This is a genomic window from Streptomyces sp. NPDC028711, assembly GCF_055565415.1.
In genome coordinates this window covers 57509-114194 of sequence record NZ_JBVHUJ010000010.1, presented here as the reverse complement: position 1 = coordinate 114194, position 56686 = coordinate 57509, and the positions used below count along the sequence as shown (strand labels likewise).

General features: G+C 72.2%; 47 protein-coding genes (2 of these 47 cut by a window edge). 14 read left to right on the top strand and 33 right to left on the bottom strand.

Features of this window, described 5'->3' with window-relative positions:
• Positions 1 to 869: the 5' portion of a DUF4192 domain-containing protein gene (locus ACZ4VK_RS27710; protein WP_468357521.1), read on the bottom strand. It extends 586 nt beyond the left edge of the window; 869 of the gene's 1455 nt are visible here — the first part of the coding sequence; the start codon lies at positions 867 to 869; the stop codon falls past the left edge of the window.
• A gap of 141 nt (positions 870 to 1010) precedes the next feature.
• Here ACZ4VK_RS27710 and ACZ4VK_RS27705 point away from each other — a divergent pair, with 141 nt between their 5' ends.
• The gene (locus ACZ4VK_RS27705) at positions 1011 to 3194 is read left to right on the top strand and encodes a RecQ family ATP-dependent DNA helicase (RefSeq protein ID WP_468357518.1); all 2184 of its coding nucleotides are present in this window, start codon (positions 1011 to 1013) and stop codon (positions 3192 to 3194) included.
• A 228-nt stretch (positions 3195 to 3422) separates the two neighbouring features.
• Positions 3423 to 4052: a hypothetical protein gene (locus ACZ4VK_RS27700; protein WP_468357515.1), complete on the top strand. Its 630-nt coding sequence runs from the start codon at positions 3423 to 3425 to the stop codon at positions 4050 to 4052.
• Positions 4053 to 4121: 69 nt separating this feature from the next.
• Here ACZ4VK_RS27700 and ACZ4VK_RS27695 read toward each other — a convergent pair whose 3' ends face one another.
• From ACZ4VK_RS27695 to ACZ4VK_RS27685, 3 genes are all read right to left on the bottom strand, one after another.
• A complete protein-coding gene (locus ACZ4VK_RS27695; protein ID WP_468357512.1) occupies positions 4122 to 4760 on the bottom strand; it encodes a hypothetical protein in 639 nt (212 codons plus the stop codon).
• A gap of 106 nt (positions 4761 to 4866) precedes the next feature.
• Positions 4867 to 5577, bottom strand: coding sequence for a ribonuclease HII (locus ACZ4VK_RS27690; protein ID WP_468357509.1), 711 nt, complete (start codon positions 5575 to 5577; stop codon positions 4867 to 4869).
• Positions 5578 to 5704: 127 nt separating this feature from the next.
• On the bottom strand, positions 5705 to 6322 hold the full coding sequence (locus ACZ4VK_RS27685; RefSeq protein WP_468358018.1) for a TetR/AcrR family transcriptional regulator: 618 nt from the start codon (positions 6320 to 6322) through the stop codon (positions 5705 to 5707).
• Between the two features lie 132 nt (positions 6323 to 6454).
• Between ACZ4VK_RS27685 and ACZ4VK_RS27680 the strand changes: the two genes are divergently transcribed.
• Complete coding sequence (locus ACZ4VK_RS27680) at positions 6455 to 8008, top strand: MFS transporter (protein ID WP_468357506.1); 1554 nt, start codon at positions 6455 to 6457, stop codon at positions 8006 to 8008.
• Positions 8009 to 8059: 51 nt separating this feature from the next.
• Here the strand turns inward: ACZ4VK_RS27680 and ACZ4VK_RS27675 are convergent, their stop codons facing one another.
• The 3 genes from ACZ4VK_RS27675 to ACZ4VK_RS27665 are packed head-to-tail and all read right to left on the bottom strand — an operon-like array spanning position 8060 to position 11284.
• Entirely contained in the window at positions 8060 to 8968 is a 909-nt protein-coding gene (locus ACZ4VK_RS27675) for an ADP-ribosylglycohydrolase family protein (protein WP_468357503.1), read from the bottom strand.
• Positions 8969 to 8980: 12 nt separating this feature from the next.
• Positions 8981 to 9640, bottom strand: coding sequence for a histidine phosphatase family protein (locus ACZ4VK_RS27670; protein WP_468357500.1), 660 nt, complete (start codon positions 9638 to 9640; stop codon positions 8981 to 8983).
• Positions 9641 to 9673: 33 nt separating this feature from the next.
• Positions 9674 to 11284 carry an ABC-F family ATP-binding cassette domain-containing protein gene (locus ACZ4VK_RS27665; protein ID WP_468357497.1) on the bottom strand — a complete coding sequence of 537 codons (1611 nt, stop codon included), beginning with the start codon at positions 11282 to 11284 and terminating at the stop codon, positions 9674 to 9676.
• 173 nt (positions 11285 to 11457) lie between these two features.
• On the opposite strand from ACZ4VK_RS27665, the gene ACZ4VK_RS27660 reads away from it, so the two are divergent.
• Positions 11458 to 12042 carry a TetR/AcrR family transcriptional regulator gene (locus ACZ4VK_RS27660; RefSeq protein ID WP_468358015.1) on the top strand — a complete coding sequence of 195 codons (585 nt, stop codon included), beginning with the start codon at positions 11458 to 11460 and terminating at the stop codon, positions 12040 to 12042.
• Positions 12043 to 12091: 49 nt separating this feature from the next.
• On the opposite strand, the gene ACZ4VK_RS27655 is transcribed toward ACZ4VK_RS27660, so the two are convergent.
• Both ACZ4VK_RS27655 and ACZ4VK_RS27650 read right to left on the bottom strand, forming a co-directional pair.
• Positions 12092 to 12697 (bottom strand): YdbC family protein, encoded by a 606-nt coding sequence (locus tag ACZ4VK_RS27655; protein WP_468357494.1) that lies wholly within the window; start codon positions 12695 to 12697, stop codon positions 12092 to 12094.
• Between the two features lie 42 nt (positions 12698 to 12739).
• Positions 12740 to 13570 carry an arylamine N-acetyltransferase family protein gene (locus ACZ4VK_RS27650; RefSeq protein ID WP_468357491.1) on the bottom strand — a complete coding sequence of 277 codons (831 nt, stop codon included), beginning with the start codon at positions 13568 to 13570 and terminating at the stop codon, positions 12740 to 12742.
• Positions 13571 to 13712: 142 nt separating this feature from the next.
• Between ACZ4VK_RS27650 and ACZ4VK_RS27645 the strand changes: the two genes are divergently transcribed.
• On the top strand, positions 13713 to 14243 hold the full coding sequence (locus ACZ4VK_RS27645) for a TerD family protein (protein ID WP_468357488.1): 531 nt from the start codon (positions 13713 to 13715) through the stop codon (positions 14241 to 14243).
• Between the two features lie 117 nt (positions 14244 to 14360).
• Here the strand turns inward: ACZ4VK_RS27645 and ACZ4VK_RS27640 are convergent, their stop codons facing one another.
• Both ACZ4VK_RS27640 and nrdR read right to left on the bottom strand, forming a co-directional pair.
• Complete coding sequence (locus ACZ4VK_RS27640) at positions 14361 to 17255, bottom strand: vitamin B12-dependent ribonucleotide reductase (protein WP_468357485.1); 2895 nt, start codon at positions 17253 to 17255, stop codon at positions 14361 to 14363.
• Between the two features lie 172 nt (positions 17256 to 17427).
• The gene (gene nrdR / locus ACZ4VK_RS27635) at positions 17428 to 17937 is read right to left on the bottom strand and encodes a transcriptional regulator NrdR (protein WP_468357482.1); all 510 of its coding nucleotides are present in this window, start codon (positions 17935 to 17937) and stop codon (positions 17428 to 17430) included.
• 439 nt (positions 17938 to 18376) lie between these two features.
• Between nrdR and lexA the strand changes: the two genes are divergently transcribed.
• Entirely contained in the window at positions 18377 to 19165 is a 789-nt protein-coding gene (gene lexA / locus ACZ4VK_RS27630) for a transcriptional repressor LexA (RefSeq protein WP_384112108.1), read from the top strand.
• Between the two features lie 95 nt (positions 19166 to 19260).
• Here the strand turns inward: lexA and ACZ4VK_RS27625 are convergent, their stop codons facing one another.
• The 5 genes from ACZ4VK_RS27625 to ACZ4VK_RS27605 form a co-directional block, all read right to left on the bottom strand.
• Positions 19261 to 21234: an ATP-dependent DNA helicase gene (locus ACZ4VK_RS27625; protein ID WP_468357479.1), complete on the bottom strand. Its 1974-nt coding sequence runs from the start codon at positions 21232 to 21234 to the stop codon at positions 19261 to 19263.
• Between the two features lie 50 nt (positions 21235 to 21284).
• On the bottom strand, positions 21285 to 23120 hold the full coding sequence (locus ACZ4VK_RS27620; RefSeq protein ID WP_468357476.1) for an IucA/IucC family protein: 1836 nt from the start codon (positions 23118 to 23120) through the stop codon (positions 21285 to 21287).
• A gap of 66 nt (positions 23121 to 23186) precedes the next feature.
• Positions 23187 to 23870 carry a GNAT family N-acetyltransferase gene (locus ACZ4VK_RS27615; RefSeq protein WP_468357473.1) on the bottom strand — a complete coding sequence of 228 codons (684 nt, stop codon included), beginning with the start codon at positions 23868 to 23870 and terminating at the stop codon, positions 23187 to 23189.
• A 54-nt stretch (positions 23871 to 23924) separates the two neighbouring features.
• The gene (locus tag ACZ4VK_RS27610; RefSeq protein WP_468358012.1) at positions 23925 to 25757 is read right to left on the bottom strand and encodes an IucA/IucC family protein; all 1833 of its coding nucleotides are present in this window, start codon (positions 25755 to 25757) and stop codon (positions 23925 to 23927) included.
• A 278-nt stretch (positions 25758 to 26035) separates the two neighbouring features.
• The gene (locus tag ACZ4VK_RS27605) at positions 26036 to 27559 is read right to left on the bottom strand and encodes a diaminobutyrate--2-oxoglutarate transaminase family protein (protein WP_468357470.1); all 1524 of its coding nucleotides are present in this window, start codon (positions 27557 to 27559) and stop codon (positions 26036 to 26038) included.
• Positions 27560 to 27879: 320 nt separating this feature from the next.
• On the opposite strand from ACZ4VK_RS27605, the gene ACZ4VK_RS27600 reads away from it, so the two are divergent.
• Positions 27880 to 29055 (top strand): trypsin-like serine peptidase, encoded by a 1176-nt coding sequence (locus tag ACZ4VK_RS27600; RefSeq protein ID WP_468357467.1) that lies wholly within the window; start codon positions 27880 to 27882, stop codon positions 29053 to 29055.
• Between the two features lie 226 nt (positions 29056 to 29281).
• Positions 29282 to 30451 carry a trypsin-like serine peptidase gene (locus tag ACZ4VK_RS27595; protein WP_468357464.1) on the top strand — a complete coding sequence of 390 codons (1170 nt, stop codon included), beginning with the start codon at positions 29282 to 29284 and terminating at the stop codon, positions 30449 to 30451.
• A 93-nt stretch (positions 30452 to 30544) separates the two neighbouring features.
• On the opposite strand, the gene hflX is transcribed toward ACZ4VK_RS27595, so the two are convergent.
• From hflX to miaA, 6 genes are all read right to left on the bottom strand, one after another.
• A complete protein-coding gene (gene hflX, locus ACZ4VK_RS27590; protein WP_468357461.1) occupies positions 30545 to 32038 on the bottom strand; it encodes a GTPase HflX in 1494 nt (497 codons plus the stop codon).
• Between the two features lie 147 nt (positions 32039 to 32185).
• Entirely contained in the window at positions 32186 to 33676 is a 1491-nt protein-coding gene (locus ACZ4VK_RS27585; protein ID WP_468357458.1) for a M1 family metallopeptidase, read from the bottom strand.
• Between the two features lie 157 nt (positions 33677 to 33833).
• Entirely contained in the window at positions 33834 to 36443 is a 2610-nt protein-coding gene (locus ACZ4VK_RS27580; RefSeq protein WP_468357455.1) for a RelA/SpoT family protein, read from the bottom strand.
• Positions 36444 to 36583: 140 nt separating this feature from the next.
• Entirely contained in the window at positions 36584 to 37492 is a 909-nt protein-coding gene (dapF, locus tag ACZ4VK_RS27575; protein ID WP_468357452.1) for a diaminopimelate epimerase, read from the bottom strand.
• Between the two features lie 163 nt (positions 37493 to 37655).
• Positions 37656 to 38162: a hypothetical protein gene (locus ACZ4VK_RS27570; RefSeq protein ID WP_468358009.1), complete on the bottom strand. Its 507-nt coding sequence runs from the start codon at positions 38160 to 38162 to the stop codon at positions 37656 to 37658.
• A 108-nt stretch (positions 38163 to 38270) separates the two neighbouring features.
• On the bottom strand, positions 38271 to 39209 hold the full coding sequence (gene miaA / locus ACZ4VK_RS27565; protein WP_468357449.1) for a tRNA (adenosine(37)-N6)-dimethylallyltransferase MiaA: 939 nt from the start codon (positions 39207 to 39209) through the stop codon (positions 38271 to 38273).
• A gap of 139 nt (positions 39210 to 39348) precedes the next feature.
• Here miaA and ACZ4VK_RS27560 point away from each other — a divergent pair, with 139 nt between their 5' ends.
• Complete coding sequence (locus ACZ4VK_RS27560) at positions 39349 to 39687, top strand: hypothetical protein (protein ID WP_468357447.1); 339 nt, start codon at positions 39349 to 39351, stop codon at positions 39685 to 39687.
• Between the two features lie 69 nt (positions 39688 to 39756).
• A complete protein-coding gene (locus ACZ4VK_RS27555) occupies positions 39757 to 40176 on the top strand; it encodes an antitoxin (RefSeq protein ID WP_468357445.1) in 420 nt (139 codons plus the stop codon).
• Between the two features lie 90 nt (positions 40177 to 40266).
• On the opposite strand, the gene ACZ4VK_RS27550 is transcribed toward ACZ4VK_RS27555, so the two are convergent.
• Positions 40267 to 41019 carry a class III extradiol dioxygenase subunit B-like domain-containing protein gene (locus ACZ4VK_RS27550; protein WP_468357443.1) on the bottom strand — a complete coding sequence of 251 codons (753 nt, stop codon included), beginning with the start codon at positions 41017 to 41019 and terminating at the stop codon, positions 40267 to 40269.
• Positions 41020 to 41380: 361 nt separating this feature from the next.
• A complete protein-coding gene (gene miaB, locus ACZ4VK_RS27545) occupies positions 41381 to 42910 on the bottom strand; it encodes a tRNA (N6-isopentenyl adenosine(37)-C2)-methylthiotransferase MiaB (RefSeq protein ID WP_468357441.1) in 1530 nt (509 codons plus the stop codon).
• 250 nt (positions 42911 to 43160) lie between these two features.
• Here miaB and ACZ4VK_RS27540 point away from each other — a divergent pair, with 250 nt between their 5' ends.
• The 3 genes from ACZ4VK_RS27540 (at position 43161) to ACZ4VK_RS27530 (ending at position 45939) form a co-directional block, all read left to right on the top strand.
• Positions 43161 to 43823, top strand: a complete 663-nt coding sequence (locus ACZ4VK_RS27540; RefSeq protein ID WP_468357439.1) for a DedA family protein — start codon at positions 43161 to 43163, stop codon at positions 43821 to 43823.
• 254 nt (positions 43824 to 44077) lie between these two features.
• Positions 44078 to 45304, top strand: coding sequence for a sensor histidine kinase (locus tag ACZ4VK_RS27535; protein WP_468357437.1), 1227 nt, complete (start codon positions 44078 to 44080; stop codon positions 45302 to 45304).
• Positions 45295 to 45939 (top strand): response regulator transcription factor, encoded by a 645-nt coding sequence (locus ACZ4VK_RS27530; protein WP_468357435.1) that lies wholly within the window; start codon positions 45295 to 45297, stop codon positions 45937 to 45939. Before ACZ4VK_RS27535 ends, ACZ4VK_RS27530 begins: the two co-directional genes overlap by 10 nt.
• Before the next feature lie 25 nt (positions 45940 to 45964).
• Here the strand turns inward: ACZ4VK_RS27530 and ACZ4VK_RS27525 are convergent, their stop codons facing one another.
• A complete protein-coding gene (locus tag ACZ4VK_RS27525) occupies positions 45965 to 47062 on the bottom strand; it encodes a CaiB/BaiF CoA transferase family protein (protein WP_468357433.1) in 1098 nt (365 codons plus the stop codon).
• Between the two features lie 151 nt (positions 47063 to 47213).
• Between ACZ4VK_RS27525 and ACZ4VK_RS27520 the strand changes: the two genes are divergently transcribed.
• Positions 47214 to 47630 carry an organic hydroperoxide resistance protein gene (locus ACZ4VK_RS27520; RefSeq protein WP_468357430.1) on the top strand — a complete coding sequence of 139 codons (417 nt, stop codon included), beginning with the start codon at positions 47214 to 47216 and terminating at the stop codon, positions 47628 to 47630.
• A gap of 114 nt (positions 47631 to 47744) precedes the next feature.
• Here the strand turns inward: ACZ4VK_RS27520 and hemL are convergent, their stop codons facing one another.
• From hemL to ACZ4VK_RS27480, 8 genes are all read right to left on the bottom strand, one after another.
• Positions 47745 to 49049 (bottom strand): glutamate-1-semialdehyde 2,1-aminomutase, encoded by a 1305-nt coding sequence (gene hemL, locus ACZ4VK_RS27515; protein WP_468357427.1) that lies wholly within the window; start codon positions 49047 to 49049, stop codon positions 47745 to 47747.
• Entirely contained in the window at positions 49046 to 51100 is a 2055-nt protein-coding gene (locus ACZ4VK_RS27510; protein WP_468357424.1) for an acetate--CoA ligase family protein, read from the bottom strand. Before ACZ4VK_RS27510 ends, hemL begins: the two co-directional genes overlap by 4 nt.
• A complete protein-coding gene (gene hemA / locus ACZ4VK_RS27505) occupies positions 51097 to 52467 on the bottom strand; it encodes a glutamyl-tRNA reductase (RefSeq protein WP_468357421.1) in 1371 nt (456 codons plus the stop codon). Before hemA ends, ACZ4VK_RS27510 begins: the two co-directional genes overlap by 4 nt.
• 4 nt (positions 52468 to 52471) lie before the next feature.
• Positions 52472 to 53491: a porphobilinogen synthase gene (gene hemB, locus ACZ4VK_RS27500; RefSeq protein ID WP_468357418.1), complete on the bottom strand. Its 1020-nt coding sequence runs from the start codon at positions 53489 to 53491 to the stop codon at positions 52472 to 52474.
• A 140-nt stretch (positions 53492 to 53631) separates the two neighbouring features.
• The gene (locus tag ACZ4VK_RS27495; protein ID WP_468357415.1) at positions 53632 to 54432 is read right to left on the bottom strand and encodes an aspartate/glutamate racemase family protein; all 801 of its coding nucleotides are present in this window, start codon (positions 54430 to 54432) and stop codon (positions 53632 to 53634) included.
• The gene (locus ACZ4VK_RS27490) at positions 54401 to 55651 is read right to left on the bottom strand and encodes an FAD-dependent oxidoreductase (RefSeq protein ID WP_468357412.1); all 1251 of its coding nucleotides are present in this window, start codon (positions 55649 to 55651) and stop codon (positions 54401 to 54403) included. The genes ACZ4VK_RS27495 and ACZ4VK_RS27490 overlap by 32 nt, the downstream gene beginning before the upstream one ends.
• A complete protein-coding gene (locus ACZ4VK_RS27485) occupies positions 55648 to 56406 on the bottom strand; it encodes a maleate cis-trans isomerase family protein (RefSeq protein WP_468357409.1) in 759 nt (252 codons plus the stop codon). The genes ACZ4VK_RS27490 and ACZ4VK_RS27485 overlap by 4 nt, the downstream gene beginning before the upstream one ends.
• 173 nt (positions 56407 to 56579) lie before the next feature.
• Positions 56580 to 56686 carry the end of a tautomerase family protein gene (locus ACZ4VK_RS27480; RefSeq protein WP_468357406.1) on the bottom strand. It continues 331 nt past the right edge of the window, so the window shows 107 of its 438 coding nt (coding positions 332-438); its start codon lies beyond the right edge, outside the window; the stop codon is at positions 56580 to 56582.

Below are 56686 nucleotides of genomic sequence, written 5' to 3'. Positions count from 1 at the left end.
GCCGCGTCTCCCTCGGCCGTTCCGGCGCCTGCCCCTGCGGCGTTCACCTGCCCCGTCCGGTCCGTCGGGCCGGTCGGGCGCTCGTGGCCCGGGCCCCCCTGGTTCGGCCGCTCCTGGCTCGGGCGTTTCGGGTTGACGAACCTGCGGAGGACGGCGCGGGCGAGTCGCAGCGTCGTCTCGCGCACCTCTTCCCGCCCCTTGCCCTCCGCCCCTTCGAGGATCCGGGGGACGATCGCGGCGGCCGTGGCGTCGAGTGCCGCGCGCTGTTCCTCCTCCCGCGGGCCGCCGGAGGGCTTGAGCCGGCCTTCCATGTCCCGCAGGGAACCCCGGACCTGGACTCCGGCGTAGGCCGCGGCGGCCGCCATCACCGATGTGCCGCTGAGCGCGAGGGGAGTGCCGTCGGGCGGGCAGCAGCGCGTGTCGGGGCAGCAGTACGAGAAGTAGAGACCGTCGGAGATGCAGAGGGCCTCGTAGACGGGGATGTCGAGGGCGCCACAGGCGGTACGCAGGTGCTGGGCGAAGGGGCGCAGTCGTTCCATGACGCCCCGGCCCGTCTCGCCGGCCCGGGGGTCCTGGCAGAGGAAGACGACGATGCCGTCCGGCCGGGTGCCGCTCCTGCCTCCTCCGTCGATGAGGCATTCGGCGAGGTGTCCGGCGGTGGACGCCCATTCGTGGGGCGCGCTCGGAATGCCGAGCCTGACTCGGCCGCCGAAGCGGCCGCGCTCGCCGTGGAGGGCGACCAGGACGACGGAGTCGGTGGGGTGGAAGCCCAGCATGAACGGCAGGGCGTCGGCCAGTTCCGCCGGGCCTCGCAGGGTGATCTGCTGGGTACGGGAGGGTCCGCTGGATTCGTGGTGATTCGCGTTCATGGTCAGGACGGTCTCGTGATCTCCCGAAATCCGAAACCCCTGTGGATAACTCCCGGAACGAGGTGTCGGCCGACCGTCGAGTTGTCCACAGGCTCGGCCGCTCATTCGCGCGATGTCCGAGGCATCGGGTTGCATGGAGGCATGACCCACGCAGATCCCCTGGAAGACCGCGCCGCGCTCCGGACCGCCGCCGATGCCGTGCTCGCCCGTCTCGTATCGGACCCGACCGGCAAGGCGAGACTGCGCGAGGACCAGTGGCGTGCCATCGAGGCACTCGTCGCGGACCGGCGCCGGGCCCTGGTGGTGCAGCGGACCGGCTGGGGGAAGTCGGCCGTGTACTTCGTGGCGACCTCGCTGCTCCGGGAGCGCGGAAGCGGTCCGACCGTGATCGTCTCCCCGCTGCTCGCGCTGATGCGCAACCAGGTGGAGGCGGCGGCTCGGGCGGGCATCCGCGCCCGGACGATCAACTCTTCGAACACGGAGGAGTGGGAGACCGTCCAGGAGGAGGTGTCCGCCGGCGAGGTGGACGTGCTCCTGGTGAGCCCCGAGCGGCTCAACAATCCCGACTTCCGCGACCAGGTCCTCCCCCGGCTCGCGGCCGCCACCGGGCTGCTCGTGGTCGACGAGGCACACTGCATCTCGGACTGGGGGCACGACTTCCGGCCCGACTACCGCAGGTTGCGCACGATGCTGGCCGACCTGCCGTCCGGGGTGCCGGTGCTCGCCACCACGGCGACGGCGAACGCCCGGGTGACGGCGGACGTGGCCGAGCAGCTCGGTACGGGCGCCGGCACGGACGCCCTCGTGCTGCGCGGGCCGCTGGACCGCGAGAGTCTGAGCCTGGGCGTGGTCAGACTGCCCGACGCGGCCCATCGGCTGGCCTGGCTGGCCGATCACCTCGGCGAGCTGCCCGGTTCCGGGATCATCTACACGCTGACGGTCGCCGCGGCCGACGAGGTCACGGCCTATCTGCGCCAGTGCGGCCACACGGTCTCGTCGTACACGGGCCGGACGGAGAACGCCGACCGGCAGCAGGCCGAGGACGACCTGCAGGCCAACCGCGTCAAGGCACTGGTGGCGACGTCGGCCCTCGGTATGGGCTTCGACAAGCCGGACCTGGGCTTCGTGGTGCATCTCGGGTCGCCTTCCTCCCCGATCGCGTACTACCAGCAGGTCGGCCGGGCCGGGCGAGGCGTGGAGCACGCAGAGGTGCTGCTGCTTCCCGGCCAGGAGGACGAGGCGATCTGGCGCTACTTCGCCTCGGTGGCCTTCCCGCCCGAGGAGCAGGTGCGGCGCACGCTCGATGTGCTCGCGCAGGCGGGCCGCCCGTTGTCCCTGCCGGCTCTGGAGCCCTTGGTGGAGCTGCGCAGGACACGGCTTGAGACCATGCTCAAGGTCCTCGACGTGGACGGCGCCGTGCGGCGGGTGAAGGGCGGCTGGGAGAGCACGGGCCGGCCCTGGGTGTACGACACGGAGCGGTACGCGTGGGTGGCGCGTCAGCGAGCGGCCGAGCAGCAGGCGATGCGCGACTACGCGGCGGGGACGGGCTGCCGGATGGAGTTCCTGCGGCGCCAGTTGGACGACGAGGAGGCCACTCCGTGCGGTCGCTGTGACAACTGTGCGGGCGGCCGGTTCGACCCGAAGGTGTCGGACGCGGCTCTGGACGCCGCCAAGGGCGAGTTGGGACGTCCGGGAGTGGAGGTGGAGCCGCGCAAGATGTGGCCGACGGGTCTCGCCGCGGTCGGGGTCGATCTGAAGGGCCGTATCCCGCCCCGCGAGCAGGCGTTCGGCGGCCGCGCCCTGGGGCGGCTCTCGGACATCGGCTGGGGCAACCGGCTGCGTCCACTGCTGGCCGACACCGCCCCCGACGGGCCGGTGCCCGACGACGTCGTGCAGGCGGTGGTGCATGTGCTCGCCGACTGGGCCAAGGGTCCCGGAGGTTGGGCCTCCGGTGCGCCGGACGCGCCGGCGCGGCCCGCCGGGGTGGTCACGGTCGCCTCCCACCGCAGGCCCCGACTGGTGGGTTCGCTCGGGCAGCGCATCGCCGAGATCGGCAGGATGCCCCTGCTGGGCGAGGTGGAGTACGCGCCCGAGGCGGAAGAGCTGCGACTGTCCCGGACCAACAGCGCCCAGCGGGTGGTCGGGTTGCAGCGGACCCTGACGGTCTCCGCGGAGTTGGGCGGAAGGTTGGCCACCGCCGGCGGGCCTGTTCTCCTCGTGGACGATCTCTCCGACAGCGGCTGGACGTTGGCGGTGGCGGCACGGCTGCTGCGGCGGGCCGGAGCGGAAGGGGTATTTCCGCTGGTACTTGCCGTCCAGGGGTGAAACAGGAGAGGAAACGGGGAGTGAACAATGGGCAACTGGGCAGGGATATGAGTGGCATACCAACCCATTCCCGTCAGCTGCCTCAATTGCTCGTTGCCGCTCGCGCACAGGCCAGCAAGAATTGGGAAACCGCCCCGCACGGCCCGTCAGCGGTCCGGAAGGACTGTGCCGTGGTGCGCCCTCACCCGACCTTGCCCGCCTCGCGGGCGCGTATCCGAAGGGAGGACCGTGACCCTCGGATTCGCTCCGCCCACAGCCACCTCGCTCAGATCGTCGTCCGAGTCCGCCAACCGCCTCACCCGGATACTCGAACCGGCCGAGTGGTCAGCGGCGGGCATCCCCCTGCTGCGCAATCCGCGTGAGGTCGTCGGCGGACTGCACTCCCGTCACACGCCCACGCCCTCGATGGCGGTTCTCGCGGTTCTGGACCACGAGGAACGGCTCGCCGCCAGCGCCTCGTTCCTCCGGCGTCCCTCGCCGGCGGACGGCTGGGAGTTCCGCAACGCCCTGCTCGCGCATCTGCGGCGGGTCATTCCGCACGACCTGCGCAGGCGCTCGCCCGTGCGGACCGCGGTCCTGCTGTACTGCCGTGAGGGCGACGAGCGCTGGACGGAGGAGGACGGAGCCTGGATGTGGGGGCTCCGGGACGCCTGCACCCTGCACGGGCTCCGCTGCGGCGCGTACATCACGCTGACCGGAGCGGGTTGGCAGGTGCTCGGCGAGGGCCGGGGCGGTCGCCGTCCGAGCTCCGACTCGCTGCCGCTGCCCCTCGGTGACGGGCCGGCCGAACTCGGCCGGCTCACGCCGCGAACCGCGAGCGGCGCGACCGAGCCCCTGCGCAGGGCGGCCGCGCGCTGATCGCGTGGTCGACGCCGACCTCCGCCTCCGCCGGTCCGGTCCGATCCGGTCCGGCGGAGGGGTGGTCGATCAGACTCCGGCGCCCGCTCCGAGGAGCGCCGTGACGCGCTGCGAGTCACCGCAGACGACGAGCAGCGCGGTCGCGCGGGCCATCGCCGCCGGCAGGGCCTTGGCGGTCGACTCGTCGTCTCCGCCGTTGACGGCGACGATCACGACGGGCCGGGAGTTCGCGCGCTCCACGGCGGCGGCGTTCGCGAAGAAGACGTCGTCACCGGTGTCCTGCTGGCCCCAGTAGGCGGCCTCGCCGAAGGACAGCTCATGCGTGGTCCACGGGTGCGGATCGCCGGTGGTGAGCACGAGGACCTCGCCGGGTGCCCGTCCGCTCTCCAGGAGCAGGTCCAGGGCCTCTTCGGCGGCGTCGAGCGCGCCGTCGACGGAGGCCGGGATCAGCTGGAGCTGCGGCGTGGATCGCCGGTCGGAACGATTCTCCGGAGTGTGCGCCGGAGACTGCCCGGCACCGGGGTGCGGGCGGGGCGCCGGCGGCGCGGGCCTGGCCGGACCGGGAACGGGGCGTCCGGGCCGCGGAGAGGCCGCGGAACGCGGGCCGGGTACGGGACGGGGGGTCGACGCGGGGCGGCCGGCGGCCGCGGTGGCGCGGGGACCCTGGGCGCTCTCGTGAATCTGAGGCTCCTCGGGGGTGAGAGGCATGGGTGGATGTCTATCAAACGCCGCTGCGCGAGGCACCGGCGGGTGGGCACACATGTGCACCCCGGCCGTGCGGGAGGCCCTTCGGCAGGGTCCCTCGACCGGAAGTTCAGAAGTCGAAGCCGAGTTGGCCCCCGCTCTCCAGCGCGGCCGCCTCGGCGGAGAGGCGGACCTTCTTGAGGTGGCGCCACCTGGGCATCGCGTCCAGGTACGACCAGGAGAGACGGTGGTGAGGGGTGGGACCCAGCTCCTCCAGCGCAGCCTTGTGGACCGGCGAAGGGTAGCCCGCGTTGGCCCCGAAGGCATACGCCGCGTACTCCTCGGCGCCGGCCTGCAGCTCTGCCATGACGGCGTCCCGCCGGACCTTGGCGATGACAGAGGCGGCGGCCACGGCGACGCAGGACTGGTCGCCCTTGATCACCGTGCGGACCTGCCAGGGGCTGCCGAGGTAGTCGTGCTTGCCGTCGAGGATCACCGCGTCGGGCCGGACGGGGAGACCTTCGAGGGCCCGGATCGCGGCGAGCCGCAGTGCGGCGGTCATACCGAGCTCGTCGATCTCCTGCGGGGTGGCGTCGCCGAGCGCGTACGCCGTGACCCACCCCTCCAGTTCCGCGGCGAGCGCGGTACGGCGCTTGAGGGTGAGCAGTTTGGAGTCGGTGAGGCCTTCGGGGGCCCGGCGCAGGCCGGTGACGGCCGCGCACACCGTGACGGGGCCGGCCCACGCCCCGCGTCCGACCTCGTCGACTCCGGCGACGATCTTGGCGCCGGTGGTGGCTCGGAGCGATCGCTCGACGGTGTGGGTGGGTGGTTCGTACGGCATGGCGCCTGACAGGTTACGCCGCCTGGTGCCGCCCGCGATACCCGGATTCCCCTCGGAAGTCCGAGAGGCCCCTCGCCACGGTCCCCGAACCTTCGTGAGCCACCTCTCGGGCCCTTCTCCGACCGCGTCAGGCGCGGACCAGCGGCACCATGATCCGGTCGACGAGGTCGGCGATCTCACGGTCCGGCCATTCACTCGCGCACACTTTCGAGCGGTACATCATCATGGCGGGAACGACGTCGATCACCAGGTCGTCGTCGGCGTCGGCTCGCACCTCACCCCGTGTGATTCCCCGGCTCAGGACAGTTCTGAAGAGTCGAGCCGAGGGCTCGACCACTCCCGTGACAATCAAGTCATGGAACCGTTCGGCCGACTCGGCGTCGCATTCGTGAAGCACGGCACGCAGGGCGAAGCCGGGCTTCGAGTACATGACGTCCCTGATCCGGCGGCACAGCTCGTACAGCTCGTCGCGCACACCACCGAGGTCCGGCGCGTCATGGAGCGCGGGCAGTCCGGCCCGGAGCGCGTCGGCGACGAGGTCTTCCTTCGACGGCCAGCGCCGGTACACCGCGGCTTTACCCGTCTGCGCGCCGACCGCGACACCCTCCATCGTCAGACCGTTCCAGCCGACGCTTCCCAGCTGTTCGAGCGTGGCCTCCAGAATGGCCCGTTCGAGTACGGGGCCGCGGCGTCGCGACGACGCCCCTTCCGGCCGGGCGGCGGCCGCGGAGCGCGAAGTAACCATCAGGATCTCTCCGTTGAGGCGATACATGTCGTAGGCAGCGCTCAGTGAACGGTTGCGTTCTCTGAGGGGGACTCACTACCGTGGTGGACAGTGAACGGATGCGTTCACTAATTCTTCCGTGGGGGATCCATAGTGACAACTTCTCCGGTGGACACACAGACCAAGAACGGCCCTGCTCGCGCCGGAGGGCGGCCGGGTATCGCCTTGACCGTCATCGCCGCCTGCCAGCTGATGGTCGTCCTCGACGCCACCATCGTGAACATCGCCCTGCCGCACATCCAGGACGCGCTCTCCTTCACGACCACCGACCTCTCGTGGGTGCTCAGCGCCTACACCCTGACCTTCGGCGGTCTGCTCCTCCTCGGCGGACGGGCGGGGGACATCCTGGGGCGCCGCCGGGTCTTCATGGCCGGCATCCTGCTCTTCACCTTCGCCTCGCTGCTGGGAGGCTTCGCCCAGGAGCCCTGGCACCTGCTCGCCGCGCGGGCGCTCCAGGGCGTGGGCGGCGCCATCGCCTCACCCACCTCTCTCGCGCTGATCACCACGACCTTCCCCGAAGGGCCCGAGCGCAACCGGGCGTTCGGCGTGTTCGCCGCGGTCTCCGCGGGTGGCGGCGCCATCGGTCTGCTCGCCGGAGGCATGCTCACGGAGTGGCTCGATTGGCGGTGGGTCCTCTTCGTCAACGTCCCGATCGGCCTGCTGATCGTCTTCGTGACCCCGCGGTACATCGCGGAGTCCGAGCGCCATCCCGGTCGATTCGACATCGCGGGCGCCACGACCTCGACACTCGGCATGGCCGCGCTGGTCTACGGGTTCATCCGGGCCTCCGAGAAGGGCTGGAAGGACGCGCTGACCATCGGTTCCTTCGTCTCGGCGGTGATCCTCCTCGTGGCCTTCGCGCTCGTGGAGTCGCGCGCCAAGGAGCCGATCACCCCGCTCCGCATGTTCGCGGACCGCAACCGTTCCGGCACGTACGTCATCATGCTCAGCCTGGCGGCCGCCATGTTCGGCATGTTCTTCTTCATCGTGCTGTGGGTGCAGGACGTGCTGGGGTACAGCCCGATCCAGTCCGGTCTCGCCTTCCTTCCGGTGACGGTCGCGATCGTCACCGGCGCGGGGCTCGCCCAACGGCTGCTTCCGGCCCTCGGCCCCAAGCCGTTCATGGTGAGCGGTTCGGCGATCACGGGTGCCGGTCTGTTCTGGCTGACGTTCATCACCTCGGACAGCAGCTACGCGAGCGGCGTCCTGGGTCCCATGGTCCTGTTCGGCTTCGGCATGGGCCTCAACTTCGTGACGCTCACGCTCACGGCCGTCTCCGGAGTGGCCCAGCACGAGGCGGGCGCCGCGTCGGGACTGCTGAACGCCACCCAGCAGGTGGGAGGTTCGCTCGGTCTTTCGATTCTGGTCACGGTCTTCGGGTCTGCCAGCCGTGAGGAGGGCGAGAAGCAGATGCCGGGCTTCCTGAAGGCCGCGACGCCCGAGCAGCAGGCCGAGGCTCTCAGGACGAAGGAGCTGCCGCCGCCCTGGGGGCACGAGGTACTGACCTCGGGCATCTCCTCGGCCTTCACCGCGGCCGTCGCGATGGTGCTGATCGCGCTGCTCACGGCCGTTCTGGTGATCAGAGTCCGCAAGAGCGACCGGGAAGCGCTCAGCGGCCGCGCGGAGGCCGCCGGGCCGGTCGCCTGAGAACGCCGATGCCCCTGGGCCCCCGGCCGGGGCCCAGGGGCATTGTGTCGTTCAGGCAGTCGCGGCCGGGAGCCAATCCGGAAGGGCCTCGGTCTGCCGCAGCCACTCCGCCGGTGGCGATCCGGCCGCCGCGGCGGCCACCACACCGCCCGCGATGGCGCAGGTCGTGTCGACGTCGCCGCCCACCTGCGCGGTCGTCCAGAAGACCCGCTCGAAATCACCGAGGCCACGCGCGGCCGACCAGAGGGCGAACGGAACGGTGTCGTGCGCGCTCGTCCGCCGACCGCTGCCGAGCACCGCGGCGACCGTGCCCGCGTCGTCGTAGTCCAGCATGTCGCGGGCTCTGCGCAACCCCGCCCCGACCGCGCTGCGCGGCACGAGGGCGACGACGCCGTCGAGCAGCTTCTCGGGGGTGGGCGGCCCCGCGGGGTCGGCGGCCAGGGCGGCAGCGGCGGCGACGGCCATGGCGCCGACCACGGCCTCGCGGTGCTGGTGGGTCGTGTAGGCGGAGATCTCGGCCTGGTGCGTCGCCTGCTCCGGGTCGTCCGCGTACCAGGCGCCGAGCGGGGCGATCCGCATCGCGGCGCCGTTGCCCCAGGACCCCTGTCCCTGGAAGAGCGCGGCGGCCAGCTCACGCCAGTCGCCGCCTTCCCGGATGAGCCGGAGCATTCGGTTGACGGCCGGGCCGTAGCCCCGGTCGAAGTCGTGGTGCTGGGCGAAGGACATGGCCAGGGCGTCCTGGTCGATCCGCTCGTGGCGGGCGAGGACGGCCAGGACGGAGCAGGCCATCTCGGTGTCGTCGGTCCACTGCCAGGGGCCGTCGGGCAGTTCGCGCCGCTTCAGCAGGGGATAGTTGGCGGGTACGAAGAACTGGGAGCCCAGGGCGTCTCCCACGGACAGCCCGCGCAGGCTGGCCAGGGCGCGGTCGAAGCGCCGGTCGAATGAGGAGTCAGCGGTCATCGGTCTGCCACTCTATCCGGTAGGGCCGTACGGTTCCGGGGTACGCCAGCGTTCGAACGGCCGGTCAAGCCGGTATCTCCCGTCCTCGCCGAGCAGCAGCACGCGCGTCTCGGCGTTGCCGGGATTGGAGAGCGACTCGAAGTCCGCGACCGTCCAGTGGAACCAGCGCATACAGAACAGGCGCATGGTCAGCCCATGGGTGACCAGCAGGACATTGGGCGGATGATCGGGCGCCTCGAAGCTGCGGTACAGGCTCTCCAGGAACGCCCCGACGCGGTCGTAGACATCGGCCCCCGACTCTCCCTGGGCGAAGCGGTAGAAGAAGTGCCCGTACGCGTCCCGGTAGGCCTTCTGCAGGCGTACGTCCTCCCGCTCCTGCCAGTTGCCCCAGTCCTGCTCTCGTAGGCGTGGCTCCTCCCGCACCCTGACCTGCCCGGGGGGAAGCCGGAAGGCGCGAAGGGTCTCGTGCGTGCGGCGGTACGGAGAGACATAGACGCTGACCGCCTCCTCCCCGAAGAGCTCCCGCAGCCGCTCCCCCGTCTCCTCCGCCTGCCGCAGCCCGGTCGCGGTGAGGCGGAGCGCGTGGTCGGGCTCCCGCTCGTACACCGTGTCATCGACATTGCCCTCGGACTCTCCGTGCCGTACGAGAACGATGCGCCGCGGTCGTGCCATACCCCGACCCTAGAACGCCGCTCCCCGGCAGGCTCAGCCGAGGAGGCGCCCGGAGTCCATCCGGCGTATGTGCCCGGTGAAGCGGCGGCGCAGCGCACGGTCGTGCGAGACGACGACGAGGGCGCCTCGCCACTGCTCCAGGGCCTCCTCCAGCTCCTCGACGAGACCGAGGGCCAGGTGGTTTCCCGGCTCGTCCAGCAGAAGGAGGTCGGCGGGCCGGGCCAGCAGCCGGGCCAGCGCGAGCCGGCGGAGCTGGCCCGCGGAGAGGCCCCCGACCGGCGCGTGCAGGTCGGCCGAGCGAAACAGTCCGTACGACAGGAGCAGTTCGGCCCGCTCGTCCTCAGGGAGGGCGAGCCCGCGTCCGAAGCAGGTCAGCAGCCGTTCCTCCGGCCGCCGGACGGCGACGTCCTGCGCCAGGTACCCGACCCGTCCGGCCCGCCGCACCGCCCCGGCATCGGGGTGGACGGTCCCCGCCATGACCCGGAGCAACGTGGACTTCCCCGCCCCGTTGCCACCGTGGACGAGGAGCCGCTCCCCGGCCCGGACGGTCAGCGCTTCGACGGCGAGGCGGTCGGCGACCCGCACACCGGTCAGGGTGACGAGGGCTCCCTCGGCGGCACCGGCAAGCGGTCTGGCGGTGAAGGAGAGGGGCTGAGGCGGCGGGGGAACGGGCTCCTCCCGGAGCCGTCTCAGTCGCTCCTTCGCATTGCGGACCCGCCCCGAGACGGAGGCCTGGACGCGCCCCGCCGCCCGGTCGAACGCCATCTTGTTGTTGTCCTTCATCTCCCTTCCGGGCGCGACGCCCCGTGCCGTCGTCGATACGTACGCCTCAAGCCGTGCCGTCTCCGCGCACCATTCCTCGTAGGCCTCCTCCCAACGCCGGCGGGCCGCCTCCCGTGCCGCGCGGTAGCCGGCGTATCCGTCGCCGTAGCGCACCAGCGCACGCCGGTCGGAGTCCACCTCCACGATCGCGGTGGCGACCCGCTCCAGGAAGGTCCGGTCGTGGGAGACCGCCACGACGGTGCCGCGGTGCGCGAGGAGGGCGTCCTCCAGCCAGTCGAGTGCCTGCGCGTCGAGGTGGTTGGTCGGTTCGTCGAGCAGGAGCACCTCGGGGCCGGCGGCGACCGCGCAGGCGATGCCGAGCCGGGCCAGCTCGCCGCCCGAGAGGCTCCCGAGGCGTCGCTCACGTCCCGTGCGGGCGAGCCCGAGACCGTACAGCGCTTTGTCGACCCGGGCGTCGGCCTCGTATCCGCCCCGTAGCTCATAGGCGGTGAGGAGCTCGCCGTACGCGTCGAGTTCCGCCGCGTCATTGGTGTCGAGCCGGGTTTCGAGTGCGCGCAGCCGCCGCTCCATGGCGCGGAGTTCGGCGAGCGCGGCGTCGATCGCGTCGCTGACGGTGGCCTCGGGAGGCAGCTCGGGAAGCTGCGCGAGCATCCGCACACCGCCGTCGGCGACGGTGACGACCCTGCCCTCGTCGGGCTGCTCGGCCCCGCCGAGAAGGCGTAACAGGGTCGACTTCCCCGCGCCGTTCTCTCCCACGATCCCGATCCGCTCCCCGGGGCGCACGGAGAGCGAGACCTGGTCGAGGAGCAGTCGTTCCCCACGGGTCACGACGACGTCGTGCAGAGAGATCTGAGTCGGCAAGGGCGCCTCCAGAAGTGACGGGTCAAATGCAACACTGATCGCGTTAAGGCGAGTGTGGCACACTCGTAGCCCTAACGCAACGGGAGTAGCAATTGAAAAAATCGACCGAGGACCACCCCGCACCCGCACCCGCACCCGCACCCGCACCCGCACCCGCACCCGCACCCGGCAGCATGCGCCCCGGCGGCCGCACCGCCCGCACCCGGGCCGCCGTGCGCGACGCCGTCCTGACCGGCCTGTCCGAGCACGGCTACCCGGCTCTCACCGTGGAGTACGTGGCGGAGCACTCGGGCGTCCACAAGACGACGCTGTACCGCCGCTGGGGCAGCGTCGAAGGGCTCCTCGCCGACGCGCTCGACCTGGCAGGCGAGGACGCCTGGACCCCTCCGGACACCGGCAGCCTTCCCGGAGACCTGCGCGCACTCGCGCATGAGGTCGTCGACGCCTTCGGCGACCGGGCCGACGCGGCCGCCCCGACCGCGTTCATCGGGGCCGCCTTCCAGTCGTCGCGGGCCGCCGAGGCCCTCCACAACTTCTACGCCGAACGCTTCCGGCGCTGCGAGGCCGTCGTCACCCGGGCCGTCGCCCGCGGCGAGGCACCGCGGGGCACCGATGCGGCGGCGGTCGTCCGCGCGGTCTCGGCGCCGCTGTTCCTCCGGCTCTTCGTCACCCGGGAACCGATCGACGGCGCGCTCGCGGACCAGACGGCACGAGCGGTACTCGCCGGCGTCGAAGCGGGCGCGTACGTCCCCGCGTAGGCGGCTGCGCGGGGCGGCCGAAAGAGGGAGAGACTCCCGACGGTTCCTCTCAGACCGTCCAGGACGGCTCGAGCTGCACCACGTCCCCGGCCAGGGCCGCCACGTCGGCCGCGGTCCTGGCCCGCAGACCGAGCCGCTCGATGCGCTCCACCCGGTACTTTCCGTGTTCCGCGGCGGACTGCCACATCGAGAGCACCAGGAACTCGCTGCCGGGCGCCTCCCCGAACAGCCCTCTCAGCATGCCGGGGGACCCGGCCATCGCCGGGTTCCACACCTTCTCCTGCATGAGCGCGAAGTGCTCGGCACGGTCCTCGTGGACGCGGCAGTGCGCCACGCGCGCCACGTCGGCATCGGAGAACCGCGGCTCGAACCCCGTCTTCACGTCGAAACGGTGGTCGAACAGCTTGACCTGGGCGTCCTTGAACGTGCCCATCTGCGTGGTCGCGAGCCGATCATGGGAGCGCGCCATGAACGAGTCGTAGAAGGCCCTGCTCTCCCAGAACGCGAAGACATGGGCGACGTCCGGCCGAGCCCGGCTCCACCCGCCGCCCTGCCCCCGGAATCCCGGCTCACCGAGCAGCCCCGCCCATTTCCGCTGCCCCCGCTCGAACCCTCGACGGTCCACCACGGTGCAGCGAATCCACTTGACCAGCACCGCGCCATCGTACGGGGCCGATGACCGCCCCGGCAGACCCCGTCAGTTTCCCTCCGGGTGCAGACGCTCCAGACCCGCGCGCTCCTCATCATCCAGTTCGATTCCGAATTCGGTCTCCAGGATCGCCATCAACTCATGGGCGCGCACGGTCCTTTCCTCGGTGGCGCCGTCCGCCCGCACCTCCGAGAGCGTCTCGCGCACCAGAGCCCTGCGCACGTCCGTTCCGGGCCGCTGGGCGACGACCTGGCCGAGGAAGCGGGACTCAGGATGGCTGGAGCTGTAGTGGTTCATGACGGTGAAGTCAGCTGGGTAGAGGGTCTGCGGGGAGAAGGCGTACAGGTCGGTCCAGCCCCGCGGTCGCAGCGAACGCAGGACGTGGATGCCCTCGTCCTCGACCCCGACCCCGAAGGTCCAGCCGCTCTGCTCCACCAGGGCCCCGTCACGCAGCGGCACCGGTTCCAGCAGCCCCTGCCAGCCGAACCCGACGTCGGCGAGCCACTGTTCTCCCTCGATCGTGACGACGAGAAGCGCGTGGGTGACCGGCGGCAGGGCGGCACCCCGCGACCGGTTGCGGGCCCCGCGACCGGCCACCGCGAAGCCGATCCGTTCGAGAACCGCCGCGAACAGGGAGTTCTGTTCGTAGCAGTAGCCTCCCCTGCGCCTCGCGACGAGCTTGTCCTGCAGGCTCTTCAGGTCCAGGGGTATGGGTCTCCCGAGGGCGACGTCGAGGTTCTCGAAGGGCACCGCCCCGACGTGGGACCGGTGAAGGACCGTCAAGGTGCGGAGGTCGGGGGCGAGTTCCCCGTCCCGTTCGACCTCGTATCCGATTCGAGCCAGATATGCGTCGAGATCAAGCTCGTCACCGCTCCACAAAGCGTTCTCCCCCTCAACCCTCGGGTCCACTGTCCGAGCCCCATGACACCATGAGTGATCAGCCCACGACCATGGGCTTCTGAGCGGGTCGACGGTACGACGCGAGGCGTGCGCGGGGGCGTACGCGGAGAGGGGAAGCACCATGAGCGGACTCAACAAAGGGGTGGGAAAGGTCGAGGTGACGCTCCGATGGGACCCCGCCCCGATCGGCGCACCGGCCCACGACCTGGACATCGTCGCCGGCGTCTTCACGGCGGACGACCCGCACGGAGCGCCGGCCCATCTGGTGCACTTCGGCAGTCGCTCCCCGGACGGCACGATCACACTCCACCGCGACAGCCGTACGGGCCAGGGGTTCGGCTACGACGAGGCCATGACTCTGGAGCTGGACCGGCTGGCACCGCGGTACGCGCGTGTGGTGGTCGGCGTCGCCATACAGCAGGGCGGCGGGCGGCTGGCCTTCGGGGACATAGCGAACACGGGCATACGGGTCCGCGAGGGCTACACGGACCTGTTGGCCCACGACTTCGCGGACGTGCCGGACGCCCTGTCGGCGACGGTCGTGGAGTTCACCCGTGACGGCACCGACGGCTGGACGTACCGGCAGCTCAGCCAGGGGTTCGACGCAGGCCCGCAGGACTTCGCCACTCTGCTGGGGTCCGCCCGCCCCTGAGGACGTCGCCACGGCGAAGGGGACCGACCCCAAGGTCGGCCCCCTTCGTGAGGCACTTCGTCAGCTACCTGCGCGGAGCCATGCCCGACATCACGTCAGGCGTGGCTCCGCCCGGTGTCAGCTGCAGCCGCTGGTCGAGCCGCAGCCCTCGCAGATGTAGCAGGAGCCGGCGCGCTGCATCTTCGTACCGCAGGAGAAGCAGAGCGGGGCGTCGGCGCTGATGCCGAGCTGCATCTCGACGAGCTCCGCCGAGGTGTGGGCCTGCTTCGGGGCCGGGACCTCCACCTTCGGGGCCGGAGGCGCGACGGCCTTCAGCTCGGGGGTGCGGGGGGCGGACTGGGCCAGGCCCTCGACGTCGACCTCGTCCTCCTCGGACTGCTCGTACGAGCCGGTGTCCAGGTGACGCTGGCGCTCCTCGGCCGAGTGGATGCCGAGGGCGGAGCGGGTCTCGAAGGGCAGGAAGTCCAGCGCCAGGCGGCGGAAGATGTAGTCGACGATCGACTGCGCCATCCGCACGTCCGGGTCGTCCGTCATGCCGGCCGGCTCGAAGCGCATGTTGGTGAACTTCGAGACGTACGTCTCGAGCGGGACGCCGTACTGCAGACCCACGGAGACGGCGATGGAGAAGGCGTCCATCATGCCGGCGAGCGTCGAGCCCTGCTTGGACATCTTGAGGAAGACCTCGCCGAGACCGTCGTCCGGGTAGGAGTTGGCGGTCATGTAGCCCTCGGCCCCACCGACGGTGAAGGAGGTGGTGATCCCCGGACGGCCCTTGGGGAGGCGCTTGCGGACCGGGCGGTACTCGACGACCTTCTCGACGGCCTCGCGGATCGTCGCCTCGGACTTCGCGGTGACCTCGGCCTTCTCCGCCTCCTTCTTCTTGGCGGAGAGCGGCTGGCCGACCTTGCAGTTGTCGCGGTAGATCGCGAGCGCCTTGACGCCCATCTTCCAGGCCTCGAAGTAGACCTCCTCGACGTCCTCGACCGTGGCCGTCTCCGGCAGGTTCACGGTCTTGGAGAGGGCGCCCGAGATCCACGGCTGGATGGCGGCCATCATGCGGACGTGGCCCATCGCGGAGATGGAGCGCTCGCCCATGGCGCAGTCGAAGACCTCGTAGTGCTCGGTCTTCAGGCCGGGGGCGTCGATCACATTGCCGTGCTCGGCGATGTGGGCGACGATCGCCTCGATCTGCTCCTCCTGGTAGCCCAGGCGGCGCAGGGCCTGCGGGACGGTGCCGTTGACGATCTGCATCGAGCCGCCGCCGACGAGCTTCTTGAACTTGACCAGGGCGAGGTCGGGCTCGAGGCCGGTGGTGTCGCAGGACATCGCGAGACCGATGGTGCCGGTCGGGGCGATGACCGAGGCCTGGGCGTTGCGGAAGCCGTTCTTGGCGCCGAGGTGGATCACGTCCTGCCAGGCCTCCGTGGCGGCGGCCCAGATCGGCGAGTCCAGGTCGTCCACGCGGACGGCCTTGGTGTTCTCGTCGGCGTGCTGGCGCATGACGCGCTGGTGCGGCTCGGCGTTGCGGGCGTAACCGTCGTACGCGCCGACGACGGCGGCGAGCTCGGCGGAGCGCTTGTACGAGGTGCCGGTCATCAGGGAGGTGATGGCACCGGCGAGGGCGCGGCCGCCGTCGGAGTCGTAGGCGTGGCCGGTCGCCATCAGCAGGGCGCCGAGGTTGGCGTAGCCGATGCCGAGCTGGCGGTAGGCGCGGGTGTTCTCGCCGATCTTCTGGGTGGGGAAGTCGGCGAAGCAGATGGAGATGTCCATCGCGGTGATGACGAGCTCGACGACCTTGGCGAAGCGCTCGACCTCGAACGACTGGTTGCCCTTGCCGTCGTCCTTGAGGAACTTCATGAGGTTCAGCGAGGCGAGGTTGCAGGACGTGTTGTCCAGGTGCATGTACTCGCTGCACGGGTTCGAGCCGTTGATCCGGCCGGACTCGGGGCAGGTGTGCCAGTGGTTGATCGTGTCGTCGTACTGGATGCCCGGGTCGGCGCAGGCCCACGCGGCCTCGGCCATCTTGCGGAAGAGCGACTTGGCGTCGACCTCCTCGATGACCTCGCCGGTCATGCGGGAGGTGAGGCCGAACGTGCCGCCGGCCTCGACCGCCTTCATGAACGTGTCGTTCACGCGCACCGAGTTGTTGGCGTTCTGGTACTGGACGGACGTGATGTCGTCGCCGCCCAGGTCCATGTCGAAGCCCGCGTCGCGGAGGGCGCGGATCTTCTCCTCCTCCTTGACCTTGGTCTCGATGAAGTCCTCGATGTCGGGGTGGTCGACGTCGAGGATGACCATCTTGGCCGCGCGACGGGTCGCGCCGCCCGACTTGATCGTTCCTGCGGAGGCGTCGGCGCCGCGCATGAAGGAGACCGGGCCGGAGGCGTTGCCGCCGGAGGAGAGGAGCTCCTTGGAGGAGCGGATGCGGGAGAGGTTCAGGCCGGCGCCGGAGCCGCCCTTGAAGATCATGCCCTCTTCCTTGTACCAGTCGAGGATGGACTCCATGGAGTCGTCGACGGACAGGATGAAGCAGGCGGAGACCTGCTGGGGCTGCGGCGTGCCGACGTTGAACCAGACCGGCGAGTTGAAGCTGAAGATCTGGTGCAGGAGGGCGTAGGCCAGCTCGTGCTCGAAGATCTCGGCGTCGGCGGGCGAGGAGAAGTAGCCGTGCTCCTCGCCGGCCTTCGTGTACGTCTTCACGATGCGGTCGATCAGCTGCTTGAGGCCGGTCTCGCGCTGCGGGGTGCCGACGGCCCCGCGGAAGTACTTGCTGGTGACGATGTTGACCGCGTTCACCGACCAGAAGTCGGGGAACTCGACGCCACGCTGCTCGAAGTTGATCGAGCCGTCGCGCCAGTTGGTCATGACGACGTCACGGCGCTCCCAGGCCACCTCGTCGTACGGATGCACGCCGGGGGTGGTGTGGATGCGCTCGATGCGCAGGCCCTTGCTCGCCGCCTTGGTTCCCTTGGAACGAGAACCACGTGCCGGACCGCTCGCCGTCTCTGTCATGCCGCCTCCCATATACGGGCAAAACACACTTTGGCGCCCAGAAAGTCCCAGGGCACCGTCTTCTGTACGTCGTTCTGTACTGCTGCCACGAACGTCACGGGGGATCGCTCGGGGCACGTCTGCCAGGCCGCTCGGCGGCCGGCCGCCGAGCCCTCTCGGCCCGGACCGCCGGTCAGTCGGCGGCGGTGGCGGGAACGGGGACCTCGGGGGTCACACCGGTCCCGCGGTTCTCAGCGGGAGGCCGCACGCGGAGTTCCACGATGGCGGCCTCGAAGTCTTCGAGGCTGCCGAAAGCCTTGTAAACGGAAGCGAAGCGCAGGTACGCGACGAGGTCGAGCTCCTGCAACGGGCCGAGGATGGCCAGACCCACGTCATGGGTGGTCAGCTCGGCGCTGCCGGTGGCGCGCACCGCCTCCTCGACCCGCTGGCCGAGCTTGGCGAGGGCGTCCTCGGTGACCGGTCGCCCCTGGCATGCCTTGCGTACGCCGGAGATGACCTTGGTGCGACTGAAGGGCTCGGTGACACCGGAGCGCTTCACCACCATGAGCGAGCACGTCTCCACCGTCGTGAAACGACGGGAGCAGTCGGGGCACTGGCGACGGCGCCGGATCGACGTCCCGTCATCGGTGGTGCGACTGTCGACGACACGGCTGTCGGGGTGCCTGCAGAAGGGGCAGTGCATTGGTTCCGACCCTCCCTCACGGCACGACTGGTGAGCCTCGCACAACCCGTCAAGGCCCTGCGAAGCGACCCCCAGCATAGGCGATGTGGGCACCCCCGGCAGACCGGGGACCACTACCCCTGGGTGGCCGGTGCCATCCAACCACTAGATCTTGGGTTGGAAGCACTTCGGGACCCTCCGCGTGTCGCGACGCCCGCGCTCCCTGGATTCCGCACCTCCGGGTGCGACACTGAGAGGGTGCACCGCGCGCCCGCGACCCAGCCGGGAAGGCTACCGTAACGACTGATTCGGAACGCCGGCGTGAGAGTGCTCATACACCCGTATGCGTACAGGCGTAAGGCAATCTGCGAATTTTCACTCGAACGTGTGTTTGGCGCAACCTTTCGAAAGCCACTACCGTTGTGCCAGCCAGGGAGACCATTCGAGAGGGGCCGACGACGTGACCACCACCGCAGACAGTGCCACCATCACCGCCCAGGACCGCTCCCAGGGCCGACTCGAGCCGGTGCACGCCATGAATGAAGTGAGCATGAACGGCGAGGACCCCGGGCGACCTGCCCGCGCCCTTCCCGGACGACCTCCAGGCATCCGCGCCGACAGCTCCGGTCTCACGGACCGGCAGCGCAGGGTCATCGAAGTCATCCGCGACTCGGTCCAGCGGCGCGGCTACCCGCCGTCGATGCGTGAGATCGGGCAGGCGGTCGGCCTCTCCAGCACCTCTTCCGTGGCGCACCAGCTCATGGCGCTCGAGCGCAAGGGCTTCCTCCGCCGCGACCCGCACCGGCCTCGGGCGTACGAGGTGCGCGGCTCCGACCAGCCGAGCACACAGCCGACGGACACCACCGGCAAGCCGGCCGCTTCGTACGTGCCCCTGGTCGGCCGGATCGCCGCCGGTGGCCCGATCCTGGCCGAGGAGTCCGTCGAGGACGTCTTCCCCCTCCCCCGGCAGCTGGTCGGTGACGGCGAGCTGTTCGTCCTCAAGGTCGTCGGCGACTCCATGATCGAGGCCGCCATCTGTGACGGCGACTGGGTCACGGTCCGCCGTCAGCCGGTCGCGGAGAACGGAGACATCGTCGCCGCCATGCTGGACGGCGAGGCCACGGTCAAGCGCTTCAAGCGCGAGGACGGCCACGTCTGGCTCCTCCCGCACAACGCGGCGTACCAGCCGATCCCCGGCGACGAGGCCACCATCCTCGGCAAGGTCGTGGCGGTACTGCGGCGGGTGTGACCCACCTCGCCGGCTCTGACCGGGCCCCGGAATCCACTGCGCCGGTTCCGGGGCCCTGCCGTGTCCGGACGGGCCCGGGGCCCTCTCCTCAGACCTCAGACACCCGCCGCCTTCGACGCGGCGTCGATCGCCGCGAGCGACTTCCGTACCTGATTGCGGTCGGTCGTGTACCAGAAGTCGGGCAGCGAGGCCTTCAGATAGCTGCCGTACCGGGCAGTGGCAAGCCGGGGATCGAGAACCGCCACGACACCCCGGTCGCCCGTCGCCCGCACCAGGCGGCCGGCTCCCTGAGCCATCAGCAGCGCCGCGTGGGTCGCCGCGACCGCCATGAAGCCGTTGCCGCCGGCCTCCTCCACCGCCTTCTGGCGAGCGCTCATCAGCGGGTCGTCCGGGCGGGGGAACGGGATCTTGTCCATGACGACGAGCTGGCAGCTCGCCCCGGGGACGTCCACGCCCTGCCAGAGCGAGAGCGTCCCGAAGAGACAGGTCTTCGGATCGGCCGCGAAGTTCTTGATCAGCTCGCCCAGCGTGTCCTCGCCCTGGAGCAGGATCGGCAGCTCCGGGATCCGGGTCCGCAGCTCCTCCGCGGCCAGCTGCGCCGCACGCATGGACGAGAACAGACCGAGGGTTCGCCCGCCGGCCGACTGCATCAGCTCGGTCAGCTCGTCCAGCATGTCGCCACGGTCCGCGTCGCGGGCGGGCTTGGAGAGATGCTTGGCGACGTAGAGGATGCCCTGCTTGGGGTAGTCGAACGGGGAACCGACGTCGATGCCCTTCCAGACGGGCAGGTCGTCCCCCGTGGTGCCCTCCGGAGCCAGCCCGAGGGACGCGCCGACGCCGTTGAAGTCGCCGCCCAGCTTGAGCGTGGCCGAGGCCAGGACCACGGACCGCTCCGTGAACAGCTTCTCCCGCAGCAGCCCCGAGACGGTCAGCGGCGCGACCCGCAGCGAGGCCCCGAAACGGTCGTGACGCTCGTACCAGACGACGTCGTACTCCGAGCCCTGAGTGATCCGCTCCGCGACACCGTGGACGGTCTCCACCGAGGCCATGGCCTGCTTGCGTACGGCGTCCTCGTCCCCCACGGACCGGTCCCGGGTGGAGCCCAGGGCGGTGATCACGGCGCGGGCCGCGTCCCGCAGTGCCATCAGCGCGTACGCCAGATCCTCCGGGATCTCCTCCAGGCGCCCCGGCAGAGCCAGCTCCATGACCCGCTCGAAACCCTCGGCGGCGGTCTGCAGCTGGTCGGCGACCTTCTCGTCGACGAGCTTCGCGGACCGCCGCACAGCGCGGTTGACCTGGCCGGGGGTGAGCTCGCCCGTGGCGACCCCGGTGACCCGCGAGACCAGCTCGTGGGCCTCGTCGACGATCAGCACCTCGTGCTGCGGGAGCACCGGGGCGCCCTCGATCGCGTCAATGGCAAGCAGCGCGTGATTGGTGACGACCACGTCGGCGAGCTTGGCGCGCTCCCGCGCCGCCTCTGCGAAGCACTCCGCCCCGTACGCGCACTTGCTCGCGCCCAGGCACTCGCGTGAGGAGACCGAGACCTGGGCCCAGGCCTTGTCGGAGACACCCGGCGTCAGGTCGTCCCGGTCGCCCGTCTCCGTCTCGTCCGACCAGTCCCGGAGCCGCATGAGGTCCTGGCCCAGCTTGCTGGTGGGAGCGGCCGCCTCGAAGGGGTCGAAGAGACCGTCCTCCTCGTCCTGCGGAACGCCCTCGTGGAGCCGGTGCAGACACAGGTAGTTCGACCTGCCCTTGAGCATGGCGAACTGCGGGCGGCGGCGCAGCTGCGGATGCAGCGCCTCGACCGTCCGCGGAAGATCACGCTCGACGAGCTGGCGCTGCAGCGCCAGGGTGGCCGTGGCCACCACCACCCGCTCGCCCTGGGCCAGCGCCGGCACCAGGTAGCCGAGGGACTTGCCCGTGCCGGTGCCGGCCTGGACGAGGAGGTGGGAGTTGTCGTCGATGGCCTCGGCCACGGCCTCGGCCATGGTGACCTGGCCGGGCCGCTCCGTGCCGCCGACGGCGGAGACGGCGGCGTGGAGGAGATCGGGGAGGGATGGCTTCGTCATAGCCCTTCCACCCTAAGGTGCGCCACCGACAGCCGGGTCACGCGCGCACCTCACGCCAGCGGGTTCGGGACGGTCCCGTGGACGGCCGCGTGGGGGCGCTCGGGGCGGTCCCGGTAGCCGTCCAGGTGCAGACGGTTGCGGTTGAGACAGAGCCGGTCGATCCGGGGGGTGAGGAGGTCGAAGAGCTCGAACCGTTCCTTCAGCTCGGGGAAGCGCGCCTGGTGGCGGAGGATCTCGGCGCGGACCAGGGCCCAGAAATCCTTCTCGGACACTCCGAGTTGCTCCTCGCAGAGCGGTGCGAGGTAGCGGAAGACGCCGACGAAGAGCCCCGAATGGATGAACTGGACGAGGAAGTCGGGTTGCTCGGTCAGGAGGACGGCACGGACGTCGTCCGGCAGGGTGTCGTGCTCGGGAACCGGCTGGGCGCTGATGTTCACGTCGTCGACGAAGTCCTTGATCGCCAGGCGGACGGGAACGTCGTCGCCGTCGTAGACGACGATGGCGTTCTCGCCGTGCGGGGAGAAGACCGTGCCGTACCGGTAGAGGAAGTGCAGCAGCGGGGGCAGCAGGGACGCGAAGAGGTTCTGGAGCCAGACGGCGGGGGCGAGTCCGGAGCGTTCGACCAGTTCCGCGACGAACGCCCGTCCGTCGGGGTCCGTGTGGAGCAGGGAGGCGAGCGTGCGGGCCCGCTCGCCCGGGGGGAGCCTGAGCGGTTCGCGCCAGATGGCGCCGAGGAGTTCCTTGTACTGGTACGGGACTTCGGGCAGCCGGTCGTACAGGGGGTGCTCGACGGTGACCGAGGCGACCTCGCCGAGGAGGACCACCCCGCACTCGTCCCGCAGGAACGGATCGGCGTCGCGCAGGCCGTGGACCCAGGCGGTGACCGCGGGTGCGGCGAGGGTTCGTTCGGTGGGCAGTCCACGCCAGACGAGAGTGTTGAGCACGGACAGCGGAAGTTTGACGGTGTGCCGGTCGGGCCGGCTGGTGTTGAGGAAGGTGCGGACCGACTGCTGCGGAAGCCGGAGGTCGCCGTCGGCGCCGAGCGGGACGACGGTCCCCGCGGCGATGGCCGGGGCGTAGAGGGGCAGCAGGATCTCGTCCCACTGCCAGGGGTGGACGGGCAGCAGGAGGTAGCCGTCGGGCTCGTGACCGCGGGCGGCGAGCCGGGCGCGGAAGGCGGCGTGGACCTCGGGGTCGAGCTCCTCGGCGTAGAGGCGGTCGGGGGTGTCGAGGCCGGTCACGCCCCGGTAGGCGGCGATGCGGTTGCTCACGGCGATCCACGGCAGGGTGGTGGCGCGCCGGGCTTCGGGGGCCCAGCGGGCGGCGTCGGTGGCGGAGAAGCCGATGCGCCCCTTGTTGAGGACGAGCCAGGGGTGGCCGGTCTGGTGGCCTTCGAGTTCCGCGTAGGACAGGTCGGCGAGCCGGGCCGCGGGCAGGGCCGTGTGGTCGATGCGGGCGTCGGCGGCGAGGGTGGCGGAGAGTTCGCGGATGAGATGGCCGAGGGTGGCGCCGTCGAGCCGGAGCAGGTGCCGGGCGCGCACGAGGAAGTCGAGGGGGTCGGTCATGGGCCGCCCCTGGTGGGTGATCGAGCCGGGGGCCACGTACCAGCTGCCGTAGGCGCCGCGGCGGGCGCGGAAGGTGAGGGTGGTCCCGTCGTCGAGCCGCAGGGCGTGGCGGTCGGGTTCGCCGGCGGCGGGGACGGGTTCGACGATCTCCTCGTACGCGAACTCGGCGAGGGCCTTGGCGAGCAGGCGGGACGAGGCCCGCGTCCAGGCGGCCGCGTTCAGCTCGGGGGGATCGAGCAGCTCGGGGGCGGGCGTCGGCCCGGCCGTGGGAGACGGGGTGGACGGTGCGGGCTGAGCGGAGTCGTGGGGTGCAGGGGACATCGACACGAGGACTCCTCGGGGTGGGAACCGCTGTGGGCCGAGCGGTGTATAGAAGACGGAGGGTGTTCACAGAACGTGACGGAGGGCGCGGTCACGCATCATGAGCGCCGCTCGTTTGTCGGGGAGGTCGACTTCCGCCGCATAGCGGAAGCCGCCGCTGAGGAAGGCCGAGATGGAGGGGGTGTTACGGATGTCGGGTTCGGCGACCACGCGCGTGCAGCGGGGACGGTGGTCGAGGACGAGATCGGCGACGGCGCGCAGAAGTGTGGCCCCGACGCCGCGGCCACGGTCGGTGACGCCTCCGATCAGCAGATGGATACCGGTGTCGTGGGGGCGGACCGGGTAGTGCCGGGCGAGCGGGTCGAGGTCGGCGCGGTAGATCTCGAAGTAGCTCATGGGTGTGGCGTCAAGCACGCCGAGGCAGGGGACGCTGCGGCCGTCGCCTTCGAGTTGGGCGCGGAGGTGCTCGGCGGTCACGGTCTCGGGTCCGGCCAGCTCCCAGAAGGCCGCGACGGCGGGGTCGTTCATCCATCGGGCGAGGAGCGGCAGGTCCCTTTCGAGTCGTACGGGGACGAGCCGGAAGGTGCCGACCCGGGTGGGGGCCGGGTCCCAGGAGGCGATGGAGTCCAGCAGGTCGCCGTCGAGGACTTCGGCGTCGTGAGCGCCTTCGAGGAGGGCGACGAGGTCGTCGAGCCTCAGGTCGAGGGTGTCGTCGCCGGGCGGGTCGGCCGGCGGGCGGGTGGGTGACACGGTGTCGCTCTCCTCTCGGCGGTGCGGTCGGGGCGTGGGTCCTCGGTCTGCGGGTCAGGGACGAAGGGGGTTGGTGACGGTGACGTAGACGGACTGGGTGTCGACGGGGCCGACGAGTTCGTCCATGCCGTGCAGGCGGGTGAGGAGGTTGGCCTTGCTCCGCAGGGTCGCGGCCTCCAGGAGCCGGTGCGGCAGGGGTGAGCCGAGGCTGGTGGCGGAGGTGAGGAAGCTGCGGAAGGCGGCGAGGAGGACGCGTTCGTCAGCGAGGTGCTGGGCGCCGAAGGCGCCGATCAGACCGAGGACGTTGTTGATGCCGAGGTAGTAGGCGAAGCGCTCGTCGGTGACCTGGTCGGAGACGAAGGTGTCGCTCTCGGTGCCGATGCCGGGGAGGCGGCTCTCCAGCTCGCTCCGGTGGGACTCGCGGAAGTAGTAGCCCTGATTGTCGCGGTAGCGGCCGCCGACCGGCCAGCCGTCGGGGTCGAGGAGCACCAGGGTGTTCTGTTGGTGGGCTTCCAGGGCGATGCCGGCGTGTCCGTCGAGCCAGAGGACGGGTCGGACGACCTGGTCCAGGTAGCGCAGGAACCACTCGGCGGAGACGGCTGTGAGGGGGCGGCCGGTGCGGGCGGCGAGCCGGCCGATGACGTCGGCGAGGCGGGAGCGCATGACGGTGGCTCCGGGCCAGGGGCGTGGGGTGGTGAGGGAGGCGATGCAGACGGCGTCGTCGCCGGGCCCGAAGGGGTTGTGGCGGATCATGACGTCGAGGCCGGGGACGGGAGTTCCGTCCATGGTGTCGACGGCGAGCCAGGCGGGGTCGCGGACGATGTCGAAGCCCGGGTGGGCGGCCTGCCACTCGTCGACGAGACCGGTGCGGAGCAGCCGGTGGACCTCGACGCCGCGGTGGAGTTCCTTGCGGAGGTTCTCTCGGCGTGAGTTGGTGATGCGCAGGCCGAGGGAGAGCTTGAGCATGGCCCGGGCGCCGGGCCGGTGCACGGTGCGGACGGAGGAGGTGGGGTGCCAGGGGCTGCCGTGGAGGCCGAGGTCGTGGAGGAGACCGGCGTCGAGGAGGGCGTGGATGTCGGGGCGGTGGAGGAGTTCGCGGGCCTGCCAGGGATGCACGGGCAGGGGCGCGGTGCCGATGGGGAGCGGGAGCCCCTCGGCGAGGCCGGAGACGAGTTGCTCCGCGGTGACAGGGCGGCCCTGTTCGGTCCAGGCGGAGTCGGAGGCCAGGAGGGAGGAGTCGACGGCGAGCCAGTGGAGGGGGAAGGAGCCGTGCAGTTCGGGTGAGTAGAGCCGGGCCTCGGCCTCGGAGAGGCCTTCGCGGCTCTTGGGAGTGGGATGGAGGGGGTGGCCGAGCAGCAGGGACTGTTCGGCGGCGAGGAAGAGGTCGGCGTCCGGGTGCGGCTGGGGCCGGAGGCGGCGCTCGGTGAGGAAGTCGGCGGTGCGGCGGGCGGAGTCGGCGACCCTGCCGACGAGTTCGGTGCCCTCGGGGCGGCCGGTCTCCCGGCTGAGCAGGGCGGCCACGGTGACGGCGTCGACGGTCGGCGCGGTGGCCGGGAGCCCTTCGAGGGCGGGGGCGCCGAAGCGGTGCCAGCCGGTGGCCGACCAGTAGCGGACGGGGACGAGGAGGGCGGTGCCGCTGGCGTCGAGGGGGATGCGCAGGGTGCTGGAATCGGGGGCGGGCAGGTTCTTCTCCCGGACCCAGCAGCGGAGGAGGTTCTCGATGGTGGCGGCGTCGGCGGCGCGCTGCGGGTCCGGGTCGTCCAGGGGGTCGGCGACGGCGGCCGGGCGGTGCGGCCGAGGGGCGTACGGGCCGGCGTGCTGGCGCGGGACGGTGGGGTCGGCGCCGCCGGACGTGGTGGTGCGGGCGGCCGCGGAACCGGAGGTGATGAGGGGGGAGATGTCGCTCGGGGAGGTACCGGATGCGGCGGAGCCGGCTGCGGGAGTACCGGGATCGTGAGCGGCGCGGTCGGTGGCGATGGTCTCGGTGGTGCCGGGGGGCTGGGTGCCGAGTGAAGGAGGGGGCGTCAGCGGGAAGTCGCGGACCTCGGGGAGGAGGGCCTGGGGGGCGAGTTCCTTGGTGGCGCGGGGGGCGGTCTCGGGCGCCGGGGAGGGGGGCGTGGCGTTCACGGGGCTTCCTTGGGGGGTGGGGCCGGGGGCGGTCCGGGTCAGTGGGACGGCCCGGGGGCGGTCCGGGGGGCCGTGGCCCGGGGGGCGGCGGACGGCTGGGGGGTGTGGGCCCGTTCCGCCGCGGCCAGTGCGTCGGCGAAGCGGTCCAGGACGGCGGTGGCCTGCTCGTCGGTGAGGGTGAGCGGGGGCAGGAGCCGGACCACCGCGGAGTGACGCCCGCCGAGTTCGACGATGAGTCCGCGGGCGAGGCACTCCTGCTGGACGGCGAGGGCCAGGGCGGGGGCGGCGGGCGGGACGGCGTCGTCGGGTGCCGCCGCTTCGGGGTCGACGAGTTCGACGCCGATCATGAGGCCCCGGCCGCGGACGTCGCCGACGCAGGGATGGGCGGCGGCGAGGCCACGGAGCCGGCCGAGGATGCGGTCGCCGAGGACGCCTGCCCGTTCCGCGAGCTTGTTCTCCCGGACGTACGCGAGGGTGGCCGTGCCGGCGGCCATGGCGAGCTGGTTGCCTCGGAAGGTGCCCGCGTGGGCGCCGGGTTCCCAGGCGTCGAGCTCGGACCTGTAGACGATGACGGCGAGAGGGAGGGAGCCGCCGATGGCCTTGGAGAGGACCATCACGTCGGGCACGACGCCGCTGTGCTCGACGGCCCAGAAGGCGCCGGTGCGGCCGACACCGGTCTGGACCTCGTCGACGACGAGGGGGATGGAGCGGTCGGCGGTGATCCGGCGCATCCGGCGCATCCAGTCGTCGGGCGCGGGGATGACCCCGCCTTCGCCCTGGACGGCCTCGACGATCATCGCGGCGGGGGCGGTGACGCCGCTCTTGGGGTCGTCGAGAAGGGTCTCGGTCCAGTGGGCGGCCAGTCGGGCACCCTGGGCGCCGCCGACGCCGAAGGGGCAGCGGTACTGCTGCGGGTAGGGCAGCCGGGTGACGCGGACGTCGGTCGCTCCGCCCGAGGCGGCGAGTGCGCCGGCCGTCATGCCGTGGTAGGCGCCGGTGAAGGCGAGGAGGCCGCTGCGGCCGGTGGCGGTGCGGACGAGTTTGAGGGCCGCCTCGACGGCGTCCGTGCCGGCCGGGCCACAGAACTGGACGCGGGCGTTGTCGGCGAGTTCGCCCGGAAGGGTGGCGAACAGCTCGGAGGTGAAAGCGTCCTTCACGGGGGTGGCCAGGTCGAGGACGTGGAGCGGTGCGCCCGAGTCGAGGACCTTCTTGATGGCTTCCAGGACGACGGGGTGGTTGTGGCCGAGGGCGAGCGTCCCGGCGCCGGACAGGCAGTCGAGATAGCGGCGGCCGTCGGCACCCTCGATGGTCAGCCCCCGGGCGCGCACGGGGACGATGGGCAGGGAGCGGGCGTAGGTGCGGGCGGCTGACTCCCGCAGGGACTGTCGGCGCAGGATCCCCTCGTACCCACCGCTGCCCTGGGCCGGCGTTCCCCTGGGTGGGGTGCCCCGGTCCGTCGGGTCGTGCGTCCCGGTGCCGGCCGCGCCGACGGGGCCGTCGGGCGTCCGGGTCTGCGTCCGCGCGGCCGGTGGGACGGCCGGAGCTGATTCGGTGACGGCCACGGCTCGGTGTCCTCCCGCTGTAACAGTTGCGTTGCACATCGGGGCGTCGCGGAGCCGCCGCAAGGGCCGCCATGCACGCCACCGTTGTGTCCCCCGTCCGTACCAACGACGTGAACTGCCCGGGATCACGGGCCGGAGGCAAGAACTTGGCGTGTCCCGGATCACGGCACGGCAACGACCGAACCATGGCCGGAACCGGCGACCGGCCGCGTACCGTCCCCTCCGGCACCGGCATAGTGGGGGCCGTCGGTCGCTGTCCGCGCGGGCACGGCCGCTGTCCGTCCATGCACAAGTTGACGTAGTCCCAGGGGGATCACGAGATGCGATCGATTCGTCCGCTGCTGTCGGCGGCTTCCGCCGTCGCGGCGCTGACGCTCACCGTTACGGCCTGCGGGCCGAGCGAGGAGAACGCGGGAGACAAGCCCAGCGCGCCCGCGAGCCTGAACCCGGCCGACAAGATCCAGATTCCGGAGGACCTGAAGGACCGCCTGAAGGAGCACGGGATCGACGTCGACAAGTGGCGCGACGGCGAGTGGAAGAACTGGGACCGCGACAAGTGGCTGCGTGAGGCCAAGGACTTCGTCAACCCGATCATCGAGGACCTCTGGGACCCCGACCGGATGCGGGACGCCGAGCGCCCCGACAAGCCGGTCGAGGAGGAGGACATCTCGGGCGACGAGGGCGTGACCGACCCCACGCCTGACCCGGTGCGGGCGAAGGCCGTGGCCGCGAAGTACCACGACAGCGCCCCGGAGTCCGGGAAGGTCTTCTTCGACGGGCCCGAGGGCTCGATGGTCTGCTCGGCCACGGTCGTGAAGGACCCGGCGCACCCGGGCAAGTCCAACATGGTGTGGACCGCCGGCCACTGCGTGCACAAGGGCAAGCAGGGCGGCTGGTACCGCAACATCGCCTTCGTGCCCTCGTACAACGACGCCGCACTGTCGACCGCCGACCTCGAGAAGGCGACGCGGGAGCAGATCGCCCCGTACGGCGTGTGGTGGGCCGACTGGGTCAAGACCTCCGACCAGTGGATCGCCCAGGGCGCGTCCACCGGTGGTGCGGGCGCTCCCTACGACTTCGCGGTCATCCAGGTGACTCCGGAGAAGGGCGGCTCGGGCAAGTCCCTTGAGGAGACCGTCGGTTCGGCGCTCCCGGTGGACTTCAACGCTCCGGCGGTGCCGAAGATCGCGAGCATGGAGGCGACCGGTTACCCGGCGGCGCCGCCGTTCGACGGCCAGAAGATGTTCCAGTGCGCGGACAAGCCGGGCCGGCTGTCCCTGAAGGCGGACCAGCCGACGATGTACCGCATCGGCTGCACGATGACCGGTGGCTCGTCCGGTGGCGGCTGGGTCGCCCAGGGCGGCGACGGCAAGCCGGCGCTGGTGTCGAACACCTCGATCGGCCCGTCGTCGGCGGGTTGGCTCGCCGGTCCCCGCCTCGGCCCCGAGGCCAAGGCCATCTTCGACGAGGTCAGCAAGAAGTACGCCGGGCGGTAGGCGCGGCACGACAGGAGGCGGGGCCACGGGGCCCCGCCTCCCCCATGCCCGGGCCGGAACCCATGCCCGGGCCGGGAACCCGTGCCTCACCCGGGTCTCAACCGTGTCGGTCCAACCGGCATACTGTGCACCGCAAGTGACGCGTCCATGGCAACGTCAAGGCGAGAACGCGCCGTAGGACGGGGCCGCGTCCGGACGCGGAATCATCTCAGGGGGAATTCACCACATGCGTTCCGTACGACTCCTGCCCGGCGCCCTGGGCCTGGTCACCGCGCTCGCGCTGACCGCCACGGCCTGCGGCCCCACCGAGACCCCGGCCGCGGACAAGCCGGCCGCTGGGGCCAGCAGCTCCGCGCCGGCCACCGACGGCGAGGGCGCCGACCTCACCAAGGACCTCGCCGACAAGCTCAAGGAGCACGGCGTCGACCTGGACAAGTGGAAGGACGGCGAATGGAAGAACTGGGACACGGACACCTGGCTCCGTGAGGCCGAGGACTTCGTCAACCCCGTGATCGAGGACCTCTGGGACCCGGCTCGCATGCAGTCGGCGAAGAGCCCGGACCCGACGATCACCGCGCAGGCCGGAGGCGGCGGCACCGACCCGACGCCCCGACCGGTCAGGGCGCAGCGCGAGAAGACGCCGTACCACCGCAACGCCGCCCCGGTCGGGAAGATCTTCTTCGACTCGCCCAAGGGCCACATGGTCTGCTCCGGCACCATCGTGAAGGACCCGCGCCGGCCCGGGAAGTCCAACCTGGTCTGGACGGCCGGCCACTGTGTCCACGCGGGCAAGCGCGGCGGCTGGTACCGCAACATCACCTTCGTCCCGGCCTTCAACGACCTGGGCAAGTCCCCCTCGGCGCTCAACAACGCCAAGCCGCACGAGGTGTACCCGTACGGCCAGTACTGGGCCGACTGGGCCGTGACCTCGGGTGAGTGGATCAAGTCCGGCGGTTCCAGCCAGGCGGCCTGGCCGTACGACTACGCCGTGCTGCACGTGAAGCCGCAGCGGGGAGCCAAGTCCCTTGAGGAGACCGTCGGCGCCGCCCTGCCGATCGACTTCTCCGCTCCGGCCCCCGCGCGCGCGGGCACGGTGGGCGCCTGGGGTTACCCCTCGGCTCCGCCGTACAACGGCATGATCATGCACAAGTGCCTGGACCGGGCGACGCGGCTCACCACGGCTCCGGCCACGCCGGTGATGTACCGGATCGGCTGCACGATGACCGCCGGGTCCTCGGGCGGCGGCTGGTTCCGCGTCATGCCGAACGGCAGGACGGCGCTGGTGTCGAACACCTCGATCGGGCCGGCCGGCGGCAACGGCTGGCTCGCCGGACCGCAGTTGGGCCGGGGCGCCAAGGCGGCGCACGAGATGGTCAGCAAGAAGTTCGCCCGCTGACGCACCACGCCCCACGCATCGCCTCATGACTGAGGGCGCTGTCCCCCTCCCGTGACGGGAGGAGGGCAGCGCCCTCGGTCGTTCAGCCGTGCGTCAGTGCGCGGCCGGAACGTACGGCGCGAGCATCGCCGCGAGCTCCTCGTGCACCCGGGCCTTGAGCAGGGTGCCCTCCGGGGTGTGCTCCTCGGACTCGACCTCGCCCTCGGCGTGCACCCGGGAGACCAGACCGCCGTGCGTGTACGGCACGAGGGCTTCGAGCTCGACCTGCGGGCGGGGCAGCTCGGAGTCGATGAGCGCGAGCAGCTCCTCGATGCCCTGGCCCGAGCGGGCCGAGACCACGATGGAGTGCTTCTCCATACGCCGCAGGCGCTGGAGCACCAGCGGGTCCGCCGCGTCCGCCTTGTTGATGATGACGATCTCCGGCACGTTCACCGCGCCGACGTCCCGGAAGACCTCGCGCACGGCGGCCAGCTGCTCCTCCGGGGCGGGGTGCGAGCCGTCCACCACGTGCAGGATGAGGTCGGACTCGCCGACCTCCTCCATGGTGGAGCGGAACGCCTCGACCAGGTGGTGCGGCAGGTGCCGGACGAAGCCGACGGTGTCGGCCAGGGTGTAGACCCGGCCGGTGGGCGTCTCGGCCCGGCGGACGGTCGGGTCGAGCGTGGCGAACAGCGAGTTCTCCACGAGGACGCCCGCGCCGGTGAGCCGGTTGAGCAGGGAGGACTTGCCCGCGTTGGTGTATCCGGCGATGGCGACCGACGGCACCTTGTTGCGGCGGCGCTCCTGCCGCTTGATGTCGCGGCCGGTCTTCATCTCCGCGATCTCGCGGCGCATCTTCGCCATCTTCTCGCGGATGCGGCGCCGGTCGGTCTCGATCTTGGTCTCACCGGGACCACGGGTGGCCATGCCGCCACCGCCGCCGCCACCCATCTGCCGGGAGAGCGACTGACCCCAGCCGCGCAGGCGCGGCAGCATGTACTGCATCTGCGCGAGCGCGACCTGCGCCTTGCCCTCTCGGGACTTGGCGTGCTGGGCGAAGATGTCGAGGATCAGGGCGGTCCTGTCGACCACCTTGACCTTGACGACGTCTTCGAGGGCGATGAGCTGGCCGGGGCTGAGCTCACCGTCGCAGACGACGGTGTCGGCGCCCGTCTCGACCACGATGTCGCGCAGTTCGCGCGCCTTGCCGGAGCCGATGAAGGTCGCCGGGTCCGGCTTGTCACGGCGCTGGATCACGCCGTCGAGTACGAGGGCGCCCGCCGTCTCGGCGAGGGCCGCGAGCTCCGCGAGGGAGTTCTCCGCGTCCTGGACGGTCCCCGAGGTCCACACACCGACCAGCACGACGCGCTCCAGGCGCAGCTGTCGGTACTCGACCTCGGTGACGTCCTCGAGCTCGGTGGAGAGGCCGACGACGCGGCGCAGCGCCGCGCGCTCGGAGCGGTCGAACTGGTCGCCGTCCCGCTCTCCGTCGATCTCGTGGCTCCAGGCGACGTCCTCTTCCATCAGGGCATCGGCCCGAAGGCTCTCGGTACGGCTCGTCTCCGCGAAGCTCTGCTCGTCCTGGGAAGGGGAAGAAGAGGAGGGCATTTGATCCTTACGTCGATTGCTTCACGTCGATTGCCTCGGTGAAGCGATGAGTCTGATGCCGTCACAACGCGCCCGGCCACCGGAAGATTCCCGGGCCGTCGGCCGCGTCGCCGACCTGACGATGGTGCCATGGCCCCGCCGGGCCCGTCACCCGGGTTTCGGGGCGGTCCCCGCGGCCTTCGCCGGGTTGCTTCGCCAGTCCGGGTGCCCCGGCATCGGCGGGGTCTTCGCCTCGTACAGCCAGGCGTGGAGGAAGGCGGTGAGGTCGCGTCCGGCGATCTCGGAGGCCAGGGCGGTGAAGTCGGCGGTGGTGGCGGTGCCGTCCCGGTGGTCCGCGACCCAGCGGCGCTCCAGGCGCTGGAAGGCCTCGGTGCCGATCTCCTGGCGGAGCGCGTAGAGGATGAGGGCGCTGCCGTCGTACACCACGGGCCGGAAGAGGCTGATCTTGTGGGTGGGCGAGGGGGGCTCGGGGGCCGCCGGGGGGCCGCCGTCGGCGCGCCAGCCGTCCGAGGCGGCGTAGGCGGCCTTCATGCGCCGCTCCAGGGACTTGCCGGCGGTCTCCTCGGCGTACAGCGCCTCGTACCAGCTGGCGTGCCCCTCGTTGAGCCACAGGTCGGACCAGGTACGGGGCGAGACGCTGTCGCCGAACCACTGGTGGGCGAGCTCGTGCACCATGATCGAGTCGACGTACCACTCCGGGTAGCGCGGTTCCGTGAAGAGGCGGCGCTCGAAGAGGGAGAGGGTCTGGGTCTCCAGCTCGAACCCCGTGTCGGCGTCCGCGACGAGCACCCCGTACGTCTCGAAGGGGTACGGGCCGACCTGCCGCTCCATCCATTCCACGTGCCCGGGGGTCCGGCGCAGCCACGGCTCCATGACCTCCCGGTCCGCGGTGCGCACCACGTCCCGCAGGGGCAGGCCGTGGGGGCCGGCCCGGTGCACGACGGTGGAGCGGCCGATGGAGACCTGGGCGAGCTCCGTGGCCATGGGATGGCGGGTGCGGTACGTCCAGGTGGTGGTGGCGCCCCGGGTGACGCGGCCGGCGGGCAGGCCGTTGGCGACGGCGGTGAGCTCGCTGGGGGCGGTGATCCTGAAGGTGAAGTACGCCTTGTCCGCCGGGTGGTCGTTGGACGGGAAGACGCGGTGGGCGGCGTCGGCCTGGTTGGCCATGGCGAGACCGTCGCCGGTACGGACCCAGCCACCCGTGTCGGCGGGGCCACTGGGGTCACTGGTGTGGGTGACCGTGATCTCGATCGGATCACCGGCGTCGATGGGCACGGCGGGGGTGATGACCAGGTCCTCGCCTCTGCCGGTGTACGCGGCGGGCAGGTCGTCGACGGTGACGGCGGAGACCGTGCCGTGGGTGAAGTCGAGGTTGAGCCGTTCCAGGTCGTCGGTGGCGACCGCGTCGATCCGGGTCACGGCGGTGAGCGGCTCGGTGTTGACCCCGCGATAGGTGAGGTCGAGGTCGTACGCGCGGACGTCGTAGCCGGGATTGCCGAGGTACGGGAAGAGGGGGTCCCCGATGCCGAGCGGCGCCGGGGCGGGCAGCGCGGCGGCGACGAGCCCCGCCGACGCGGCGACCAGGACGGCGGAGCGGAGCCACCGCGCGCGGGGCAGGGGGGTTCGGACGAGCGGCATGGGCCAGGCCTTTCCGGAGGACTGGCCCTACGGCTACCAGGGCTCCGCCCGCTCCCCCGGGCGGCGCGCTCGCTCGCCACCCGAAGGGGGTCATGGGCCGGGGGGCGCGCGCACTGCGCCCCGTGCGCCGGGGGCGGTGCGCGACGCGCGCGTGGACTCAGGCCCGGCGTTGCCGGGGCGACGTCTTGTGGCGGGCTCGCGACACGTCGTAGACGCCCGGCACGTCCCGCATCGCCCGCATCAGGGCCGCGAGTCGGGCCACGTCGGGCAGATGGAGGGTGTACGTGTGGCGGACCCGCTGCTCGCTGGGGGGCTCGACGGTCGCGGAGACGACGGCGGCCCCGGCGACGGCGATGGCCTCGGTGAGGTCGGCGAGGAGGCCCGGCCGCCCGAAGGACTCCGCGATCAGGGTCACCCTGCCCTGTGCCGTGTCGCCCCAGCGGACCGCGACGGGATCACGGCCCAGCCTGCGCATGGTCTCGATGGCCGCGCAGCCCGTCCGGTGGACGGTGACGGACCCGCCGCGCACCCGGAAGCCGGTGATCTCGTCCGGCGGTACGGGGGTGCAGCAGCCGGCCGGACGGACGGCCACGCGGGGCTCCCCCTCCAGGTCGGCGTGGAGCTCCGCGCCCGAGCGGTGGTCGGCCGTGACGTGGACCTGGGGCCGGGCGCCGGTGGTGGCGGCGGGGGCCGCGGCGCTCTCGGGGTGCGCCCGGAGCCAGCCCGTGATCGCGATCCGGGCGGCGGGGGTGCGGGCGTGGTCGAGCCAGTCGGGGGACGGCCCCGAGACGGCGTCCTGGGCGAGCAGCAGCTGCACGGTGTCGCCGTCGCGGAGGACGGTGCTCAGCGGTGCGAGGCGTCCGTTGACGCGCGCGCCCAGGCAGGCGTGGGCCGCCTCGCCGTGCTGGGCGTAGGCGGCGTCGACGCAGCTGGCTCCGGCGGGGAGGCTGATCGTGCCGGGGGCGCTGCCGTCGGCGCGGAAGACGGTGATCTCGTCGTCCTCGGCGAGGTCGGCGCGGAGCGAGGTCCAGAACGTGTCCGGGTCGGGCGCGGACTGCTGCCAGTCGAGGAGCCGGGAGAGCCAGCCGGGGCGAGTGGGGTCCGCACGCTCACCGTCCTCGGCCGGAGACGCGGGGGCGTCCGGCTCAGCGGTGGAGTGCTCCGCCTGGGTGGTGGCGCCTTCGTGCGTGTGGCGGTCCTTGGGGCGCTGCTGAGTCGTGGAGCGCCGGGGGGTGGTGGGGCTCTGCGGAGACGTGGGATTCTGCGTCGCAGTGGTGGAGCTCTGACCCATGGAGCCCTGAGCGGTGGAGCCCTGAGCGGTGGAGCGGGGGCGGCCTGCGGAGTGGGGGCCGTCGGCGTGGCCGGAGCGGTCGGTGGGGCCGAGGCGGTCCGTCGTGTCGGCCCCCTCGACGGTGCCGGGCCCGCCGCTGACGTCGGCCTCGGGAGCGGTGCCGGGCTCGGGAGCGGGGCCCGGCCGTCCGTCCGTCATCGTTCCGGATCGTGCGGGCGTGCCCGGCCCCTCGGCATGGCCCGGGAGGGGCGACGCGGTTGTGGCCGAAGGGCCGGTGCTTGCCGACTGCCCCCCGGCTTCCTGACCGACGTGCGGGTTGCCGAGGGCGACGACTCCCGCCTCCGCGACCTTGTGCATCTGGTGGGTCCGGATGAGGACCTCGGCGACGGCGCCGTCGGGGGCGGCGATCGCGGTGTGCAGGGACTGGTACAGGTTGAACTTGGGAGCCGCGATGAAGTCCTTGAACTCGGAGATCACCGGAGTGAAACAGGTGTGGAGCTCGCCGAGGACGGCGTAACAGTCCGCGTCCTCGGCGACGAGGACGAGAAGTCGTCCGAAGTCGCAGCCGCGCAGTTCGCCGCGCTTGAGGCGGACCCGGTGGACGGAGACGAAGTGCCGTGGGCGGACGAGGACTTCGGCCCCGATGTCCGCCTCGCGCAGGACCGCCGACACCTGTTCCGCGACGGCGCCGAGCGCGTCGGCCGCGTGCGGGTTCCCGGCGATGAGCGCACGGGTGGTCTCGTACTCCTCGGGGTGGAGGATCGCGAAGACGAGGTCCTCAAGCTCGGTCTTGAGGGCCTGGACGCCGAGCCGTTCGGCGAGCGGGATGAGGACGTCGCGGGTGACCTTGGCGATCCTTGCCTGTTTCTCGGGCCGCATCACCCCGAGGGTGCGCATGTTGTGGAGCCGGTCGGCGAGTTTGATCGACATCACCCGGACGTCGTTGCCGGTGGCGACGAGCATCTTGCGGAAGGTCTCGGGTTCGGCGGCGGCGCCGTAGTCGATCTTCTCGACCTTGGTGACGCCGTCGACCAGGTAGGCGACCTCGTCGCCGAACTCGCGGCGCACCTGATCGAGCGTCACCTCGGTGTCCTCGACGGTGTCGTGGAGGAGGGAGGCGGTCAAGGTCGTGGTCTCCGCGCCGAGTTCGGCGAGGATGAGGGTCACCGCGAGCGGGTGGGTGATGTACGGCTCGCCGCTCTTGCGGAACTGGCCGCGGTGCGAGGACTCGGCGAGCACGTACGCCCGGCGCAGCACCGTGAGGTCGGCCTCGGGGTGCTGGGCGCGGTGCGCCTCCGCGACATGACTGATGGCGTCGGGCAGGCGGTCACGGGACGCCGGTCCCGCGGTGGCGCCGAGGAGTGCGGCGCGGCCCAGCCGGCGCAGGTCGATCCTGGCGCGTCCGCGTCTGCGGACGGTCGTATCGGTGACGGCGGCTTCCGCCGCGCTCACAGGGTTGGTGGCCTCTGCGCTCATGGGGCACCTCCGGCAACGTCGACCGGCGGTGGGCGGGCCAGGCGTGCCCGGGGGGCCGGTGCTTGATGCTACCGACCCCACCACGCGGCGCAGTCGCGCTCTCGCTCAGCGTGAATCGGATCACCCATTCGAGCGACACATCAGTCGTTGACTGTTTCGATTTCGTCGCTTTCTTCGATTCCGCCGAGCCACGCGGGGTCGACGGTGCCCGCGGCGACGATCACGGCGGGGCCCGTCATGTCGATCCGCCCGTCGGGGTGCTCGGTGATCACCAGGCTCCCGCCGAGCACGTCCACGGTGTACGTGACCGGGGTGCCGCTGACGGCGGGGTCGGCGCCGTCCCGGCGCGCGGTGGCGACGGCCACGGCACAGGCGCCCGTGCCGCAGGAGCGGGTCTCGGCCGCGCCGCGCTCGTGGACGCGCATGGCCACGTGGCGGGGGCCGCGGTCGGCGACGAACTCGATGTTCACGCCGTCCGGGTAGACCGCGGCGGGCTCGTACGGCGGCTCCGTGAACAGGTTGCCCGCGTGGCCGAGGTCCTCGACGAAGGCGACCGCGTGGGGATTGCCCATGTTCACGTTCCGCGCGGGCCAGCTGCGCTCGCCGACGGTGACGGTCACCCCGGCCTCGGGGAGGACCGCGCGGCCCATGGCGACGGTGACGGAGCCGTCCTTGTCGAGGTGGACGCGCTTGACCCCGCCGCGGGTGGCGACGGCCACCTCGCCCGCGGTGACGTGCCCGGCGTGCTCCAGGTAGCGGGCGAAGACCCGGACCCCGTTCCCGCACATCTCGGCGACCGAGCCGTCGGCGTTCCGGTAGTCCATGAACCACTCGGCCTCGTCGGCCATGTGCCGCGCCTCCGGGTGGGCGGCGCTGCGCACGACGTGCAGCAGTCCGTCGCCGCCGATGCCGGCCCGCCGGTCGCAGAGCCGTGCGACGACCGCGGGCGGCAGGTCGACGGCGTTCTCCGCGTCGGGGACGATCACGAAGTCGTTCTCGGTGCCGTGGCCCTTGAGGTACGGGAGCGGCGAGGTCAGCGTGCTGGTCACGAGCTCAACTGTACGGGGTGGTGCCGACCGGCGGCCGGGTCGTCCACAGGGCGGTCGCGCGAGGGGAGGACGAACGACAGGACGCTTCCGGCCCGTGCTCCCGGGTCGTGCGAGTCCGGTCGGCGCGGGCGGGCGACGCGGGCCGGGCTGCCCCGGCTTCCGGTCAGCGCAGGCGGGCGACGCGCCAGACCGCGAGGGCCACCAGGGCCGTGGTCGTCGAGGCGTACAGGGCGAGGTACCGCCAGTTCGGGCGCTCGCCCGAGCCGCGCCGCGGGAGACCCGGCCAGGTGTAGCCGACCTTGCGGGCGGCCATCATGCCCCAGCCCGCCGCGCAGGAACTGATGAGCAGTCCGAGCATGGCGAGGACGGCGCCGCCGTCCCCCGAACCGAAGGCGAGCGGGAAGGCGAACATCAGCGAGCCGACGGCGGCGAGGGCCACGATCGGGGCGAGTTGCCAGATCCGCAGCCTGCGCTGGGGACGGAGCTCGACCTCGACCTCGTCGGCGTCCACCTCGACGGCGGTGCCCGCCACGTCGTCGGGACCGTCCGGGGTCAGTCCCGGGGTGCCGACCGGAAGGTCGCCGTCCGTCGGACGGCCGTCCGGGGTGTCACCCGTCGGCTCACCGAGCGCCGCTCCGTGCTGTTCTCTGTCGCGAGGGCCGGCCTCCATCGCCACGCGCCCTCCCCACTCGGACTCCACTTGGTCGATCGATGCTCGATGATGGCACGCTCCTGACCGCCGGAATGACGGGCAGGGCGTCCCGATGCCATCACGTGATCAGGCTGTAACCGCTCGTTCGACCAACGACAGCGCCTCTCCAGGGAGTTCCCCCCGGTGATCGGCGGCTCCGCTGAGCCAGTGGACGCGCGGGTCGCGGCGGAACCAGGAGTCCTGGCGGCGGGCGAAGCGCTTCGTCGCGCGCACGGTCTCCGCGCGCGCCTCGTCCTCGGTGCACTCCCCCGCGAGCGCCGCGAGGACCTGCTGGTAGCCGAGGGCGCGGGCCGCCGTGCGCCCCTCGCGCAGGCCCCGGGCCTCCAGGGCGCGCACCTCGTCGACGAGGCCCGCCTCCCACATCCGGTCCACGCGCGTGGTGATCCGCTCGTCCAGCTCGGGGCGGGCCACGTCGACGCCGATCTGCACCGTGTCGTAGACGGAGTCGGGACCCGGCAGGTTGGCGGTGAACGGCTTGCCGGTGATCTCGATCACCTCGAGCGCCCGGACGATACGGCGACCGTTGCTGGGCAGGATCGCGCCGGCCGCCTCGGGGTCGGCCTCGGCGAGCCTGGCGTGCAGGACGCCGGAGCCACGCTCCTCGAGGTCGGCCTCGAGCCGGGCCCGGACGGCCGGGTCGGTGCCCGGGAACTCCAGGGCGTCGACGGCCCCCCGTACGTACAGACCGGAACCGCCGACGAGGACGGGGGTGCGGCCCGCGGCGAGCAGCCGGTCGATCTCGGCGCGGGCGAGCCGCTGGTACTCGGCGACGCTGGCGGCCTCCGTCACGTCCCAGATGTCGAGGAGGTGGTGCGGGACGCCGCCCCGCTCCTCGGGCGTCAGTTTGGCGGTCCCGATGTCCATCCCCCGGTAGAGCTGCATCGAGTCCGCGTTGACGACCTCGCCCCCGAGTTGCTGGGCCAGGAATACACCCAGATCGGACTTTCCGGCTGCCGTGGGGCCGACGACGGCGATGACCCGCGGGGCGGGAGCTGCGCTTCTCACCTCCCCAGTCTCGCAAACCTCCCGGCCCGTCCCCGAATGAGCTACGTGACGGGCCCCATCCGACTTCGTTGCCTGTTGCGAGGTTCCGGCCGTCGATCGCCACGGAACCCCTCCCATCCGAGTACGCTATGGAGTGAATATGGGCGTTTTTGCAGTGTTTCGCCGTAAGAAGAAGGATGTGGCGGCGGTCTCGCCGGAGTCGGAGGAAGCCGGGGCCGTCGCTCCGACGGAGGACGGCGACGGGAAGTCCGGGGTGGACGCCCCGGAGGCCGTGGCCGCGACCGGAGCGGCGGAGGCGGAGGACACGGCCGAGGTCGCGGAGGTGGCCGGGAGCGCGGACGGTACGGAGGACGCGGAAGGCGTCGACGTGGACGAGGCGGTGGCCGGTTCGGTCGCCACGGAGGCCGTGGAGATCCCGAAGCAGCAGTCGGCCGAGGCCGCCGCGGACAACGAGGCGGGCGAAGGCGCCCGTCGCTAGGCCCCCGGGGTCCTGGGGGCAGGACACGGAACTCGGACCCCACGGGGGTCCGCGGAGGGAAGGTGCCCCATGGGTCTCCTGGATTCGCTGAAGGCCAAGCTCAGCCCGGCCAAGGAAAAGGTCGCGGACCTCGCGCAGCAGCACGGGGAGAAGATCGACCACGGCCTGGACAAGGCGGCGAGGCTGGTCGACGAGAAGACCAAGGGCAAGTACAGCGACAAGATCCAGTCCGGCACGGGCAAGGCGAAGGACGCCCTTGACCGGATCGGTCACAAGGACGACGGGACACCGGGTACCCCCGGGGCCGGCGGTACGCCTGGTACCTCCGGGACCGGTGGCACACCTGGTACGCCCGGGACCGGCGGTACGCCCGGGACCGGCGGTACGCCCGGGACCGGCGGTACGCCCGGTACGCCCGGGGCCGACGGTACGCCCGGTACGCCCGGTACGCCGGGGAGTGGCGGCACGACCCCGCCGCCCGCCGCCTGACGTCCGGCGTCATCCCTCAGTCCCTCCGCACGGCGGACGGCCGCGGAGCACCTCGCTCCGCGGCCGTCCGCCGTTTGCCGTCGCCGTCCCTCAGGACCAGGCCGCGACGAAGTACCCCACGCCGTACGGCGCGTCCTCGAAGAGCAGCCGGCCGTCGAGTCCCGCGTCCTCGGCGGCGCCCGCGAGGACCTGCCAGGGCGCGCGGCCCGCCACCTTCAGTTCGTACGCCGCCTCCGGGTCCAGGGCGAGCAGCGCGGCCACGTCGGCCGTACCCAGCGCCCGGGCGGCCTGCGCGTCGAAGCCCTCCGCCCGCTCGTCCAGATACCCCGGGGCCTTGACGGTCCGGCAGGCGCTGCCGTCGCCCATCACCAGGAGGGCGACCCGCTCGGCGGAGGCGGCGAGGCCGCGGCCGATCCCGGCGCAGACGTCGGGCGTGGCCGACTCGTCGACCCCCAGGCCCTCGATCGGCGCGTCGGCCCAGCCGGCCCGGCCGAGGAGCCAGGCCCCGACGGCGAGGGACGGGGGCAGGGGCCGGTCGGTGGCCGGCGCGACACCGGTCGGTTCCTCGTCGGCGGGGCGGTCGCCGGCCGGGGCCTCGCCAAGCCGTACGGAGAGGTCGACGCCGAACGCGGCGAAGGAGCCGGCGGACCCTGCCGGGAAGACGCCGTACGCGCCCTCGGGCGCGGGTCCCACGACGTACAGCCGGTCGGGGCGGGCGGCGGCGAGCAGCCCGACGGCGTCCGCACAGGCCGTGCGCGCGGCGTCCAGCTCGGGGGCGGCGCCGGTCGCGACCTCGGGCACGAGGAGCGGCGGGCAGGGGCAGACTGCTGCGGCGACAAGCATGATCCGCAGCCTACTGCGCCACTCCGACGGAGCGGCTGCACTGACGCACCGGGCCGGTCGGTGCCGGTCGGCGCAGGGCGTACTCGCGCGTCGGCCGTCTTCGCCGTACCGGCGCATCCGTCGCCTTCGGCGTTCTCGCGTACCCGCCGCCTTCGCCGTACCCGCGTACCCGCCGCCTTCGCCGTACCCGCGTACCCGCCGCCTTCGCCGTACCCGCGTAACGCCGCCTTCGGCGTACTCCCGGACCCGCTGCCTACGCGCCCGTCGCCTCGGGGTACCGAGGGGCTCGCCCCCGTACTTCCGGCGCGCACGCGATCTGCCCGCGCGCCGGCGGTTCCCCGCGGTGGTCCTGGCAGGTCGGTCAGTGGCTGCCGCAGGCCGGGGCCTCGGCCGTGGGGAGCGGTTCCGGGACGCCGATCTTCGGCAGTCCGAGGAGCACGCCCGCCGGCTTCGCGGCGGCCTCGGCGGTGCGCTTCTCCCAGGCGTCACCCGCGCGCGTACGGCGTACCGACGCGACCGGGCCCTCGGCGAGCAGGTGGTGCGGGGCGGCGTACGTGATCTCGACGGTCACCACGTCGCCGGGGCGGACCGCCTCGTCGGGCTTGGTGAAGTGGACGAGCCGGTTGTCGGGGGCGCGGCCCGAGAGCCGGTCGGTGGCGCCGTCCTTGCGGCCCTCGCCCTCGGCGACCATGACCTCGAGGGTGCGGCCGACCTGCTTCTTGTTCTCCTCCCAGGAGATCTCCTCCTGGAGGGCGACGAGCCGCAGGTAGCGCTCCTGCACGACCTCCTTCGGGATCTGGTTCTCCATGTCGGCCGCCGGGGTGCCGGGGCGCTTGGAGTACTGGAAGGTGAAGGCGTTCGCGAAGCGGGCCTCTCGGACGGCGTGCATCGTCTGCTCGAAGTCCTCCTCGGTCTCGCCGGGGAAGCCCACGATGATGTCGGTGGAGATCGCCGCGTGCGGGATGGCCGCGCGGACCTTCTCGATGATCCCGAGGAAACGCTCCTGCCGGTACGAGCGCCGCATCGCCCGGAGGATCGAGTCCGAGCCGGACTGCATCGGCATGTGCAGCTGCGGCATGACGTTCGGCGTCTCGGCCATCGCCGCGATCACGTCGTCGGTGAAGTCGCGCGGGTGCGGGGAGGTGAAGCGGACCCGCTCAAGGCCCTCGATCTGCCCGCAGGCGCGCAGCAGCTTGGAGAACGCCTCGCGGTCGCCGAGGTCGGAGCCGTACGCGTTGACGTTCTGGCCGAGCAGCGTGATCTCGGAGACGCCCTCGGCGACCAGCGCCTCGATCTCGGCGAGGATGTCGCCGGGGCGGCGGTCCTCCTCCTTGCCGCGCAGGGCGGGGACGATGCAGAAGGTGCAGGTGTTGTTGCAGCCGACGGAGATCGACACCCAGGCGGCGTACGCGGACTCGCGGCGGGTCGGCAGCGTGGAGGGGAACGCCTCCAGGGACTCGGCGATCTCGATCTGCGCCTCCTCCTGGACGCGGGCGCGCTCCAGGAGGACGGGCAGCTTGCCGATGTTGTGCGTGCCGAAGACGACGTCGACCCAGGGGGCCTTCTTGACGATCGTGTCCCGGTCCTTCTGGGCGAGACAGCCGCCGACGGCGATCTGCATGCCGGGGCGCGTGGTCTTCATGGGGGCGAGCCGGCCGAGGTTGCCGTACAGCTTGTTGTCGGCGTTCTCGCGGACCGCGCAGGTGTTGAAGACGACGACGTCGGCGTCCCCGTCCGAGCCCTTGGGAGCCCTGACGTAACCCGCCTCTTCCAGCAGACCGGAGAGCCGCTCGGAGTCGTGGACGTTCATCTGGCACCCGTAGGTGCGGATCTCATAGGTCTTGGTGCCGTCAACGCTCACTGCGGTGCTCCGGTCGCTGCTGCTCGTCATGCGTCCAAGGGTAGGCGGTCCGGGGAGGGCCTCCGCCCGGGTCCGGCACGGCGTACGACGGAGGGGCGGAGGGGCATCCGGCCGGAGGTGGCAGCCGCACCCTGCGGTTTTCCGCAGGGTCGGGGGTGCGGAGAACATCACCGGGGTCGGCGGCAACCCTCATACCGTCGCCGGGCGGCGGTTCCTCAGTTCGATGACGAAGCGCGGGGCACCCGCCCCGCGTCGCCTCCCCGCCCGTTCGGAGTCCCTCATGAACCTCATGCCCCTGGCGCTCCCCCAGCAGCCCGCCGACGGCGTCGCCGGGTGGGCCGCCGGTCTCGTCGAGACGATGGGGGGTCCCGGCGCCGGTCTGGCCATCGCCCTGGAGAACCTCTTCCCGCCCCTGCCCAGCGAGTTCATCCTGCCGCTGACCGGCTTCGCCGCCGGTCAGGGCGTGCTGAGCCTCGCCTCGGCACTGTTCTGGACGACGCTCGGCTCGGTGGTCGGCGCGGTGGCGCTCTACTGGATCGGGGTGCTCTTCGGCCGGGAGCGGATGCACCGGATCTGGGGGAGGCTGCCGCTGGTGAAGGCCTCGGACCTGGTCAGGACCGAGGAGTGGTTCGCCCGGCACGGCACCAAGGCGGTCTTCCTCGGCAGGATGGTGCCGATCTTCCGGAGCCTTGTCTCGGTGCCCGCCGGGGTCGAGCGGATGCCGGTGCCGGTGTTCGTCATGCTCACCACGCTCGGCAGCCTCGTGTGGAACAGCGTCCTCGTGGGGGCGGGCTACTGGCTGGGCGACCGGTGGACGGTCGTGGAGACCTACGTCGGTGTCCTGTCGAAGGTCGTCCTCGTCCTCGCCGTCGCGGCCGTCGCGGCCTATGCGGCGGTCCGGCTGCGCAGGCGGCCCAAGGCCCAGCACCGGCGCGGCGCGTGACCCTCGGCGCCCGTCCCGGCGGTACGGCCCCGCTTACCGTGGAGCCCGGACGATCTTGTCCGGGCCTCAGCGGCGCACTAGGGGGTGTCTTGTCGATCAGGCCGGATCAGGGAGCGGCGTCTGGTGCCGTGCCTCGCAAGGCGGAGGAGGGAGGCATGGCGGAGCCATGTCGACTGACGACAACGCGGCGAGGTGCGGTGCCAGACGCCGCGAGCCCGGCCTGATCGACAAGACACCCCCTAGTCTCGGGCCCCGTGCAGGGGGACTCGTCAGCCATCGCGTCCGGCCGGCCGTCGGCGCGGCCCGGTGGGAACGGCGCCGGTGAGGACGGAACCGGCACCCGTACGCGCACACCGCCCTGGCCCCGGCGGGGCCTCGGGACCCTTCTCGGCTGCGCGACCGCTCTGGTCGGCGCCCTCCACTTCCTCGTCGTCGGCGGGGCCCTCGGCCCGTTCCTGCTCTGGCCCCGCACCCGGGCCGGTGCCCTGGAGACCCTGCGGGGAGGCGCCCGGCGGCTGGTCGCCCTCGAACGGCTCCGCCGGTCCCTCTTCTTCGGCGACACCTTCCCCCGGCACTACCGGACCTCCGACCGGAAGGTCCTGCGCTACCTCGCGGTCCGCGCCTACACCGGGCTGCTCTGCGGCGTGGTCATCGGACTGCTCGCCTTCGGTGCCGTCCTGGCCGGGCTCCTGGCGTACGGCGCGGTCCGGGGCACGCTCGGCTGGGACGAGCTGCTCACCCAGGTCCTGCTCGGCGGCGTGCTGCTCTTCCTCGACGTCCAGGGCCTGTACTCGCTGGCCGCGCTCGACGCCCGTACCGCCCACGAGTGCTTCGGCCCCTCCGAGCGGGAGCTGCTCCGGCTCCGTGTCGACGAACTCGCCGCGAGCCGGGCCGCGGTCGTCGAGGCCGTGGACGCCGAGCGGCGGCGCGTCGAGCGCGATCTCCACGACGGGGTCCAGCAGCGTCTGGTGGCCCTCGCGATGCTGATCGGCCGGGCACGCCGGGGCCGCGACCCCGAGCGGGCCGACGCGCTGCTGCGCCAGGCGCACGAGGAGGCCCAGGGCGTCCTTACCGAACTGCGGGAAGTGGCCTGGCGGGTGTATCCGTCCGCGCTCGACAGCCTCGGGCTCGAAGAGGCGATCGGCGGGGTCGCCGAGCGCAGCGGCATCCCGCTGCAGACCCGCTTCGACGTCGGCGGCCCGCTGCCGCGGCCGGTGGAGACCGCCGCCTACTTCGTGGTGTCGGAGGCCGTGACGAACGCGGCCAAGCACTCCTCCGCCCGCGCGATCTCGGTCGCGGTGACGCGCGACGGGGAGCGGCTCACCGTACGGGTCGAGGACGACGGCACGGGCGGCGCGGACGAGACCGGCGGCGGGCTGAGCGGACTGCGCGGCCGGGTGGCCGCGCTCGACGGCGTGCTGCACGTCCACAGCCCTCTCGGGGGACCGACCACGATCACCGCGGAGCTCCCATGCGCGTGATCCTCGCCGAGGACTCGACCCTGCTGCGTGAGGGCCTGGTACGGCTGCTCGTCGAGGAGGGCCACGAGGTCCTGGCGGCCCTTGCCGACGCGGTGACGCTGCTCAAGGAGGTCGAGGAGCAGCGGCCGGACATCGTCGTGGTCGACATCCGGATGCCGCCGACCCACACGGACGAGGGAGTGCGGGCGGCCGTCGAAATCCGGGAGCGTTTCCCCGGGGTCGGCGTGCTGGTCCTCTCCCAGCACATCGAGCGCGGCTACGCTGCCCCGCTCCTTGCCTCCGGCGCCGAGCGGGTCGGCTACCTCCTGAAGGACCGGGTGGCGCAGGTCGAGGAGTTCCTCGACGCCCTGGAGCGGGTTCACGCCGGCGGGGCGGCGATCGACCCGGAGGTCGTACGGCAGCTGGTCGTCCGGACCACCCACGGGGACCCGCTCGCCCGCCTGACGCCCCGGGAGCGCACGGTCCTCGAGGCGCTGGCGCAGGGGCATACGAACAGCGCCATCGCGCGGAAGCTGCACATCTCGCTGAGCGCGGTGGAGAAGAACCTCAACTCCGTCTTCGACAAGCTGGAGCTGTCCCGCACCACCGGGTACAGCCGGCGGATCCTGGCGGTGCTCCGGTACCTGGAGTCGTAGGCACGGGCGCACCGGAGGTACGCCGTCATCGAGGGCCGCGCCACTCGGCGAGGACCTCCTCGGTGTGCTCGCCGGGGAGCGGGGCGCGGCCGGGGGCTTCGGCCGGGGTGCGGTCGAAGCGGGACGGCGGGGCGGGCTGGAGCGTGTCGCCGACGCGTACGAAGGCCTCGCGCGCGGCGAGTTGGTGGTGCTCGGCGGCCTCGGCGGCGGTGAGGACCGGGGCGACACCGGCGTCCACGGCGTCGAAGAGCTTCACCCAGTGCTCACGGTCCCGGCTCGCGAAGCGGCCGGCGATCAGGGCACGCAGCTCGGGCCAGGCCGCCGGGTCGGCGCGGTCGGGCAGCCCCTCCGCGCCGGTGAGGCCCAGCTGGTCCAGGAGGTTCTGGTAGAGCCGGGGTTCGATGGCGGCGACCGCGAGGTGACGGCCGTCGGCGGCCCGGTAGAGCGCGTAGTGCGGGGCGTCGGTGACGGTGTGGTTGCCGGGGACCTCCCGCCACTGGTGGATCAGGGTCGCGATCAGGGCGGCGCCGTCCGTGAGGGCGGTGTCGACGACCTGGCCCCTGCCCGAGCGCTCCCGCTCGTGGAGCGCGGCGAGCAGACCGTGGACGTGCGCGTTGGCGCCTCCCGCGAAGCTGGAGAGGTACGCGGTCGGGGGCGGCACCGGGTCGCCGGTGGCCGGGTCGGTGTCCAGGGCGCCGGTCAGGGCGAGGACCGCCAGGTCGTGGGCGGCGCGACCGGCCCAGTCGCCCTGCCGGCCCCAGCCGCTGAGCCGTCCGTACACCAGGCGCGGGTTGCGGGCGAGGGCCGCCTCGGGGCCGATGCCGAGGCGGTCGGCGACCCCGGGGCGGAAGCCCTCGACCAGGATGTCGGCGTGCCCGGCCAGCGCGAGGGCCTGCTCGACCCCGTCGGGGCTCTTGAGGTCCAGGGCGACCGAACGGCGTCCACGGGAGAGGGGGTTCTCGGGTGGGCGCGGGGCGTCGACGTCCTGGGCCGCCGCCGTTCCGGGCGCCCGGTCGACGCGTACGACATCGGCGCCCAGACCGGAGAGGACGGTTCCGACGAACGCGGTGGGCGCCGATCCGGCGAATTCCAGTACGCGTACTCCGGTCAGCGGTCCAGCCATGGCGAACTCCTCTGCGTCGAACGGTCTTCGAGGGAATTCACGCTAATCCGTGGCGCGCCGGAAGTGACTGCGGAGATCCGTAGCGCCCGGAATTCGGCGGGGGTCGAGACTGGGGAAATCCCCCTTCCGACAATTCCGAGAGGAATGACGCATGGCCGTCGTCTACACCGCCGAGGTCACCTCCACCGGAGACGGGCGCAACGGCGCCGTCCGCTCCTCCGACGGGCTGCTCGACCTTCCCCTGTCGAGCCCCAAGGCCGTGGGAGGTTCCGGTACCGCCACCAACCCCGAGCAGCTCTTCGCCGCCGGCTACGCCGCCTGCTTCCACAGCGCGCTCCGGGTCTCCGCCCGCGAGTCCAGGGTTGCGCTCGCGGACGACACGGTCGTCGCCGAGGTGGCCCTGCACAAGGAGGAGAGCGGATTCCACCTGTCGGTGGTGCTGACCGTCGAACTGCCCGGTCTCGACGCGGCCGAGGCACGTCGGCTCGCGGACGCGGCGCACGGCCGCTGCCCGTACTCGAAGGCGATCCGGGGGAATGTGGAGGTGCGGGTGAATATCGCCGACTGACCTTCGCTCTCCCCCGCGGAGACTTCCCAGGGGAAAGCCCCCGTGGTCCTGCCACGGGGGCTTTCCCTCATGCGGTACAGGCGCCGATCGCCCGGCGCCGGTGCCGTTCTGCCGTCAGGGTCTCGCCGCTGCCGCGGCCGCCGCCGCGGCCGGGAGCGCCTCTACCACCCGGCTGATCGCCCGGTCGTCGTGGGAGGCCGAGACGAACCAGGCCTCGAAGGGCGAGGGCGGCAGATAGACGCCCCGGCGCAGGAGTTCGTGGAAGAAGGGCGTGTAGCGGTACGACTCCGTGGCGCGGACCCCGTCGAAGTCGACGACCTCGTCCTCGGTGAAGAAGACCGAGAACATGGTGCCGGAGTACTGGAGCCGGTGCGCCACGCCCTCCCTGGACAGGGCCGCCGAGACCTCTCGGCCGATGGTCTCCGAGACCTGGTCGAGCCGCTCGTACACCTCGGGGGTGCTGTGCCGGAGGGTCGCGAGGCCGGCGGCCGTGGCGACCGGGTTCCCCGAGAGGGTGCCCGCCTGGTAGACGGGGCCGGCCGGGGCGAGGTGGGCCATGACGTCCGCGCGGCCGCCGAAGGCCGCCGCGGGGAAGCCGCCGCCCATGACCTTGCCGAAGGTCAGCAGGTCGGGGGCGACGCCGTCCCGTCCGAACCAGCCGGAGCGGCTGGCGCGGAAGCCGGTCATCACCTCGTCGGAGACGAAGAGCGCCCCGTGGCGGGACGTGATCTCCTTCAGGCCCGCGTTGAAGCCGGGCAGGGGCGGGACGGCTCCCATGTTGCCGGGTGCGGCCTCCGTGATCACGGCGGCGATCTCGTCGCCGATCTCGGCGAAGACCTTCTCGACGGCCGCCAGGTCGTTGTACGGCAGGACGATCGTGTCGCTCGCCTGGGCTCCGGTGACACCCGGTGTGTCGGGCAGCGCGAAGGTGGCGAGGCCCGAGCCGGCCGAGGCGAGCAGCGCGTCCACATGGCCGTGGTAGCAGCCGGCGAACTTCACGATCTTGGCGCGGCCGGTGAAGCCGCGTGCCAGGCGGACCGCCGACATCGTCGCCTCGGTGCCGGAGGAGACGAGCCGTACCTGCTCGACCGGGCCGACCCGGTCGACGATCTCCTCCGCGAGCTCGACCTCTCCGGCGGACGGAGCCCCGAAGGACGTTCCGTGTTCCAGTGCCCGGGTGACGGCCTCGACGACGGCCGGGTGACGGTGGCCCAGGATCATCGGGCCCCAGGAGCAGATCAGGTCGACGTACTCGTTGCCGTCGCTGTCGGTGAGGTACGGGCCCTCGGCCGAGGTGATGAAGCGGGGGGTGCCGCCGACGGCTCCGAAGGCGCGTACCGGGGAGTTGACGCCGCCGGGGGTGACCTTGCGGGCCCGCTCGAAGAGGGCCTTGCTGTGGGTCGTCGCTCCGCCGCTCATCGGCCGGCCTCCTCGGGGGCTTCGTAACCGAGGGCGGCGTCCAGGACGACGGCGCCCCGCTCCAGGACGCGGACCGGGTTGAGGTCGAGCGCGAAGCCGGACGGCCAGTCCTGGACCAGCTCGCCGACCGCGTGCAGCAGCTCGGCGGCAGCCTGCACGTCCACGGCCGCCCGTCCCCGGGTTCCGGCGAGTACCTTCGCGCCGCGCAGCCCCGCGAGGAGTTCGGCGCCCTCCCCGGGGGCCAGCGGCAGCAGCCGGTGGCCGACGTCGTCCAGGACCTCGGTGAAGATCCCGCCGAGACCGGCGGTGAGCACGGGGCCCAGGTCGGTGGTGTGGACGCCGACGATCAACTCGACGCCCTCGCCGACCAGTTCCTCGACGAGGACCTGCCCGCCGAGCGCGGCGAGACGGCCGAAGGCCTCGGGCGCGGCCTCGGCGGTGACACCGACCTCCACGCCGCCCGCCTCCGTCTTGTGGAGGAGTCCCGGCACCACGGCCTTGAGGACCGCCGTACCGCCGACCTCGGTCACGGCACGGGCCGCGTCCTCGGCGTCCTCGGCGATCCGGCCCTTCGGTACGGCGATCCCGGCGTCGGCGAGGAGCCGCTTCAGCTCGGGCTCCGTGGCGTCCGCGCCGGGGCCGGGGACGGTCCCGGGGCGCGGGGCGTCCGGGAGCACCCGGGGACGGCTGACCTCCCAGAGAGCGGCGGCCGCCCGCAGGGCGCGGGCGGGCGTCGGGTACTCGGGGAGGCCGGCCTCGCGCAGGTCGCGCGGGGCGTCGGGGGCGAGGAAGTCGGCGCCGGTGCGGGCGACGAGGATCGGCTTGCCGCCCTTCAGGGCGGCCCGGGAGAGGGCGTTGACGGCCTTCTCGACGTCGGGTCCCGCCATCACGCAGAACGCGGCGACGATGATGTCGACGGTGTCGTCGGCGATCAGGACGTCGAGGGAGCGGTCGAAGAGCGAGGGGTCGCTGAGGACCGTGGCCGTGATGTCGACGGGGTTGTCGATGGCTCCGAAGGCGGGCACGATCTCGGCGAGCGCCTCCTTGCTGCGCGGCTCCAGGGCGCTGAGCTCCAGGCCGTGGGCCTCGACTGCGTCGGCGGCGAGGATGCCGGAGCCTCCGGAGGTGGTGACCACGGCGACCCGGTTCCCGGTGGGGCGCCGCTCCGACTCGAAGACCCGGGCCACATCGAGGAGTTCGTCGATGTCGTCGACCCGGACGATGCCGAGGCCGCGCAGGGCCGCGTCCAGGACGCGGTCGTCGGTGGCGAGGGCGCCGGTGTGCGAGGCGGCGGCCCGGCCGCCCGCCTCCGTCCGGCCCGACTTGAGCAAGGCCACGGGCTTGCCCGAGCCGGCCAGTTCGCGCAGGGTCGCGATGTCCGGCGTGTCCTCCAAGTAGCCGAGGAGCCCCGTGACTTCGGGGACTGCGGCGAGTTCGCGGAGGACTTCGAGCGCGGTGACGTCGGCGTCGTTGCCGGTGCTGACCACCCAGCCGGGGCGCAGGCCACGTTCCAGGGCGAGGCTCGCGGCGCCGAATCCGAGGGCGCCGCTCTGGCTGACGAAGGCGAGCGTGCCGGGTTCGAAGGGGACGGACTCGGCGCCGAAGAGGGGGCTGAAGGTGGCGAGGACGCGGTTCTCGTAGCCGACGGCGCCGATGCAGTTGGGGCCGATGATCCGCAGGCCTCCGGCGCGCGCCGCGGCGACGACCTCGGCCTGGAGGCGTGCGCCTTCCTCGCCGGTCTCGGCGAAGCCGGAGGAGGCGATGACGGCGAGCTTGACTCCGGCGGCGACGCAGTCGTCGACGGCGCCGGGGACGCGCTCGGCGGAGACCATGATCAGGGCCAGGTCGACGGGTCCTGGGGCGTCCTTCACGCTGGGGTACGCGGGGACGCCGAGGATCTCGGAGGAGCGCGGGTTCACCGGCAGGATGCGGCCCTTGTAGCCGTACCGGAGGAGGTAGTCGAGCGGCTTGCGGCCCAGGGCGCCGGGGCGCTCGCTCGCGCCGATGACGGCGATGGATTCCGCTTCCCAGAGGGCCGATATGTCACTCATGCGATGGCCTCGATCTTCTTCTCGTTCGGGTCGTTGGTGCCTGTGGTGGTCTCGGGGGCGTCTGCGCCCTCCGCGGCGGCGAAGAGGCGGGTGAAGGCGGCGATGTGCCGGGCGCCGTCCGGGTCGGCCGCCAGCTCGCGCACCAGGACGGTCGGCTGGTGGAGGGCCTTGTCGACGATGCGCCGTACGCTGCGGTCGATCTCCTTTCTGACCGTGCCGTCGAGTCCCTCCAACCTCCGTGCCAGGCGGCCGAGTTCGGCCTCCGCCGCCTCGGTGGCGGCGGCACGGAGGGCGGTCAGGACGGGCTTGGCCCCGGCGAGCCGGAGCCCGGTGCGGAACTGTTCGACCTCCGCGTCGACCAGCTCGTGCGCGGCCTGGACGCTGGCCGCCGAGATCTCGTCCTCCTGGCCCTCCTCCGCGATCCTGCGCAGGTCGACGAAGGTGACGCCGGGGAGCCCGGCCGCGGCCGGCGCGATGTTGTGCGGCAGCGACAGGTCGAGCAGGAACAGCTCGCGGCCGTCCCGGGCGGCGAGCGCCTCCTCGACGTGCCGGGCGGTGACGAGGTGGCCGGTGGCGGCGGTGGCGCCGACCACCACGTCGACCTCGGTGAGCAGCCGGGGCACGTCCGTGAGGTCGTACCCCGCTCCCCCGGTGGTGTCCGCGAGGCGCTGCGCCTTCTCCGGGGTGCGGTTGGCGACGTGCACCCGGTCGAGGCCGGAGCGGCGCAGCGCCGCCACGACGACTCCGGCGAAGGCGCCCGCGCCGATGACCAGGGCGGTCTTGCCGTGCAGGGAGCCGACCCTGCGCTCGAAGAAGCCGAGCCCGGCGGTGGCGAGCGAGCGGCCCGCCTCGTTGAGTCCGGTCTCGTTACGGGCCCGCTTGCCGACCCGCAGGGCGGTCTGGACGGCCTTGTCGAGGACCCTGCCGGTCCGGTCGAGCCGCTGGGACCTTTCGAGGCCCAGTTTGACCTGGCCGAGGATCTGGTCCTCGCCGACCACGACCGATTCGAGCCCGGAGGCCACGGCGAAGAGGTGGCGTACGGCTCCGTCGGCGTGGTGGCTGTAGAGATGGGGGGCGAGCTCCCGGTGGTCGACGCCGGTGTGCTGGGCGAACAGTTCACCGAGGCCGTCGAGTTCGTGGCGGCCGCCGGCGTCGCCGGTGGCGGAGGGGCCGCCTCGGGTCTCGGCGTAGATCTCCAGGCGGTTGCAGGTGGAGACGACGACGGCGGCGTCGATGCCGTCGACGGAGGTCACGTCGGCGACGAGGTCCTCGGCGGGCCGGTCGGTCCCGGCGAGTCTCTCCAGGAGGTCGAGCGGGGCACTGGCGTGGCTGATGCCGAGGACCAGCATGGTGGAGGACGGGCTCACCGGGTCACCGGTCCAGGCTCTGGGCGAACTCGGAGGCCCAGTAGGTGATGATCTGGGTGGCGCCGGCGCGGTGGATGGAGGCCAGGCTCTCGCGGACGACCTGGTCGCGGTCGATCCAGCCCTTGGCGGCGGCCGCCTCGACCATCGAGTACTCGCCGGACACCTGGTAGGCGGCGACGGGCACCTGCACGTGGTCGGCGATGAGCCGGACGATGTCGAGGTAGGCGAGCGCGGGCTTCACCATCACCAGGTCGGCGCCCTCGGCGACGTCGAGCGACACCTCCAGGAGGGATTCGCGGATGTTGCCGGGGAACTGCTGGTAGCCCTTGCGGTCGCCGCGCAGGGTGGACTCGACGGCGTCGCGGAAGGGGCCGTAGAAGTGCGAGGCGTACTTGGCGGAGTAGCCGAGGATGGCGACGGACTGGTGGCCCGCCTGGTCGAGGGCCTCGCGGATACGGCGTACCTGGCCGTCCATCATGCCGCTGGGGGCGACGATCTGGGCGCCCGCGTCGGCCTGGACGACGGCGGCACGCGCGTACAGCTCGATGCTGGCGTCGTTGTCGACGTCGCCGTTCGCGTCGAGGACGCCGGTGTGGCCGTGGTCGGTGTACTCGTCGAGGTTGATGTCGCCGATGATCACGGTGGAGTCGCCGACCTCGGCGACGACGTCGCGCAGGGCGACCTGGAGGATGCCGTCGGGGTCGACGGCGCCCGTGCCGGTGGGGTCCTTGTGCTCGGGGATGCCGAAGAGGATGAGCCCGCCGACGCCGTTGGCGACCGCTTCGGCGGCGGCCTTCCTGAGGGTGTCGCGAGTGTGCTGGAGGACGCCCGGCATGGACGGGATCTCACGGGCCTCGGTGAGGCCCTCGCGGAGGAAGAGGGGCTGGACGAGGTTGGCGGGGCCGACGCGGGTCTCGGCGGCGAAGCGGCGCAGCGCGGGGGTGCGGCGCAGCCGGCGGGGGCGGTAGTAGGGGGCGGCGGGGTCGGTGGCCGCGGTGTTGCGGCCGTAGGCGCCGTACGTCATGAGCGTGACTCCTTGGAGGGCGAGGCGGCATGCGGATACGGGTGCGGGCGGGTGTACGGGAGCGGGCGCTGGTGCGTGTACAGGTGCGGGTGCGAGGCGGCGGGGGCGTGGGAGGCCCGGGACACGGCATCTCCCAGGCTCTAGAGGGCCTCGCCGAGGAACACCTGCTCCAGGTGCTTGGCGACGGGCTCGTCGGGGCGGCTGAACCAGTAGCCGTGCCCGCTGCGCTGGAAGAGCTTCAGCTCCCCGAGCCGCACGAGGGTCTCGGCGAGCTTGACGGCGAGTCCCGCCGGGTCGATCACGGGCAGTCCGTGCAGCTCGTGGATGCCGAGGTGCCAGAGGATCTCGTTGGGGATGCCCTCGGCGGGGATGATGACCTCGGCCCCGGCGCGGGCGGCGCGCTCGGCGGCCGCCGAGTACACCTCGACGAACTCGTCGAAGTCCCCCTCCAGGGAGCGGTGCACGGAGTCCCAGCCGCCGGGGACCACCTCGTACGAACTCAGCGAGGCCTCCAGGCGGTACTGCCGGATGTTGGCCCGGATCGGCTCTTCCAGGGGCGGCATGAAGCCGAGGACGCCGAAGCGCTGCCCGGTGAGCGCCGAGAGGAAGAAGGCCGTCTCGCCGTAGCCGAGGGTCGGGATCGAGGCGAGGTGGCGGGCGTCGCGCAGGCCGGGGTCCTGGCCTGCGGCGATCACCCAGGCGTCGTAGCCCTCGCGCTCCGCGACGAGCGCCGACTCGGAGAAGTGCCGGCTGAAGAGCACCTGGGCGGAGTGGTGGCCGACGAGCCCGAAGGGCGTGCGGTCGGGGTACGTGTCGGCCGGCAGGGTCTTGATGTCGACGGTGGTCCCGGGTGCGGCGATGGCGTCGAGGTGTTCCCGGTACCACTGGTCGAGCAGCGGGAGGCGTCCCTCAACGGTGTGCTTGTGAAACCAGATCCGCATGTGCGTCACCCTTCAGTGGTCGTGGTGCGACGTCGAGAAGTGATGCCTTGAGCAGGTAGTCGGCCGCCGCGTGGGGGTCGGCGGCGGTGCGCTTCAGGGCGGCGAGCCGGGCGGGGAGTTCGGCGGCGCTGTCCAGTCCGGCCGTGCGGGCCTCGCTGCGCGGGATGACCGCCGTCTCGACGACGGAACGGCGCCGCGCGAGGGCCGCGTCGAGCGGTGTCTCGTCGGTCGGACCGCCGTGCAGGACGGCGGCGAGGGCCCGGCCCGTCTCCACGGCGTCGTGGATGCCGCAGTTCATGTTCAGGCCGCCGGCGGTGGAGGTGAGGTGGGCGGCGTCCCCGGCGAACAGCACCCGGCCGGCCCGGTAGCGCGGCAGCAGGAACCGCGCGAGCCGGTACGTGTGGGCGTCGGCGATCCGCACGGACCGCCCGGCGGCGCCCGGCAGGGCCTGCTCGACCCTGGCGCGTACGGCGTCGGGAGCCAGCACCTCGTCGCGGTCCGCCCCCCGGGGGATCCGGAAGATCAGCCGCCAGTGGTCGGGCATGCCGAGCGCGCTGAACGAGGCCCGGGGGTCGCGGACGTACGCCAGCGGGGCGAGGCCGGGGACCAGTTCGTCGAGCGGTGTCCCGGTGACGACGCGCAGCGCGAAGTCCGGGTAGACCTCGGCCGTGCCCGGGAGCCCGGCGAGGTCGCGGAGGCGGCTGCGGCTGCCGTCGGCCGCCAGGACGTACGGGTGACGGCCGGCGGTCACCCGCCCCACCGCGTCCTCGGCGCGGAGCCGCACCCCGTCGCCGGTGTCCTCGGCCCCGGTGACGGTGGCCCCGAACCGTACGTCGGCGAGGCCGGTGGCGTTCAGTTCGGCGAGCAACAGCGGGGTGAGGAGGGCCTGTTCGACGTGGACGCGGTACGGGTGGGCGGTGTGTCCGGCGAGCAGGGAGTAGTCCAGCTCGGCGTGCACGACGCCGTCCAGGTCGCGCCACTGGACGCGGTCGACCGTGCGGCCCTGGCGGCGCAGAGCGGCCGCGACGCCGAGTTCGTCGAGCAGGTCGAGGGTGGAGGGGTGGAAGGTGGACGCGCGGGACTCGGTGGCCGGCGCGTCCTTGGCCTCCAGGAGGGTCACGGGCACTCCGGCCCTGGCGAGGACGAGCGCGGCGGTCAGTCCGACGGGTCCCGCGCCGACGACGGCGACCGTTCCACGGACGGCGGCGGGGCCGCTCACGACACGGCCACGGCATCACGCCCGGTCCGCTCCGCGAGGCTCCGCAGCAGCGGGTGGGCGTCCGGGCCGGCGGCCGGGAGCCCGAGGGCGTCACGCGCCCACCAGGCGCTCGCCAGGTTGGAGGTGAGCAGGGTGCGCCCGCCGTCCCGGCCGAGCTCGGCCAGCGCGTCGAAGGTGAACATGCCGGTGCCGGTGAACAGCAGCGTCGCGTCCTCGGGGAGTCCTGCCTCCCTCACCTGGGCGACGAGCTCGCCGGTCGTCACGTCGTACGGCGAGAAGCGGGCGCCGGCCCGGATCTTGACCACCCGGTCCACCGCGAGGCCCGCCGACTGCCAGTAGGCGCGGGACAGTTCGGTGAGCCAGGGCTCGTACGGCGAGATCAGCACGAGCCGTTCCGCGCCGACCGCCCGCGCGGTGTCGAGGATGGCCAGGGACGCGGACCGTACGGGCGCTCCGACGCGCTCGGAGAGCTCCGCGCAGAGAGCACGGTCGCCGTCCGGCGTCAGGAGGTAGTGCGAACCGGTGCAGGAGACGACGGCCGCGTCGAGACGCAGGCCTCCGAAATGACCCAGCACATCGGGGAGTACGTCGTTGTACTTCTCAAGACGACCGCGCAGGTCCTTTCCGGGAAGAACCGGAAACCGTGAGGTGTGGACATTGATTTCGGGGCTGACGAGGCTGCCGATCTCGGGTTCGGCCGCGGCGTTTCCCGAAGGAACCACCACACCGAGTCTCGGCGCCGAATGCAGAGCCATGAGCGAGTCTCTCCCATCCGTCGGTGCCATTGACATCACCGTACGAGCCGGACGGGGTGCACATCGATACGGGATTCCGCACCCGTGGCCGAAAACAGAAAGGGGAACGGCGCCGCACCGTGAATACGGTGCGGCGCCGTGGCGCCGAAATACGGAAAAGGGGAAGGGGAAATTCAGCGGGCCGGCACGGCCTGCCCGGCCCCGGCGGCCTCCGCCACGAGTTCGTCGATCTTCGCCCGGCGGGTGAGGCCGCCGTTCACGGCCCAGTTCCCCTCCGGGA

What these genes read in the sequence shown, in the direction of transcription:
- ACZ4VK_RS27550 (WP_468357443.1), bottom strand. Translation starts at nt 41,019, where the DNA reads ATGCTTGTCGCCGCAGCAGTCTGCCCCTGCCCGCCGCTCCTCGTGCCC.
- ACZ4VK_RS27595 (WP_468357464.1), top strand. Translation starts at nt 29,282, where the DNA reads ATGCGTTCCGTACGACTCCTGCCCGGCGCCCTGGGCCTGGTCACCGCG.
- ACZ4VK_RS27540 (WP_468357439.1), top strand. Translation starts at nt 43,161, where the DNA reads ATGAACCTCATGCCCCTGGCGCTCCCCCAGCAGCCCGCCGACGGCGTC.
- ACZ4VK_RS27600 (WP_468357467.1), top strand. Translation starts at nt 27,880, where the DNA reads ATGCGATCGATTCGTCCGCTGCTGTCGGCGGCTTCCGCCGTCGCGGCG.
- nrdR (WP_468357482.1), bottom strand. Translation starts at nt 17,937, where the DNA reads ATGCACTGCCCCTTCTGCAGGCACCCCGACAGCCGTGTCGTCGACAGT.
- hemL (WP_468357427.1), bottom strand. Translation starts at nt 49,049, where the DNA reads ATGAGCGGCGGAGCGACGACCCACAGCAAGGCCCTCTTCGAGCGGGCC.
- ACZ4VK_RS27685 (WP_468358018.1), bottom strand. Translation starts at nt 6,322, where the DNA reads ATGGTTACTTCGCGCTCCGCGGCCGCCGCCCGGCCGGAAGGGGCGTCG.
- ACZ4VK_RS27705 (WP_468357518.1), top strand. Translation starts at nt 1,011, where the DNA reads ATGACCCACGCAGATCCCCTGGAAGACCGCGCCGCGCTCCGGACCGCC.
- ACZ4VK_RS27625 (WP_468357479.1), bottom strand. Translation starts at nt 21,234, where the DNA reads ATGACGAAGCCATCCCTCCCCGATCTCCTCCACGCCGCCGTCTCCGCC.
- ACZ4VK_RS27585 (WP_468357458.1), bottom strand. Translation starts at nt 33,676, where the DNA reads ATGCCGCTCGTCCGAACCCCCCTGCCCCGCGCGCGGTGGCTCCGCTCC.
- hemB (WP_468357418.1), bottom strand. Translation starts at nt 53,491, where the DNA reads ATGACGTACGGCGCCTACGGCCGCAACACCGCGGCCACCGACCCCGCC.
- ACZ4VK_RS27580 (WP_468357455.1), bottom strand. Translation starts at nt 36,443, where the DNA reads ATGAGCGCAGAGGCCACCAACCCTGTGAGCGCGGCGGAAGCCGCCGTC.
- ACZ4VK_RS27525 (WP_468357433.1), bottom strand. Translation starts at nt 47,062, where the DNA reads ATGGCTGGACCGCTGACCGGAGTACGCGTACTGGAATTCGCCGGATCG.
- ACZ4VK_RS27520 (WP_468357430.1), top strand. Translation starts at nt 47,214, where the DNA reads ATGGCCGTCGTCTACACCGCCGAGGTCACCTCCACCGGAGACGGGCGC.
- ACZ4VK_RS27495 (WP_468357415.1), bottom strand. Translation starts at nt 54,432, where the DNA reads ATGCGGATCTGGTTTCACAAGCACACCGTTGAGGGACGCCTCCCGCTG.
- ACZ4VK_RS27640 (WP_468357485.1), bottom strand. Translation starts at nt 17,255, where the DNA reads ATGACAGAGACGGCGAGCGGTCCGGCACGTGGTTCTCGTTCCAAGGGA.
- ACZ4VK_RS27645 (WP_468357488.1), top strand. Translation starts at nt 13,713, where the DNA reads ATGAGCGGACTCAACAAAGGGGTGGGAAAGGTCGAGGTGACGCTCCGA.
- hflX (WP_468357461.1), bottom strand. Translation starts at nt 32,038, where the DNA reads ATGCCCTCCTCTTCTTCCCCTTCCCAGGACGAGCAGAGCTTCGCGGAG.
- ACZ4VK_RS27485 (WP_468357409.1), bottom strand. Translation starts at nt 56,406, where the DNA reads ATGGCTCTGCATTCGGCGCCGAGACTCGGTGTGGTGGTTCCTTCGGGA.
- ACZ4VK_RS27670 (WP_468357500.1), bottom strand. Translation starts at nt 9,640, where the DNA reads ATGGCACGACCGCGGCGCATCGTTCTCGTACGGCACGGAGAGTCCGAG.
- ACZ4VK_RS27560 (WP_468357447.1), top strand. Translation starts at nt 39,349, where the DNA reads ATGGGCGTTTTTGCAGTGTTTCGCCGTAAGAAGAAGGATGTGGCGGCG.
- ACZ4VK_RS27555 (WP_468357445.1), top strand. Translation starts at nt 39,757, where the DNA reads ATGGGTCTCCTGGATTCGCTGAAGGCCAAGCTCAGCCCGGCCAAGGAA.
- ACZ4VK_RS27675 (WP_468357503.1), bottom strand. Translation starts at nt 8,968, where the DNA reads ATGACCGCTGACTCCTCATTCGACCGGCGCTTCGACCGCGCCCTGGCC.
- ACZ4VK_RS27695 (WP_468357512.1), bottom strand. Translation starts at nt 4,760, where the DNA reads ATGCCTCTCACCCCCGAGGAGCCTCAGATTCACGAGAGCGCCCAGGGT.
- miaB (WP_468357441.1), bottom strand. Translation starts at nt 42,910, where the DNA reads ATGACGAGCAGCAGCGACCGGAGCACCGCAGTGAGCGTTGACGGCACC.
- ACZ4VK_RS27620 (WP_468357476.1), bottom strand. Translation starts at nt 23,120, where the DNA reads ATGTCCCCTGCACCCCACGACTCCGCTCAGCCCGCACCGTCCACCCCG.
- ACZ4VK_RS27530 (WP_468357435.1), top strand. Translation starts at nt 45,295, where the DNA reads ATGCGCGTGATCCTCGCCGAGGACTCGACCCTGCTGCGTGAGGGCCTG.
- ACZ4VK_RS27660 (WP_468358015.1), top strand. Translation starts at nt 11,458, where the DNA reads ATGCGCCCCGGCGGCCGCACCGCCCGCACCCGGGCCGCCGTGCGCGAC.
- ACZ4VK_RS27570 (WP_468358009.1), bottom strand. Translation starts at nt 38,162, where the DNA reads ATGGAGGCCGGCCCTCGCGACAGAGAACAGCACGGAGCGGCGCTCGGT.
- ACZ4VK_RS27510 (WP_468357424.1), bottom strand. Translation starts at nt 51,100, where the DNA reads ATGAGTGACATATCGGCCCTCTGGGAAGCGGAATCCATCGCCGTCATC.
- ACZ4VK_RS27690 (WP_468357509.1), bottom strand. Translation starts at nt 5,577, where the DNA reads ATGCCGTACGAACCACCCACCCACACCGTCGAGCGATCGCTCCGAGCC.